This is a genomic window from Zobellella iuensis, assembly GCF_016746085.1.
Classification (GTDB): Bacteria; Pseudomonadota; Gammaproteobacteria; order Enterobacterales; family Aeromonadaceae; genus Oceanimonas; species Oceanimonas iuensis.
This window is the reverse complement of the sequence record NZ_JAERTZ010000012.1, coordinates 1-57,671: the sequence shown is the minus strand read 5'-3', so window position 1 is coordinate 57,671 and position 57,671 is coordinate 1. Positions and strand designations below refer to the sequence as shown.

General features: G+C 56.4%; 49 protein-coding genes (1 of these 49 running past the window's edge). 22 read left to right on the top strand and 27 right to left on the bottom strand.

All coding sequences use genetic code 11. From position 1 onward, the window contains the following. Positions 1 to 397 carry the start of a GMC family oxidoreductase gene (locus JKV55_RS03980; protein ID WP_202082457.1) on the bottom strand. It extends 1,226 nt beyond the left edge of the window, so only the first 397 of its 1,623 coding nucleotides appear in the window; the start codon lies at positions 395 to 397; its stop codon lies off the left edge, out of view. A gap of 341 nt (positions 398 to 738) precedes the next feature. Here JKV55_RS03980 and JKV55_RS03975 point away from each other — a divergent pair, with 341 nt between their 5' ends. The 4 genes from JKV55_RS03975 (at position 739) to JKV55_RS03960 (ending at position 5,092) form a co-directional block, all read left to right on the top strand. Then, positions 739 to 1,752, top strand: coding sequence for a TRAP transporter substrate-binding protein (locus tag JKV55_RS03975; protein WP_202082456.1), 1,014 nt, complete (start codon positions 739 to 741; stop codon positions 1,750 to 1,752). 62 nt (positions 1,753 to 1,814) lie between these two features. Continuing rightward, entirely contained in the window at positions 1,815 to 3,767 is a 1,953-nt protein-coding gene (locus JKV55_RS03970; protein WP_202082455.1) for a TRAP transporter large permease, read from the top strand. Positions 3,768 to 3,820: 53 nt separating this feature from the next. Beyond that, a complete protein-coding gene (locus tag JKV55_RS03965; protein ID WP_202082454.1) occupies positions 3,821 to 4,273 on the top strand; it encodes a GlcG/HbpS family heme-binding protein in 453 nt (150 codons plus the stop codon). Between the two features lie 51 nt (positions 4,274 to 4,324). Then, a complete protein-coding gene (locus JKV55_RS03960) occupies positions 4,325 to 5,092 on the top strand; it encodes an IclR family transcriptional regulator (protein ID WP_202082453.1) in 768 nt (255 codons plus the stop codon). Positions 5,093 to 5,118: 26 nt separating this feature from the next. On the opposite strand, the gene pdxR is transcribed toward JKV55_RS03960, so the two are convergent. Continuing rightward, a complete protein-coding gene (gene pdxR / locus JKV55_RS03955; RefSeq protein WP_202082452.1) occupies positions 5,119 to 6,633 on the bottom strand; it encodes a MocR-like pyridoxine biosynthesis transcription factor PdxR in 1,515 nt (504 codons plus the stop codon). Between the two features lie 578 nt (positions 6,634 to 7,211). Between pdxR and JKV55_RS03950 the strand changes: the two genes are divergently transcribed. After that, positions 7,212 to 8,552 carry a Na+/H+ antiporter family protein gene (locus JKV55_RS03950; RefSeq protein WP_202082451.1) on the top strand — a complete coding sequence of 447 codons (1,341 nt, stop codon included), beginning with the start codon at positions 7,212 to 7,214 and terminating at the stop codon, positions 8,550 to 8,552. Positions 8,553 to 8,573: 21 nt separating this feature from the next. On the opposite strand, the gene JKV55_RS03945 is transcribed toward JKV55_RS03950, so the two are convergent. Then, the gene (locus JKV55_RS03945; protein ID WP_202082450.1) at positions 8,574 to 9,473 is read right to left on the bottom strand and encodes a LysR substrate-binding domain-containing protein; all 900 of its coding nucleotides are present in this window, start codon (positions 9,471 to 9,473) and stop codon (positions 8,574 to 8,576) included. A gap of 92 nt (positions 9,474 to 9,565) precedes the next feature. Between JKV55_RS03945 and JKV55_RS03940 the strand changes: the two genes are divergently transcribed. Further along, positions 9,566 to 10,378, top strand: a complete 813-nt coding sequence (locus tag JKV55_RS03940; protein ID WP_202082449.1) for a phytanoyl-CoA dioxygenase family protein — start codon at positions 9,566 to 9,568, stop codon at positions 10,376 to 10,378. Positions 10,379 to 10,500: 122 nt separating this feature from the next. On the opposite strand, the gene JKV55_RS03935 is transcribed toward JKV55_RS03940, so the two are convergent. The 3 genes from JKV55_RS03935 to JKV55_RS03925 all read right to left on the bottom strand — a co-directional run bounded on the left by JKV55_RS03935 (position 10,501) and on the right by JKV55_RS03925 (position 15,056). Further along, positions 10,501 to 11,412, bottom strand: a complete 912-nt coding sequence (locus tag JKV55_RS03935; RefSeq protein WP_202082448.1) for a LysR substrate-binding domain-containing protein — start codon at positions 11,410 to 11,412, stop codon at positions 10,501 to 10,503. A 64-nt stretch (positions 11,413 to 11,476) separates the two neighbouring features. Beyond that, on the bottom strand, positions 11,477 to 13,486 hold the full coding sequence (locus JKV55_RS03930; RefSeq protein WP_202082447.1) for a CocE/NonD family hydrolase: 2,010 nt from the start codon (positions 13,484 to 13,486) through the stop codon (positions 11,477 to 11,479). Further along, on the bottom strand, positions 13,470 to 15,056 hold the full coding sequence (locus tag JKV55_RS03925; protein ID WP_202082446.1) for a BCCT family transporter: 1,587 nt from the start codon (positions 15,054 to 15,056) through the stop codon (positions 13,470 to 13,472). The genes JKV55_RS03930 and JKV55_RS03925 overlap by 17 nt, the downstream gene beginning before the upstream one ends. A gap of 457 nt (positions 15,057 to 15,513) precedes the next feature. Between JKV55_RS03925 and JKV55_RS19880 the strand changes: the two genes are divergently transcribed. Beyond that, a complete protein-coding gene (locus tag JKV55_RS19880; protein ID WP_237332656.1) occupies positions 15,514 to 15,693 on the top strand; it encodes a hypothetical protein in 180 nt (59 codons plus the stop codon). Here JKV55_RS19880 and JKV55_RS03915 read toward each other — a convergent pair. From JKV55_RS03915 to JKV55_RS03900, 4 genes are all read right to left on the bottom strand, one after another. Beyond that, positions 15,688 to 16,101, bottom strand: a complete 414-nt coding sequence (locus JKV55_RS03915) for a RidA family protein (RefSeq protein ID WP_202082445.1) — start codon at positions 16,099 to 16,101, stop codon at positions 15,688 to 15,690. The genes JKV55_RS19880 and JKV55_RS03915 overlap by 6 nt on opposite strands. Positions 16,102 to 16,196: 95 nt before the next feature. Continuing rightward, on the bottom strand, positions 16,197 to 17,759 hold the full coding sequence (locus tag JKV55_RS03910) for a BCCT family transporter (RefSeq protein WP_237332655.1): 1,563 nt from the start codon (positions 17,757 to 17,759) through the stop codon (positions 16,197 to 16,199). A gap of 47 nt (positions 17,760 to 17,806) precedes the next feature. Next, positions 17,807 to 18,820, bottom strand: a complete 1,014-nt coding sequence (locus JKV55_RS03905) for a dipeptidase (protein ID WP_202082444.1) — start codon at positions 18,818 to 18,820, stop codon at positions 17,807 to 17,809. Between the two features lie 13 nt (positions 18,821 to 18,833). Then, a complete protein-coding gene (locus JKV55_RS03900; RefSeq protein ID WP_202082443.1) occupies positions 18,834 to 20,276 on the bottom strand; it encodes an aldehyde dehydrogenase family protein in 1,443 nt (480 codons plus the stop codon). Between the two features lie 94 nt (positions 20,277 to 20,370). Between JKV55_RS03900 and JKV55_RS03895 the strand changes: the two genes are divergently transcribed. From JKV55_RS03895 to JKV55_RS03880, 4 genes are all read left to right on the top strand, one after another. After that, positions 20,371 to 21,261 carry a LysR family transcriptional regulator gene (locus tag JKV55_RS03895; protein ID WP_202082442.1) on the top strand — a complete coding sequence of 297 codons (891 nt, stop codon included), beginning with the start codon at positions 20,371 to 20,373 and terminating at the stop codon, positions 21,259 to 21,261. Between the two features lie 434 nt (positions 21,262 to 21,695). Continuing rightward, entirely contained in the window at positions 21,696 to 23,435 is a 1,740-nt protein-coding gene (locus JKV55_RS03890; RefSeq protein WP_202082441.1) for a hypothetical protein, read from the top strand. Next, on the top strand, positions 23,416 to 24,162 hold the full coding sequence (locus tag JKV55_RS03885; protein WP_202082440.1) for a DUF3726 domain-containing protein: 747 nt from the start codon (positions 23,416 to 23,418) through the stop codon (positions 24,160 to 24,162). The genes JKV55_RS03890 and JKV55_RS03885 overlap by 20 nt, the downstream gene beginning before the upstream one ends. 497 nt (positions 24,163 to 24,659) lie before the next feature. Then, positions 24,660 to 25,388: a sulfite exporter TauE/SafE family protein gene (locus tag JKV55_RS03880; protein ID WP_202082439.1), complete on the top strand. Its 729-nt coding sequence runs from the start codon at positions 24,660 to 24,662 to the stop codon at positions 25,386 to 25,388. Between the two features lie 392 nt (positions 25,389 to 25,780). Here the strand turns inward: JKV55_RS03880 and JKV55_RS03875 are convergent, their stop codons facing one another. Both JKV55_RS03875 and JKV55_RS03870 read right to left on the bottom strand, forming a co-directional pair. After that, positions 25,781 to 29,200 (bottom strand): DEAD/DEAH box helicase family protein, encoded by a 3,420-nt coding sequence (locus JKV55_RS03875; RefSeq protein WP_202082438.1) that lies wholly within the window; start codon positions 29,198 to 29,200, stop codon positions 25,781 to 25,783. 9 nt (positions 29,201 to 29,209) lie between these two features. Beyond that, positions 29,210 to 32,686: a site-specific DNA-methyltransferase gene (locus tag JKV55_RS03870; protein WP_202082437.1), complete on the bottom strand. Its 3,477-nt coding sequence runs from the start codon at positions 32,684 to 32,686 to the stop codon at positions 29,210 to 29,212. A gap of 150 nt (positions 32,687 to 32,836) precedes the next feature. Between JKV55_RS03870 and JKV55_RS03865 the strand changes: the two genes are divergently transcribed. Further along, complete coding sequence (locus JKV55_RS03865) at positions 32,837 to 33,004, top strand: hypothetical protein (RefSeq protein WP_202082436.1); 168 nt, start codon at positions 32,837 to 32,839, stop codon at positions 33,002 to 33,004. 6 nt (positions 33,005 to 33,010) lie between these two features. Here JKV55_RS03865 and JKV55_RS03860 read toward each other — a convergent pair whose 3' ends face one another. The 15 genes from JKV55_RS03860 to JKV55_RS20205 all read right to left on the bottom strand — a co-directional run bounded on the left by JKV55_RS03860 (position 33,011) and on the right by JKV55_RS20205 (position 47,004). Further along, complete coding sequence (locus JKV55_RS03860) at positions 33,011 to 33,628, bottom strand: Fic/DOC family protein (protein WP_202082435.1); 618 nt, start codon at positions 33,626 to 33,628, stop codon at positions 33,011 to 33,013. A 10-nt stretch (positions 33,629 to 33,638) separates the two neighbouring features. After that, entirely contained in the window at positions 33,639 to 36,521 is a 2,883-nt protein-coding gene (locus JKV55_RS03855; RefSeq protein ID WP_202082434.1) for an SNF2-related protein, read from the bottom strand. A 176-nt stretch (positions 36,522 to 36,697) separates the two neighbouring features. Beyond that, the gene (locus JKV55_RS03850; RefSeq protein ID WP_237332654.1) at positions 36,698 to 37,108 is read right to left on the bottom strand and encodes a Mov34/MPN/PAD-1 family protein; all 411 of its coding nucleotides are present in this window, start codon (positions 37,106 to 37,108) and stop codon (positions 36,698 to 36,700) included. A gap of 53 nt (positions 37,109 to 37,161) precedes the next feature. Further along, on the bottom strand, positions 37,162 to 38,793 hold the full coding sequence (locus tag JKV55_RS03845) for a ThiF family adenylyltransferase (protein WP_202082432.1): 1,632 nt from the start codon (positions 38,791 to 38,793) through the stop codon (positions 37,162 to 37,164). Then, a complete protein-coding gene (locus JKV55_RS03840) occupies positions 38,790 to 39,929 on the bottom strand; it encodes a CBASS cGAMP synthase (RefSeq protein ID WP_202082431.1) in 1,140 nt (379 codons plus the stop codon). Before JKV55_RS03840 ends, JKV55_RS03845 begins: the two co-directional genes overlap by 4 nt. Further along, a complete protein-coding gene (locus tag JKV55_RS03835; RefSeq protein ID WP_202082430.1) occupies positions 39,923 to 40,924 on the bottom strand; it encodes a CBASS cGAMP-activated phospholipase in 1,002 nt (333 codons plus the stop codon). The genes JKV55_RS03840 and JKV55_RS03835 overlap by 7 nt, the downstream gene beginning before the upstream one ends. Positions 40,925 to 40,930: 6 nt before the next feature. Beyond that, on the bottom strand, positions 40,931 to 41,155 hold the full coding sequence (locus tag JKV55_RS03830) for a DUF2188 domain-containing protein (protein WP_202082429.1): 225 nt from the start codon (positions 41,153 to 41,155) through the stop codon (positions 40,931 to 40,933). 437 nt (positions 41,156 to 41,592) lie between these two features. Continuing rightward, positions 41,593 to 42,027 carry a YkvA family protein gene (locus JKV55_RS03825; RefSeq protein WP_202082428.1) on the bottom strand — a complete coding sequence of 145 codons (435 nt, stop codon included), beginning with the start codon at positions 42,025 to 42,027 and terminating at the stop codon, positions 41,593 to 41,595. A 14-nt stretch (positions 42,028 to 42,041) separates the two neighbouring features. Continuing rightward, entirely contained in the window at positions 42,042 to 42,539 is a 498-nt protein-coding gene (radC, locus tag JKV55_RS03820) for a RadC family protein (RefSeq protein ID WP_202082427.1), read from the bottom strand. 204 nt (positions 42,540 to 42,743) lie between these two features. After that, positions 42,744 to 43,640: a recombination directionality factor gene (locus tag JKV55_RS03815; RefSeq protein WP_202082426.1), complete on the bottom strand. Its 897-nt coding sequence runs from the start codon at positions 43,638 to 43,640 to the stop codon at positions 42,744 to 42,746. Further along, complete coding sequence (locus JKV55_RS03810; protein WP_202082425.1) at positions 43,637 to 44,620, bottom strand: YqaJ viral recombinase family nuclease; 984 nt, start codon at positions 44,618 to 44,620, stop codon at positions 43,637 to 43,639. The genes JKV55_RS03815 and JKV55_RS03810 overlap by 4 nt, the downstream gene beginning before the upstream one ends. Before the next feature lie 78 nt (positions 44,621 to 44,698). Then, entirely contained in the window at positions 44,699 to 45,652 is a 954-nt protein-coding gene (locus JKV55_RS03805; RefSeq protein ID WP_202082424.1) for a DUF932 domain-containing protein, read from the bottom strand. Positions 45,653 to 45,727: 75 nt separating this feature from the next. Then, positions 45,728 to 46,057: a hypothetical protein gene (locus JKV55_RS03800; RefSeq protein ID WP_202082423.1), complete on the bottom strand. Its 330-nt coding sequence runs from the start codon at positions 46,055 to 46,057 to the stop codon at positions 45,728 to 45,730. Between the two features lie 94 nt (positions 46,058 to 46,151). Next, complete coding sequence (locus tag JKV55_RS03795; protein ID WP_202082422.1) at positions 46,152 to 46,346, bottom strand: AlpA family transcriptional regulator; 195 nt, start codon at positions 46,344 to 46,346, stop codon at positions 46,152 to 46,154. A gap of 28 nt (positions 46,347 to 46,374) precedes the next feature. Continuing rightward, complete coding sequence (locus JKV55_RS20205; protein ID WP_202082421.1) at positions 46,375 to 47,004, bottom strand: inovirus Gp2 family protein; 630 nt, start codon at positions 47,002 to 47,004, stop codon at positions 46,375 to 46,377. A gap of 386 nt (positions 47,005 to 47,390) precedes the next feature. Here JKV55_RS20205 and JKV55_RS03785 point away from each other — a divergent pair, with 386 nt between their 5' ends. From JKV55_RS03785 to JKV55_RS03740, 10 genes are all read left to right on the top strand, one after another. Beyond that, positions 47,391 to 48,281 (top strand): hypothetical protein, encoded by an 891-nt coding sequence (locus tag JKV55_RS03785; protein ID WP_202082420.1) that lies wholly within the window; start codon positions 47,391 to 47,393, stop codon positions 48,279 to 48,281. Between the two features lie 597 nt (positions 48,282 to 48,878). After that, on the top strand, positions 48,879 to 49,460 hold the full coding sequence (locus tag JKV55_RS03780; protein WP_202082419.1) for an anthranilate synthase component II: 582 nt from the start codon (positions 48,879 to 48,881) through the stop codon (positions 49,458 to 49,460). A 388-nt stretch (positions 49,461 to 49,848) separates the two neighbouring features. Further along, positions 49,849 to 51,063 carry an aspartate aminotransferase family protein gene (locus JKV55_RS03775; protein ID WP_202082418.1) on the top strand — a complete coding sequence of 405 codons (1,215 nt, stop codon included), beginning with the start codon at positions 49,849 to 49,851 and terminating at the stop codon, positions 51,061 to 51,063. Positions 51,064 to 51,142: 79 nt separating this feature from the next. Continuing rightward, positions 51,143 to 52,159, top strand: coding sequence for an arginine N-succinyltransferase (gene astA / locus JKV55_RS03770; RefSeq protein ID WP_202082417.1), 1,017 nt, complete (start codon positions 51,143 to 51,145; stop codon positions 52,157 to 52,159). 4 nt (positions 52,160 to 52,163) lie between these two features. Then, positions 52,164 to 53,633, top strand: a complete 1,470-nt coding sequence (astD, locus tag JKV55_RS03765; RefSeq protein WP_202082416.1) for a succinylglutamate-semialdehyde dehydrogenase — start codon at positions 52,164 to 52,166, stop codon at positions 53,631 to 53,633. A gap of 344 nt (positions 53,634 to 53,977) precedes the next feature. Continuing rightward, on the top strand, positions 53,978 to 54,778 hold the full coding sequence (locus JKV55_RS03760; RefSeq protein WP_202082415.1) for a DUF1338 domain-containing protein: 801 nt from the start codon (positions 53,978 to 53,980) through the stop codon (positions 54,776 to 54,778). Positions 54,779 to 54,954: 176 nt separating this feature from the next. Next, the gene (locus JKV55_RS03755) at positions 54,955 to 55,818 is read left to right on the top strand and encodes an NAD(P)-dependent oxidoreductase (RefSeq protein WP_202082414.1); all 864 of its coding nucleotides are present in this window, start codon (positions 54,955 to 54,957) and stop codon (positions 55,816 to 55,818) included. A 257-nt stretch (positions 55,819 to 56,075) separates the two neighbouring features. Continuing rightward, positions 56,076 to 56,348 (top strand): nucleoid-associated protein HU-alpha, encoded by a 273-nt coding sequence (gene hupA, locus JKV55_RS03750; RefSeq protein ID WP_094040604.1) that lies wholly within the window; start codon positions 56,076 to 56,078, stop codon positions 56,346 to 56,348. Positions 56,349 to 56,456: 108 nt separating this feature from the next. After that, on the top strand, positions 56,457 to 56,885 hold the full coding sequence (locus JKV55_RS03745) for a hypothetical protein (RefSeq protein WP_202082413.1): 429 nt from the start codon (positions 56,457 to 56,459) through the stop codon (positions 56,883 to 56,885). Continuing rightward, positions 56,882 to 57,238, top strand: coding sequence for a sirohydrochlorin chelatase (locus tag JKV55_RS03740; protein WP_202082412.1), 357 nt, complete (start codon positions 56,882 to 56,884; stop codon positions 57,236 to 57,238). The genes JKV55_RS03745 and JKV55_RS03740 overlap by 4 nt, the downstream gene beginning before the upstream one ends. The last annotated feature ends 433 nt before the right edge of the window (positions 57,239 to 57,671 follow it).

Here is a 57,671-nt window from a genome sequence, read left to right as displayed (position 1 = left end):
TTCTGAAGTAGGGCAGAACCTCCTTAAAGCTCCAGCCATCATTACCGAGGGCGGCCCAGTCGTCGTAGTCCTGGTGTTGCCCACGAATATAAAGCAGGCCGTTTAGCGAGCTGGATCCCCCCAGAACTTTGCCCCTTGGCCACTGCAACTGACGGCCGTCGATGCCTTGGTCCGGATCTGTCACATAGCACCAGTCGGTCGCCGGGTTGTGCATTGTCTTGAAGTAGCCGACGGGAACGTGGATCCAGGGATTCCAGTCTTTGCCGCCGGCCTCCAGCAACAACACGCGAATGGCTGGATCTTCGCTGAGCCGGTTGGCCAGCACACAGCCGGCCGAGCCCGCGCCCACCACGATATAGTCAAACTCGCCGAAGACCTGATTCTGATACAGAGACATAGTCACTCCAAAAAAATGATACGTTTTGTATCAAAATAATGAAGTTGGTGTTTTTGGCAAGTTTTTTGTTGGATTTTTGTTATGTTTTTGGCGGGGTTGCAGGGGATTTTTAAGCGTTTCCTCATGGGAAGGAAGTGGAAGGGGCCTGGAAAGGTCAGGGGTTAAGTGTTCAATATTTTGAAAAATAAGATATTTTCATTAAATGATACATTATGTATCGATTTTTATGTCAATTTTATTGACATGTACACTGATCGATTTTTATAGTTTCACTCGTTGGCATTTGGGTAACCATTTTTTAACATCATCATCGACGAAGCAGAGACAGGGAGAGGTTGTGTATGAAGTTCGCATCAGGTGTAGTGTCATTTGCCGTGCTGGCCATACTGAGCAGTGGCCAGGCCGCTGCCGAGTACCAGGGACCCAAGGTTCAGTTCAAGCTGGCTCATCCGGCTCCTCCTGGCAGCCATATCACGGCGGCTTACAAGAAGTTCGCCGACTTAGTGAAGGAGAAATCCGATGGTCGCATTCAGGTAAAATTGTTTCCGGGATCCATTCTGGGCAGCGATCGGGTGATGATCGAAGGGGCCCAGCGCGGTACTCTGGAAGTAGGGGTCAGCTCCACCCCTAACCTGGCCAGCTTCACACCAGTGTTCCAGGTGTTTGATCTGCCTTATATCACTAGTCCCGATAAACAGGAGCAGTTGTACCTAGCTCTCGACAAGGGGCAGCCCCTGCATGTCTTCCTGGAGCAGGCGGCCAACGACATAGGCCTACAGCCCCTGATGTATGCGGAATACGGTTACCGGAATTTCGTGTCCAAGAGCCGCCCGCTAACCGGGCCGGACTCGCTGGCCGGACTCAAGATGCGGACCACAGACTCGCCGGTGGACGTGGCGGTGGCCAAGGCCTTGGGCGCCAACCCCTCACCCATTGCCTGGGGCGAGGTCTATACCGCCCTGCAACAGGGCACCATTGATGCTCAGGGCAATACCTTTGATCTTATGGTGGGGGCCAAGCATCACGAAAACCTGAAATATGCGATCACCTCGGCCCACAACTACGGCATGCAGGTAGCCATGGCCAACAAAAAGTGGTGGGACAGTCTGCCGGACGAGACCAAAGCCATACTGGAAGAAGCTTCTGCTGAGGCACTGGAATACCAGCGCACCGTGGCCTATCCGGCCGATCAGCAAAAGGCACGGGAAAGTATGGTGGCTGCCGGCGTGACCATTCATGAAACCACAGCCGAGGACATGGCCCGTTTTCGGGAGCTAACCCGGCCGGTGTTTGAGGAGTTTGCCGAGCGCCTGCCCGCCGAGCTGGTCAAGCTGGTGCAAGACACCCAGAGTTGAGCCGTTTCTCCCTGACCCGGGATGGCTCCCGGGTCTTTTCCCTCCCGATTCCGGAGTCACCTATGGAAATCCTGAAGCTGGACAGTGCCCTGGAGCACAACAAGCCGCGTCTGCAACTGACTCGGCTGCTTCAAGACCTGGAAAAACCCCTGCTGTTTATCGGTCTGTTGGCGATGATTTTGATCATCAATTACCAGACCTTTTTTCGTTATACTCTCTCGGCCCTCCTTGAGCTGGTGGCGACACCCGGCTTTGCCCAGGCGGTGGAAGGCTGGATAGACCCTGAAGCCCTGCGCCAGGCGCTGCGCAATGCAGCCGGCTGGGGAGTCTGGACCGAGGAGCTGGCACGCTACATCTTTATCTGGATTTCCTACTTGGCCGTGTCGCTGTCTATCCTGACCCGCAGCGGCATAAGGGTGGATGTGCTGCATAATCGGCTGCCGGAGCGGGCCCGGGCACTGGTATGGATCGCCATCGACTGCTGCACCCTGGTGCTGGTGTCGATGTTTGCGGTGATGGGAGCGGATTATGTAAAAATGCAGCTGCTGATGCCCCAGACTACACCGGCGCTGCAGATCGGCTATTACCTGCCTTACCTGATCCTGCCCATTGGCTTTGGCCTGATGGCGTTACGAACCCTGCAGTCCCTGTGGCGCCAGGGACGAACCATGCCCTGGGCCGAGGTGCTGATGGGCATGGTGCTGGCGGCCGTGCTGTTTGTGCCAGTGTTGTTATCGGATGAATGGAGTGCCACCGGCCTGCTGTTTGGCTACTTTGTACTGTTTCTGCTGCTGGGCGTGCCTATCGCCTTTGCCCTCGGCTTGGCCGGCCTGGTCACCGTGCTGGGTGCCGGCACTCTGCCGGTGGATTACCTGGCGCAAATCGCTTTTTCATCCATCGACTCCTTTCCCATTATGGCCATTCCCTTTTTTATCGCCGCCGGTGTTTTTATGGGAGCCGGCGGCCTGTCCCGCCGGTTGCTGGCACTGGGCGACGAGCTGGTGGGAGCCCTGCCCGGGGGCATGGCGCTGGCCAGCATCATGACCTGCATTTTCTTTGCCGCCATCAGTGGTTCGGGCCCGGCCACGGTGGCTGCCATCGGCTCCATTACCATACCGGCCATGGTGGCCCGGGGCTACGACAAGTACTTTGCCGCCACAGTGGTGGCTTGTGCCGGCGCCATTGGGGTGATTATTCCGCCCAGCAACCCCTTTGTGGTGTACGGCGTCTCGGCCCAGGTCTCCATTGGTGAGCTGTTTATCGCTGGTATTGTGCCCGGCCTTATCATGGGCGCGGCATTGATGGTGGTGGTGTATCTGGTCTCGAAGAAAAACGGCTGGTATGGCGAGGTGCGCGAGCGCTCCCTGAAAACCGTGCTGATCGGTACCTGGCAGGCCAAATGGGCGCTGATGGTACCGGTCATCGTCCTTGGCGGTATTTATGGCGGTATCATGACCCCGACCGAGGCGGCGGCGGTGGCGGCTCTTTATGGTCTGCTGGTAGGGCTCTTTATTCACAAGGAGTTGACCCTGGCCAGCCTGTGGAGCTCCAGTCAGGAGGCCGTGGGCATTTCCTCCATCATCATAGTGCTGATGGCCATGGCCACCATTTTCGGCAATATCATGACCATAGAGCAGATCCCCGGGACCATTGCCGATCTGATTCTGTCGATCACCAGCAACAAGTGGGCGATCCTCATCATGATCAACCTCTTTCTGCTGTGGATCGGCATCTTTATGGAGGCACTGGCGGCCATTGTTATTCTGACGCCCATACTGCTGCCGCTGGTGACCGCCGTTGGTGTGCATCCTGTGCACTTTGGGGTGATGATGGTAATGAACCTGGCCATCGGCTTTGTGACCCCTCCGGTGGGTGTAAACCTGTTTGTAGCCAGTGGTATTGCTAAGGTCGGGATTGGTGGACTCGCCCGACGGGTCTGGCCCTATCTGCTGGTGATGATAGCGGTGCTGCTGCTGATCACTTATGTCCCTTCCATTTCCCTGCTGTTGCTATAACCGCTGTTATTCAAGGGGCTCCATAGGGCCCCTTTTGCATTCAAGGAGTCAGCATGATGGATCCGGTATACGAAGCCGCGAGGGTAGGAGGTTGGCTGGCTGGGCAACTTGAGCTCGAGCCCGGCCCGCCTGTGTGCATGGCGGCGGTGGATGACAGCGGCAGCCTGGTTTACCTGTATCGCATGGCTGGCGCCCCGGCCCGGCTGGTGCCTATTGCCATAGCCAAGGCCTACACTGCGGCCCGGATGGAGCAACCGACCCAGGTTTTTCGCCAGCGGCTGGAGCGGGAGCGGCTGACCTTGGCCGACTTTCAGGACGCGGGCTTTACCTCCCTACCGGGAGGCTGGCCGGTACGAGTGGACGGGCAGACGTTGGCCGGGCTGGCGGTCAGCGGCCGGACCTTAGACGAAGATGAACGGATATGCCGGCTCTGGCTCGACAGTTTGTACGAGGCCGCAACTTCCCTGCCTGGGGAATGCCTTGAACCAGGGAGGCAAACGACGTAGCAACCTGATTTCTCTATGATAAGATGCCTGACTATCTACACAGGAGGGCTTATGAGCACATCTGTCAGTGCAACCAACTCTACTCTGCTCCGAGCCTTTGCCTTGATAGAGGAAGTGCTCAAGGAAGACCGTGCCACCACGGCGGCGGAACTGTGTCAGCGCCTGGACGTGCCCAAGCCGACAGTACATCGCATCATCGGCCAACTAGAGCAGGAAGGATTGTTGCAGAAGGAGCCCGATGGACGCCATCTCAGCCCCGGACCCCGGCTGCGCAAGATGGCGCTGGGGGTGCTGTCCCAACGCAGTGTGGGTGCGCCCCGGCGGGCGGTGCTGCAGCAGTTGGCCGATGAGTTGGGAGAAACCTGCAACTTGACCCTGCTCGACGGCCATGAACTGGTCTATTTCGAACGGGTGGAAACCAATTGGCCGGTGCGTATCCAACTGCATCCAGGATCACGTATGCCACTGCACTGTACCGCCAGCGGCAAGCTGTTTCTGGCCATGATGCCGCTGTACCGGCGCAAGGCGTTGTTGTCTGGGCTGGCGCTCACCCCCCATACCCGGCATACCATCACGGACCGGGAGCAGTTGGAACATGAATTGGACAAGATAGCCGAAAACACCCTGAGCACGGACAACGAAGAGTTAATCGAAGGAATGGTGGCGATTGCCGTGCCGGTTTACGACCAGGTCGGGCAGGTACGAGCCACGTTAGCGGTGCATGCACCGACTATTCGCAAGCCGCTATCTAGCCTGCTGGAATGGGCACCTACCCTGCGTCGGGCAGCAGTGCAAATGGAAAAAGTGATTGATTTTTAAGGGATACGTACACGCCGGACAGGGACTCAGTTCCCTGTTTTCTTTCGATCTCCAGCGCGAACTCTGGAACCATGGTTCCGACCTGCGTCCAGCTTCGCCTTCAACTCTCCCAGCAGCCGAATACCCGGCTCGATACGCTCCAGCGGGATGGCCGAGAAACCGAGCTTGAGGGTGTTGGCCGGCAGGCCGTTGCCTATGTGGTAGCTGTCGCCGCTGATGATCAGCAGGTTGTGTTCGGCTGCCAGTCGTTTCAGGGCGGTACCGTCCAGGTTCTCCGGCAGGGTCAGCCAGCAGGAAGAGCCTCCGATGGACGATACCCGGCAATCCGGCAGGTGCTGCTGCAGGGCGTCGGCCAGACAACGTGCGCGTTGCTCAAAAACTTGCGCCAGTTTGCGTACCAAGGCATCGTGGTAGCCTAGGGAAAGGAACAGGGCAACGGCCCGTTGATTGTTGAGCGGCGGATGACGCAGCATCAGCTGACGCAGGTTGCGGGCTTCCTGGATCACTGGTTCCGGCGCTACTAGAAAGCCCATGCGCAGTCCGGGTGCTAGGGTTTTTGACAGGCTGCCCACGTAGAGCACTCTGCCCTTGTTGTCCAGGCTTTTCAGGGCTGGGGTGGGGTGGCTGTCGAAGTTCATCTCCATTTCGTAATCATCTTCAATAAGCAGAAAATCATGCTGCTCGGCCAGCTCAAGCAGTGCCTGGCGTCGTTCCAGTGGCAAGGTCACTGTGGTAGGACACTGATGACTGGGTGTCAGGTAGATGGCATCGCAGCTGGACAAAGTCTCATTGACCACAAGCCCCTGCTCATCCACCGCCAGGCTCTGCACCCGGGCGCCAAAGAGGCGGGCGATATGAGCAGCACTGGGATACCCCGGATCCTCGATGCCGAAACAGGATTGCCCGTCCAGCAGCAGTTGAGCCAGCAGATAGAGTGCCTGTTGGGAGCCGACTGTGATCAATATTTCCTCGGCACTGGCCTGAATGCCCCGGCTGGGCAGGATGCGTTTTTGCAGTTGCTCTATCAGTAGGGGATCGTCGCTGTCGTAGCGATCGGAGCCCCAATCCTTGATCGCCTGCACGCTCACCGCGTCACGCCAACACTTGCGCCAGTGTTGAACGGGAAACAGACTACTGTCGAGCTGGCTGTAGACAAAGGGATAACGATAACGTTGCCAGTCGTGGGATAGGCTGGCATTGGGTTGCTGGCCCGGGCGGAGCTTGAGCCGCCTTTCCCAATGCGGGGCTGGGGGAGTGCTGGGCTCGGAGGTGGGGGAGGCCAGCCGATTGGCCACGAAGTGGGGGTTGACGAAATAACCGCGCCGCTCATGGGAAGTAAGATAGCCGTCGGACACTAGGTCGTCGTATACCAGTACGATGGTGTTGCGGGCTACATTCAGGCTCTTCGCCAGGTGACGGCAGGAAGGCAGGGGCTGATTATGAGGTAGAAAACCGCCCAAGATGGCGCTAACCAGATGCTCCCGCACCTGTTGCTGGAGGGTGGCCGGGGCGTTTCTATCCAAATGAAACAATGCGGACATCCGATATGCTCTCTCTTACTGGTAACGAAAGTCAGGTCGGACTTAAGGTGTACCGACCTGTTACAGCATAGCGAAAAATAAAATAAAATGAGACTTTTTGTTTCATTTTTTTATAGGCGAAGCCAGAAGAGCTGACCCGGATCGCCTGGTGCTGGCACTGACCTTGGGCATCTCGCTGATTGAACTGGCGGTGGCTTAGCTGACCAGACGCTATAGTATCAACCGGGCGCGGGCCTTCCTTGACTCGGGGTACTGATGTGGCTGCTAAGCCAGGGCACCCTGTTCTCCTTCAATTTGTGGGAGCAACACACTCTGTTTGGCAAGACCTTCTTCGCCGGTTGTGGCGTTTTAGCATCAGCTATCTGAGTCCGGTGTTTATCGTGCTGATGTTCCTCAACGCCATTGCGGTCGTAGGCTGAGGAATACACCTCCACTACATAGCCAAAAAGCTATGATGTTCATATACAAACTATATTCATTTTAAATGTTTACGGAGTGTTAATTTCCCCCTGTGGGTAGCGGGTTTAGAGCCGGTGCGCCGCATTAAAAGGACGTAACAACACAGGGGAGAGGAACCTATGAATGCCATTGTTTTGGCTATTTTGGTGATGGTAGGGCTGTGTCTGGCCCGGGTATCGGTGGTGTTTTCACTGGTGGTCGCCGCCCTGGTGGGCGGGCTTTGGGCGGGGATGTCGGTGGAGCAGGTGATCGGCGCCTTCAACGAGGGGCTGGGCGGAGGCGCCACCGTGGCGCTGGCCTACGCCACCCTCGGCGCCTTTGCGGTGGCGCTGTCGCGTACCGGCATTACCGGCCTGGTGGCCGACAAAACGCTGGCCTGGGTCGGGGCCCGCCGTGAGCCGGGCCAACTGGGGGGCATCAAGTGGTTGCTGTTCGGCGCCCTGGTTATCGTGGGCGCCGCTTCCGGCACCGTGGTACCGGTGCATATCGCCTTTATTCCCATACTGGTGCCGCCGCTGCTGGGGTTGATGAGCATGCTGCAACTGGACCGGCGCGCCGTGGCCTGTGTGATCACCTTCAGCATCACCATCATGTACATGACCACCCCCGTCGGGTTTGGGACGATTTTTCTCAACGACATTCTCACCGGCAGCGTCAACCAGGCCGGCAGTGAACTGGGTTTGCAGGTGACTCCTGAGATGGCGCCCAGGGCCATGCTGATCCCGGCACTGGGCATGGTGTTGGGTCTGCTGGTAGCGGTGCTGTTCAGCTACCGCCGGCCGCGGGCATATCGGCATCAGCCGGTGGCGGTCGCAGCCCGGGAAAAGACTGAGCTCCGGCTCTCCAAACGGCAGTTGGCGATGATACTGGTGGCGGTGGTGGGGGCTCTGGTGGTGCAGCTTGCTACCGGCTCCATGGTGCTGGGCGGTCTGCTGGGCTTTGCCCTGTTGTCGATGAACGGCCTGTTCAAATGGAAGGAGCAGGACGATGTCTTCACCCAGGGCATGCGGTTGATGGCGCTGATCGGTTTTATCATGATTGCCGCCTCCGGCTTTGCCGGGGTGATGAAGGCCTCGGGTGCCATACCCGAACTGGTGGCGGGATCGGGGGCGCTGATCGGCAACAGCCCGTCGCTGGCGGCCCTGGTGATGCTGCTGGTGGGGCTGTTCATCACCATGGGGATCGGCTCGTCGTTTTCCACCATTCCCATCATCGCCGCCATCTATGTGCCGCTGGCGTTGAGCTTCGGCTTCTCGCCCCTGGCCACCCTGGCGCTGGTGGGTACGGCGGGCGCCCTCGGCGATGCCGGCTCGCCGGCCTCCGACTCCACCCTGGGGCCCACCGCCGGGCTGAACGCCGACGGCCAGCACGATCATATCCGCGACTCGGTGATCCCCACCTTTATCCACTACAACATTCCGCTGGTGATCTTCGGCTGGGTGGCGTCCCAGGTGCTGTAGCCCCGTTGTCTACCGGCATGGCTAGCCGGCTTGTCCGGCGACCAGGCCGAGGAACAGCCGGGCCGGCACCGACAGCGGAAAGCGGCGGGAGTGGGCCAGCACCACCCGCTGGGGCTGGACCTCGTCGGCGAGCGGCACGCAGGCGAGGGCCGCGCCATCGTAGCTGCGGTCTCCCGCCGGCCGGGTGCAGGACAGCGCCACCCCGTGACCGTGGGCCACCAGGCCCCGTTGCAGTTCGAAGGACGCCGTGGTGTGGACGATGTCGGGCTTGAGTCCCCGGTGCCAGAACAGGGAGAGGAAATACTCCCGGGTGAGCGGTAGATCCTGCAGTATCAGCCGCTCCGCCGCCAGCTCTGTGAGGCTGAGGGAAGGGCTGCCCGCCCTGGGATGGGTGGTGGGCAGCAGGGCATGGGGGAGCAGTTCATCCAGCACCTCGGCGTCTATCTCCTGCGGCAGGCCCAGATCGTAACTCAGGGCCAGTTCGGCCCGGCCCTGCTCCAGCGCCCGGCTCACGCCGGTCAGATCCTCCTCCTGCATCAATACCCGGATCCCGGGGTAGCGGCGCTCGAAGCGGCTCACCAATCGTGGCAGGTAGTAGGGCGCGATATCCCTGAAACAGCTCAGTACCAACTGGCCCTCCACCTCGCTGTCGTCCTGCCGCTGGCGGGCCAGCAGGTTGTGGGACAGGGTGAGGATATGGCGCGCCTCCTTCAGCAGCGCTTCGCCGCCGGGCGTAAGACTGACCCCCTGGCCCCGGTGGCGCTGGAACAGGGGCTGCTCCAGCAGCCCCTCGAGCTGGGTGATGGCGATGGACACTGAAGGCTGGGACACATGCAGCACCTCGGCCGCCTTGCTGACGCTGCCCTGCTGGGCCACCGCGACAAAGTAGCTCAGTTGCCGGAAGGTAAAAGGTATAGCCATTGCTCTATGTATCTCATATGTAAACTGTATTTATAAGCTATGTGATGCCGGTGCTAAAGTCGAGTCGTCGCTAACCACAGGGAGGAATCATCATGGGCCACACAACCACCACGACCTGGCTGACACAGGATCAACGGGACGCCTATGCGCGAGACGGCGCCATCGTCGTCAAGGGGGTGTTCAAGGACTGGATAGAGCCATTACGGACAGGTTTTGAACGGGTGCTGCGCGAGCCTGGCGAGCATGGCCGGGAGAACGTGACCGGCAACGATGGCGGACGTTTTTTCGAGGATTACTGCAACTGGCAGCGGATACCTGAATTCCGGCATTGGATAGAGGCATCCCCCGGAGCGGCGATTGCCGGGGAGGCTACCGGCTCACGGCAAATTCAGGTATTCCATGAGCATATTCTGGTGAAGGAGCCGGGCACCGCCAAGCCCACACCCTGGCACCAGGATTTACCCTACTACTGCGTGGACGGTGACCAGACGGCCAGTTACTGGATACCGCTGGATCCCATTACCCAGGAAAATGCCCTGCGGGTGGTGCTGGGCTCCCACCGCTGGCCCAAGTTGGTGCGACCGAGCAAGTGGTCCACCAATGCGTCCTGGTACCAGGATGACAGCCCTTTTATGGACATGCCGGATATCGACGGCGGGGACTTCGAGATCCTCATTCCCGAGCTGGAGCCGGGCGATGCGCTGTTGTTCAACTTCAAGACGGTGCATGGTGCTCCGGGCAACCAGACATCCAACCGGCGCCGGGCCTTTTCTACCCGCTTTATCGGCGACGATGTGCGCTATGTCGACCGGGGCGGACCCACCTCGCCGCCGTTCGACGGCATCGGCCTGCAAACGGGGGAGCGGATGCGGGAGGACTGGTTCCCGGTGGTGTGGCAGTGCTAAGTCACACCTTATGTTATTACTGACGAGGGCGGCTCCAGGAGCCGCCCTTATTTATTCGCCTTGCATGAAGGTTACACGGCCCTAGTGGTATAGGTGGGGCGGGGGAGATCGGTGTTTTTAGGCTATTGGTTGAACAACCATTTTTTAAACTGGCGGATTGCTTCGGTGGGATGGCGATGACGGGGTTCCATCAAGGAAAGTAACCCTTTGCTGGGCATATATTCGGGCAATGCCTGGATCAGTGACTGTTCTTCCAAGTAGGGGGCAAACAGTTCGGACCAGCCCATTGCCACTCCTTGCCCGGCCAAGGCGGCTTGCATCAGCAATTGGTAGCTGTTGGCCCGTAGTGTGCGTTTGGGGGAAGTGTAAGGGTGCCCTGTCGCTAAAAACCAGTCTTGCCAGGTAAGCCAGTCGTGGTAGAAGTCTTCCACTACCAGCATGACGTGCTGCTGTAGCAGGTTTTCGGGAGAGGTAATTGGCCCTGACTGCAACAAGTAGTTTGGGCTGCATACGCAAATGACCTTTTCCTGGCCAAAAATGGGGGTGCAGTCCACTCCTGGCGGTTCTATTTCACCCGGCACTCGGTAGTAGAGGGCTAGATCGAACTCGCTTAGTTCCAGTCGGCGAGGGTCTTCCATGGTGAGTATACGGATATCCAGCCGGGGGTATCGGGCTTGCAGTGTAGGCAACTTTCGGGTTAGCCACATGGAGGCCACCGTGGGGCTAGAAGCCAGGGTTAGCTGCAGTGCGCCCTGATAGCGGGTCAGTTCAGCGGTACCGTCGGCCAGTTCTCGCAGTAGTCGCTGGATCAGGTGAAAGTAATGCTTGCCCGTTGGAGTGAGCTCCACACCCATGGCGTCCCTGTGAAAAAGAGGGCGCCCCAAGTACTCTTCAAGCCGCTTAATCTGGCGGCTGATGGCGCTTTGCGTCAGGCTAAGCTCGTACGCAGCCTGAGTAAAGCTTTTTCCTCGTGCGGCAGCCTCGAAGGCTTGCAGGCAGTTTAGCGGGGGTAAAGGCCGTATAGGTTCGGTCATGTTACTTCCTTGTATTTGCCCGGAGTATACGGCCTTTGGTCGGTGCTGTTAACGCTAGCAGCGGCTATTGAGCAAGGCGCGGTACTTTTTGTTGCCAGTTTTTCTGATGTTGCTGTTCTCCATTCAACCAGGCGGTTTGCTTGGCATCAAGGTAGAAGTATTGTGCGTCGCAGCTCATGTGCAGTTCGCTTTCCACTTTTACTTCCCAGTTGTTCCGGCCGGCGCAGTAAAACCACTTAATATCAGCCCGGGTAGCGTTGGGATCCCAGGGACGACTACGGTATTCCTCAACGACCTCTTGTTCAACCCGCAGGCCATGATTCAGAAACTGGTGACAACCCAGATCGTCGTGCACCCTTACGCAAATTTCGCCAGTTGCCACGTCCTCGACAATGGTTCGGGATGGACTGGTAGGCCGCAATTGCTCCAGAGCCACGGGCTCGGCGGCTTCCGGTGGCTGGAAGGGGTTGGTGATAGTGTTACCGGCAAAAGTGGGCAGCAGCAACTGCTGGCAACTTGATTCCAGGGTAAAGGTGGTTAGCTTGGGGCTGGTCCATACCAGAGGGAAGGAGGCGGTAGCAATGGAGATGCGCAGCCGGTGTCCGGCGGGCAGACGGTGCCCAATCAAGTTCAGCTCCACTTCAATATCCATGGGCTCTCCGGGCACCGGTGGTTCCAGCGTGGCAGGGCTATTGCGCAGTGCAAGATTGAGTGTGCCATAGCAAATCATGGCTACTTGACCGTTGGGCGCCACGTCATTCAGTCGCACAGTAATCTGACCACAGTTTTGATCAACATGGCCGCGCAGCCGTAGGCGCGGGCGGCCAAGAATGTTGATGGACGTCTGCAGGGGCTCGCTGGTAAAGCACAGGGAGTGAGCGTCGTCTCGGCGCTGATCGGTAGCAAAGTCCGGTCCGTACCAAAAACCGCAATATTCGCCATGATGGGTACCGGTGGTCAACGGTGAACAAACGGAAAGGGCAGATTGCAGGGGTTCTTCTCCTATTTTCAGACCGTTATCGGTAAGGCTAAAGCACTGCTCTGCGATGTACCTGCTGGGCCAGCCTTCGGTTTGTACCCATGCTCCGGGACGTTCCTTGTACATGGGGGCAGGGGGCAGGCTGTCTTGCAGATAGAAGGTACAGACAGGCTCGTCCATGATGCCGGTATCCATTCCTTTCAACCAGTAGTCCCACCAGCGCAGGGCTTCCTGTAAGAATCCAATAGCCGGATCGGGAATGGCAAAATGGGGATATTTGTGTATCCAAGGGCCAATCAGCGCCTTTTTGGGACCGGGCAAGTATTCCATGAAGCGCGGAATGCTGTTGATGTAGGAATCCCCCCAGCCGCTGATACAGTACACGGCCGCTTCTATGTCTTGGTAGTTTTCACATACCGAGCCATGAGCCCAGAACGAATCTCTCAGTGGATGCTCCAACCAGTTGGCTGCCAGTAGTGGCATGTTTTCCAGCCGTTGTTGCCACAGGGGTTGCCAGTTTTCTCCCACCAGACGAGGGTCGGGTGCCGCAGCAGAAAAGTTAAGCATGGTGGCGGCCCAAGCCTGGTTTTCCAGTAACAGGTTGCCGCCCTTATAGTGAATATCGTCGGCGTAACGATCGTCGGTGGAGCAGAGAGTAATGATGGCTTTGAGCGCTTTGGGCTTGCGTGCTGCTACTTGCAGGCTATTGAAGCCACCCCAGGATATGCCCATCATGCCCAGGTTGCCGTTGCACCAGGGCTGTTGGCAAATCCAGTCGATGATCTCCAGGGCATCATCCTGTTCTTGTGGCAGATACTCATCCAGCATCAAGCCATCCGACTCGCCATTGCCACGAATATCAACTCGCACGCAGGCATAGCCATGGCCGGCCAGGTAAGGATGAGTCAGCGCATCGCGCACTGCGGTGCCGTCCAGCTTGCGATAGGGCAGATATTCCAGAATGGCCGGTACCGGAGCATGCTCCGCATCTTCAGGCAGCCAGATTCGGGCGGCCAGTCTAGTGCCATCTGCCAACGGAATCATCAGGTGTTCTATCTCGCGCACGGGATGAGGAAAATTACGCTTGATGTGCATGGGGTTGTTTTCCTTCGCAAGAGGATGAATAAGTTACTGCTTGGGTGGCGGCGGCTGTTGTGAGCAGGGCTGGGTTTTTCAGCCATTTCCATAACGATATGCTGCTGAAAAGAATGATGAACAAGGCTGGTATTCCGCCCAGGTTAGAAAGCATTTTTACGCCGTCCAACCCTACAAACGAGACCATAACCCAAGACACTATACCGATGATGGAGCCCCAAAGTACCTTCATCGACAGGCCGGTGTTGAGGTCACTTTCGGCGGTTAATCCACGCGTACAGAGGCCCCCAATGGCATCGGTGTTGGAGTCGGCTGCGGTTACATACGAGATGTAGGCGATAAACAGCAGTATGGGTGCTATCAATTTGGTGCCCGATAATTGTTCGAACAGATAATAAAGAACATGTTCCACTCCTTGGTTATTGAGCACGTCGTTCAAACCAATGCTCTGGTGCATGTCCATGTAAATCGCGGTGCCTGAGAATATGCAAATCCAGACGATGGCAAATATAGAGGGGTAAACCAGGTTGATGTGGATGAACTCTCGTACTGTGTAGCCTCTGGCTATTTTGCCCAGGAACAGTGCTGTGACCGGCGCCCATGCAAACCAGACAGCCCAGTAGAACACGGTCCACCACTGGGGCCAGGGGTCACCAGCGGCCACGCCGTTAAACAGGCTGCGGCTGAAAAAGGTGTCTAGATACACGCCGATAGATTCGCTACCAAGCGAAATAACAAAGGCTGTTGGCCCCAGCAGAAGCATGGTAATACCCAGAAACAGCAGTAACCAAGCGTTGAGTGCTGATAGACGGGCTATGCCTTTTTTAAGGCCGCTAGCGGCGGAAAGGACAAAGGTGGTGACGATAATGGCGATAACCACCCCCAGGCGAAGCGGGCTGGTTTCTCCCCCCATATACTGGCCTATACCACCGGCTATGGTCAGGGCGCCTGTTCCCAATGACGAAGCCATGCCGGCGACCAGGGCATAGAGGGCTATGGCATCTATCGCTGCCCCGTAACGGCGGCTGTTTGTCGCTCCCAGTATGGGCTCGAGCATGCTACTGATAGAAAAGCGTTTACGCAGGTTGTAAAAGGCCAGCGCGAAGACCAATGAGGGAATGGTGTAAATGGCGTAGGGAGTGAAAGACCAGTGCAGAAACATACTGGCCATGGCGAACTGGGCTGCTTGGGCTGAGCCGGCCTGCAGCTGGGCGCTTTCGGGTGGACCGTAAAGGTGATACAACGGCTCGGCCGTGGTCCAGAATAGTACTCCTACTGCCAGAGTGGTACAGAGGGTAATGGAAAACCAGCGAAGCTTGTTCAGTAATGGTGTCGCAGCTTCTCCACCGATGCGAATTCGGCCTAACGGAGAAAAGTAAACGACAATAGCCAGTATTAGCAGGTAAAGACTACCCAGGTTAAATAACCAAGAAAAGTTGCTCAGGATGATGTCATTTATTTTTCTAGTGGTATCAAGAAAATTTTCTAAGTTCCAATAGCTAGCGAAAAGAGCTGCCATGAGTAGTAAGAATGTGGGCCAGAATACACTGGGGCGGATATTGGTTGGCATAAAATCACTCCATGACGATATAAAAAAGTCCGTGGTTGTTTTTGTGTGTCAGGATAATTAATTCGAGTTGTCCCCCCTGGACCTGATGGTGCGATAAGTTTGTACAGTCTGTATGAATGACTCAATCAATATCTGGGTATGTGGTCATGAACTGTGATCATGAGGCCTATAGATTAGCGTGCTTTCAATGTCATTTCCGTGTGCCACACCGTGTCCGGCCTACTCAAGCCGTTGCACCCTGACAGCTGCTTTACCAGGGGCGTTATGCCCTGGAAACTCGCCGCCGGGTGAAAGAGTAGCTGAAAAAGCTGGGCGGCAGCCGCTTGATTCCGGAAGGGCTCGGCAAGCTTGGCGTGGTGCACCTGGTCACCAAGGGCGATACTGGTGGCCTTGATGGGACGCCCCATGCAGGAGCAAATGGTAGTGCTGGGCGACATGACCCTGGGGGGTAAACCCGGTGGAAGATCTGGCCGGCAGCCTGCAACTGGCAATGGACAGCGGCGGCCGCAAGGTGCTCTTGCCCATGGCCTCCGCCGCCGACATTCCCACCGTGCCGGCCGAGCTGTTCTCGAAATTCCAGATCAGCTTCTACGCCGACCCGGTAGACGCCGTGTTCAAGGCGCTGGGGGTATCATGACGCTGATGATTCCCTCTCTGGTAATGACGCAGCATCGGGATGAGCTGCGTAAGCTACTATTTCGCAGAGCATTTCTTCTCTGGCCAGGCCGGCGACTATCATTGCCGCCCGGTTTGGGTAGGGGGCCTCAAAGTAATCGGCATAGACCTTGTTGAACACGGGCAGCTGGTCGCGAGCGGTGACGTAGATCAGTACCTGGGTCACGTCCGCCATGGTCAGGCCGGCTGCTTCCACCGTGTGTTTGAAGTTTTCCATGGTCTGACGCGCTTGTGCCTCGATGCCTCCCTCGACTACCTTGCCTGTAGCGTCGATAGGAATTTGGGCGGTATAAAACTGGCCGTTGGCCATGATGGCCCATTCCAGTGGTGCCTTAGAGGCGAACAGTTTGGTTTTTACTGCTATTTTCATCGGTGTTCCTCTTAATTGAGCGGATTAAAAAAGAGCGGCAGTTGCCGCTCAAATATGTAGCTCTGGGATGTGGCCTCAGAGCGTGCTATGGCGGCTCAAAGCCCCTGTTTAGCAGCCATCTGTTTGATAATTTTCGGTGCGACCCATAAAGTGGGTAGCAATATCAGTGATACGGGCACGGCGGTAACTACGATGAAGGATTGCAGGGCCGAGATGCCACCGGAACCAATGGATATTAAGATGGCGGCTACTATCCCCATCATCACACCCCAGAATACCCTTACACTTGCATGAGGATGATCAGTGCCGGTCATTACCATGGATACGGCATAGGTCATGGAGTCACCTGTGGTGGCAACAAAGATGGTGGTGAGTACCAAGAACAGCACTGAAATGGTAAAGCCCATCGGCAACTGTTCGGTGATGGCCAGCAGGGCAGCGGGCAGGTTAAATCCAGTGAAGGGACCGGAAATACTGCCGGGATTGGCCAGTTCAAAGGCCAGTCCACTGCCGCCTATGATGGTGAACCAGAAACAGGTAATGATGGGCGCAATGATGGAAATTAGCATGATAATCTGACGCACGGTACGACCACGGGAGATACGAGCCACAAACATCGCCATCAACGGGCCATAGCCTAGGAACCAACCCCAGAAGAATACTGTCCACCAGTCCAGCCAGGCGGGATCGGCACGGAAGGTCGCCATCGGGATGAACTGTTCAAGGTAAGTACCGAAAGCGTGCAGATAAGCATCGATGATAAAGGCGGTCGGACCGAACAGCAGGATGAAAACCATCAGGAAGGCAGCCAACACCACATTGATATTGCTGAGTATCTGGATACCCCGGTTGACACCACTAACCGCAGACAGGGTATAGATGATGATCAGGCCGACCAGTATGGTTACCTGAGTGGTGTAGGTATCGGGAATACCGAACAGCTTTTCCAGCCCAAAGCTGATCTGCAGGCCGAGAAAGCCGATTGGCCCCACGGTACCGGCAACCACTGCCAGCACACAGCTGGAATCGACCAGGGAGCCCAGCCAGCCCTTCATTACCTTGTCGCCGAACACCGGGTAGAGGAGGGTGCGGGGCTTCAGAGGCAGTCCCTTGTCATAGTGCAAATGCATAAACACCACACCAGTCAGGCTGCCGAGGATGGCCCAGGCCAGGAATCCCCAATGCATAAAGCTCTGTGCCAGAGCGTTGAAGGCCATATTGACCTTGTTAGTTTCGCCGGCGTACAGGGGCGGTGAGGAGATGAAGTGAGCCATGGGTTCGGCTGCGGCCCAGAATACGCCACCACCGGCCAGCAGGGTGCACATGATGATCGACATCCACTGAAAGGTAGACTTCTCGGGGACGCTCAAGCCACCCAGTCGCACATTACCGGAGCGACCTATGGCCAGTACCAGACCGATAAAGAAGGTCAGTAACAGTAACACCTGCCAGTAGGCACCGAATACCTTGGTTGACACCGCAAAGGCAGTGTTTACCCAGCCGGAGACCAGCTCTATGTCATACAGTGCCATGACCACGAATAGCAGCAGGACGCCGCCACTGATTAGAAATACCGGTATATCGAGACTGGTCAGCAAGGTCGGTTTGGCGTTGATATCCTTATCCATAACCAGGGTTGCCTCTGTTTCGTTGCTCATGTTCGCCTCCATAATGGAACATCATGTACAGGGGAGCTATCGCTCCCTCAATAATCCTTGACGGCTAGCGGCTTCAAACCTGCGTCAAGCAAGTCAAGCCAGTTCAAGCCCATGATCTTGGCTACGTCTTCGGGGCTGAAGCCTCGGGCCAGCAAGCCCTTGGTCAGGTTCGGGAAGTCGCGGCTGTCGCGGAACCAGGACAGAGGACGGGGCCAGTCGGCGTTGGACTTGGAGCCTTCGCCGTAATCCATGGCTTTCGACCAACGGCCATTACGCATCCATTCAAGCACCGACAGCGGCTGGTTCTGACACAAGTCGGTACCGATCCCCAGTCGCTCCACACCCATCAGATCGGCGGTACGGGCGATCATGTCGCAGTATTCTTCCAGAGTGCAGTCCGAGCCGTTTTTAAGGTGGAAGGGATAGGCGCTGAAGCCCAGCAGACCACCGGATTCGGCCAGTGCCTGCAACACCTTGTCAGACTTGTTGCGCTTGGCGTCGTGAAAGCTCAGTGGATTGGCGTGCGAGATCACGATGGGACGCTCGGAAATCTCGATCGCCTCCAGGGTACTGCGTTCGCCGCTGTGGCTCATGTCCACCACCATGCCGACCCGGTTCATCTCCTTGATCACCTGGCGACCGAAGCGGGTGACGCCGCTGTCGACCGCTTCATAACAACCGCAAGCCAGCAGGCTCTGGTTGTTATAGGTCAATTGCATGATCATCAAATTCAGATCACGCATCACCTCAACCATGCCGATGTCATCTTCGATGGGGGAGCAGTTCTGTGCCCCGAACATGATGCCGACCTTGCCGTCGGTCTTGGCACGGCGGATATCGTCGGCACTGCGTATCGGCGTGATCAGGTCGCCGTGCTGCTCGAACTGGCGGTTCCATTCGGAAATGCGCATCAGGGTTTCACGGATCTGTTCGTGATAGACGATGGTGGCATGCACCATGGTGACCCCGCCTTCGCGCAGCTGTTCAAAGATCTCCCGGTTCCAGTTGGAGTACTGAAGACCGTCGATCACTATCATGTCGTTATGCAGTTCTCTGCTCATTGCCCCGTCCCCGTTATGCGCGGATATAGGTGGTTTTCACAACGGTGTAGAATTCCTTGGCGTAAGTACCCTGTTCGCGAGGGCCAAAGCTGGAATCCTTGCGACCACCGAACGGTACATGGTAATCAGTGCCGGCGGTCGGCAGGTTGACCATTACGCAGCCAGTCTTGGCATTGCGTTTGAAGTCGGTCGCATACTTCAGCGACTCGGTACAGATACCACCGGTCAGACCGAAGTTGGTGTCGTTCAGGGTCGCTAGTGCTTCTGCATAATCCTTGACCTTGATGACACAGGCGATGGGCGCGAAGGCTTCCTCACGGTTGATGGTCATGTCGTTGGAGGTGTTGGTGAATAGCGCTGGCTGCAGGTAGTAGCCTTCGGTCGCTTCGGTAATCACTTCACCGCCGTAGGCCAGTTTGGCGCCTTCGCTCTTGGCCAGTTCCAGATATTTCAGGTTGGACTCCATCTGGCGAGCATCTGCCACGGCACCGATATGCACGCCTTCCTTCAGCGGATGACCGACCACCAGTTTCTTCATGCGTGCGATGACGGCTTCGACAAAACGGTCGTGGATACCCTCGGTGACGATTAGCCGTGAAGACGCGGTACATTTCTGTCCGGTGCCGCCGTAAGCACCGCCAACCGCGCACTCTACTGCGTTATCCAGGTCGGCGTCATCCAGCACCACCAGGGCGTTCTTGCTGCCCATCTCCAGTTGGCACTTGACCAGGTTGACGGCGGTGGCGGCCGCCACCTTACGACCGGTTTCCAGTGAGCCGGTAAAGGTCAGGGCATTGATATCACGGGAATTGATCAACACGTCACCAACTTCGGCACCTGGGCCCATGACCAGGTTGAAGGTACCGGCAGGTAGACCCTGGCGGGAGATGATTTCGGTCAGGGCCCAGGCCGATGCCGGGACCTGGTTGGCCGGTTTCCAGACGATCGCATTACCGAAGGCCAGGGCCGGGGCGATTTTCCAGGCACCGGTCGCGGTCGGGAAGTTCCAGGGAGTAATTATGCCAACCACACCGACCGGTTCACGGCGGGTTTCAATTTCAACGCCGGCGCGTACGGAATCGGCGGTCTCTCCCATCTGACGCAGTACTTCGGCTGCGTAGTAATGGAAGAACTGGCCGGAACGATAGGTTTCGCCCACACCTTCGGCCAGGGTCTTGCCTTCTTCCCGGGCCAGGAGCCGACCCAGTTCGTCCTTGCGGGCGATCAGTTCGTCACCGATGGCCATCAGCACGCTGTAACGCTGTTCCAGGCCGCTTTTGGCCCATTCCTGCTGGCCTTTAACGGCGGCAGCGATGGCCGCCCTGGTCTGGGTGGCGTCGGCCTGAGCGTAGTGACCGATCACATCGCTGAGGTCGGCGGGGCTGACATTGGCAATAGCGCTTGGACCTTCAACCCACTCACCGGCGATATAATTACGAAAAACAGAATCAGACATGATAGACCTCCTTTACCTAATTGGATTCATCATAGGAGTTGTGCTTTAATAAATAAAATTAATTAATGATATCGATTGATAAGGAAGTCTTATCATGTTGCTGGAATTCAAGATCACTCAACTGCGCCATTTTGTCTGGGTCGCCGAGCTAAAAGGCTTCCATCTCGCCGCCGAAAAAGCGCATCGCAGCCAGCCGGCCATTTCACTGTCGATTCGCGATCTTGAAAGCAAGTTGGGCGAGGCACTGTTCGAGAAGCGCAACAGTCGTACTGCCAAAGCCGAGTTGACACCCTTTGGCAAATACTTTTTGCCCAAGGCCAAGGAGCTGATCGCCCATCACGATCTCATTGCGGAAGATATGACGTTGTTGGCCGAGCATAAGACTGGCCACCTGCGGTTGGCGTCCGTGCCCTCAATTGCCAGTCGTTTTCTGCCGGAGTTACTGCTGAACTTTATCGGCAACAGTGAATTACATGTCAGCGTATTTGACGATAACTCCAGTGCCGTACTGAAAATGGTGGAAAACCAGCAGGTTGATTTCGGCATCGCCAGTCTGTTCGATGAGCAGGAACAAAGCGAAAAACACTTTATTCCGGTGTGGGAAGACCATATCGGTGTGGTGTGCCCGCACAATCATCCATTGGCCGTAAAGGAGGCCTTGCATTGGCAGGAATTGCAGCCCTACCGGTTGATCCGCAACGGTACGTCCAGTTTGCTGGAGGACAGCGAGGCCCAGCCCCTGCTGGTGAACTCCCAGTACTACATTTCCAACATGATCTCGCTGATCGCCATGCTGGAAGCCGGCTTTGGCATCACCACCCTGCCCTGGTACGCTTTTCCCGCCGACAATGCCAAGCTGGCGTTTATTCCCCTGCATACGCCGCTGGTGCGCCGGCGTATCGGTATTGTGACCCTCAGCAATAAATCCCTGCCCCCGGCGGCCCAGGCGCTGGTCGATTTCATCCTGGCCAGTCATACCGCCTGAGCTGTTCCCTCAAGGGGCTGCATGTGCAACCATTGGTTAAAATTTACCCACCTCTTGTTCACTAGTAACCCTTTTTGATAGCAAAATTCAGGTGTCCAGCTTGCTATGTCTGCCGCTAAACATCAGTAATAGTACGGTTTTGTCGAGTTTTGATAAGTTATGCTTATCAAGCGATATAGCCTTTTAACTTGTATGGGCTTATTGCTTTGGATAAAGATGGCTGGCATGCGGAGAGAACAGGACAGTGGCTCGAGGAGTGATCCTAGGCTAGCCACAAACGGTTGGTGACGTTGAAAACCGGTTTGCTCACCTGATCAAGACTCTTTGGAAAAATGATCCGGTGCAGCTTCCTCTGGTAGCAGGACTGTTGTTACCAGCTGCTGAGTCCGGCGCATGGGACTGAGGGATATGTAGCCATTACGCGAGGATAGAAGATGATGAGGTTAGCTGCGATTAAAGCCTCTTTGACAGGCAGTAATGCCCTGCCGCTACGACCAGTCGGCCAGGTGATGGATCTAGAGCGGCTGGGAGCTATGCACCAGAGTCGGCTGAGCTTTATGCGTACCCTGGTGCGGCGGATTATGTTGGAGCGCTGGCAGATCGACACCGTCCGCCTTGAGCTGTGTGCCGACGGTTATGGCACAGTGATCTATGAAATTACCGCCCCTCAGGGCCTGTTTAGCTTTGTTATCTTTTCCGATTATCTGAGCTCGGAAGAGCGCAACGACAGGGTTATCGCCAGCAAATGGGATCTGACTATGGCGCTGGTCGAAGGTCGGGTTGATGAGGACTATCTGGAGTTCCTGCGCCAGAATGTCCCCCTGCAGGAAGCGGGCCGGGTGGACTCCCGCGTATTCGTATTGTCCCGCGCCAACCGCAGTGCCCGCAATTTTGATTATGTGGTCGACCAACTGGCCAGGGGCGAGCAGCCGGATGTGGCCAACATCGCCAAGGTCGGCTATCTGTACCGTACCACGGCCGTCTATGGCAGTGGCAAGCTAGGAATGGCCGACTGGGAGAAGGTCAGCACGCGTTATCCTGATTTTTCCCGACCCTTTGCCGCCGAGATGTTTGTCTGTTTCATGTTGAGAAATTTCAGTCTGTTGCAGGTAGAACATATTGCCGCTCATCGAGCTCCCCGGACTTTTGTCCCCATGCAACCTGAAATTAAACGTTACTTTGGCATAGGTAATTCCACTGGGCTGGGGATGGCACCCTATCTCATCAATCACCCCATGCTGATCAATCGGTGGGTGGAAATGCGCGAGCTGGCTCTGGCCTTGGTGCGCACCCTGGGCCATATCGACGGTGAAGTTTTCCAAAAGTTTGACTCCTTGCTCGCTCGTTGCTCACAGCATATGGCCGAAACCGTGACCGAGGATCAGTGGCAGACAACGAATAACTTGCGGGTTATCGACGATTTGTTCGCCCTGCGGCGGCAGGCTGAACAGTCACTGAACAGCTGGAATGAATTGCTGGCCTGGAGTGAACAACATTGTTCGCTGCAAGGACAGGAGTTGCTGGTATCCGTGATACTAGAGCTCTATCCGCAACTGGTAGACGGGTTAGAGGATTACTATTGTGCTGAAGAGTTTCTCGATCTGGACCCGCTTATGCCGCTACAACGACTAAAAGAGGTGATTGAACGTCGCTATGATTGGGCGTTGAAGATTGATTTTAGTGAAGAAGGGGCCCGGGATATTTTTTGGTACCGCTCGGAAGAAAAAATGGAACCACGTTTGGGCCAGTGTGCCCTAGACAGCGGCAAGGATAAACAGATGGCCCTTGGCGTGGGTTATGCAGTGTACAAATGCTATCAGCAGTTATGCCAGTATATCGAAGAGTTTCCGCAACATTCTACGGCCCGTTTTATGGTAGCCCAGCCCAAGCTACGCGGCATAGTGCGCCGCATCCAGAGCATGGATCGTTGTGTGTATGGAGATATACAGGCCAATCTGCTGGCGAAGGATATTCTGCCGATGCATTTACTGCGGGCCAAGCTGTCGTTCTTCGGCGTCAGTAAATTTGACCCCCGCTCCCGGTTGTGGGTGCGCAATACCATGTATCAGGGAGCCCCGTTACTGGAAGATATAGGTAAGATCTATCATGACGACTGGTTTATGCCCCTGGCACCGGTGAATAAGGAGAACACTGATGCAAGTGTCAATGAATGAACTGAAGGCGGCGCTGCGACGCTGCTTTGAGGCGGCCGGCTACTTTGTTGGTAACTATGAAGATGCCGCCAATATGGTGTTATGGCTGGAAAAGCATGGCCTCAACGGGTTGGCAGAACTGGAGCAAGCGCTACCCTATATCAAGTCGGATGCTGACAAGCCGCTGAGCACTGTGGTGTATGAAGACAGTACCTCAGCCATTATTGACAGCAACGGCCGCAGCGCCCTGAACTGCATCGCCGCCTCGGTAGACCTAGCCCATGCCAAGGCATTGGAAAGTGGCATTGCCACCATTACCGTGCACAACTGCCATAACCGTATGTTTGCCCTGAAAGCACTGACCGACTGCGGCCGGCGTGGAATCAGCGTGACCGCCTACTGGCAGAACGGCAGCAGGACGGTAAAAGAATATGCGGCAGCTATCAAGGCGGGTGAGCGTTATCCCAGTTTCAGCGAGGCGGTCACCAGTCTGGTGAACACTGATGAGCCTCAAGTGCTGACCATCGTCTGCAGCTCCCGGGTTGACCTGGCCGGTTCGCTGCAACACTCGAAGGGTAACCGCAATGCCCGCTATATCAGCCCTGAGCAGTTGGCTGAGCATAAGGAATACATCATAGATAACGGCATCGAGATCGACGAGGGACTGTGGGCCGAAATCAACCGCATCGGCGCCGGTATTCTGGTGGAAAACAGTGAACGATCTCGCCAGGGTGCGGGTGGTCAGTAAGAGACATATTAGGGCTGGATAGCGCTGCAAGAAAGTGTTTCTCATTCCTGATGCTACATTGATGAAGTGTTGCATCTATGCTTTCCGCGATATTTTAGGGAGAGACAGTGAAATAGCTGTTCAGAATAGTAGCCCACTATCAGCTGCTACCGAGTGAGGCTAAGCAGATCCTTCGCACCAGGGATAGCGCGGTGGGGATGGGATCACTGCGTGTCTACGCGCGGTGTCCGGTCGATGTATCACTATTAGGAATGGCTATTTAAAGTGCCGGAAACAATTATTATCACCACGACTGTTTTGCTATGAGTAATTTTTTCATAATGGTAGCTTCTGTGCCGGATATTTTTGTTGTGAGGTGATTTCCCTGTTCATGGTGGCTGTTTTTTTTTGAGCTATTGGATAGGTGTTTTTACTCACTTGTTGAGGTTGGGTTGCTATGGGTCATATTTACTCGAATATGATGGGTTGTTGGTCCTTGTTGTTTCCGGTTTTCTTTTATGCTTTATTCCTCAAGTGAAGCTTTGGCGTTATTTATTGTAACCTTTGGCATTCTTCTGCAGGCTTGGGTTGGCATCGGCTTTGGCCTGCTAGTCGCACCTTTATTATATTTGATTGAGCCTTCATATGTTCCTGGCCCTGTGCTGGTGTTGGGCTGGATACTATCGGTAATCATGGTGATGAAACAGCGTCATGGGCTGAATTGGAGAAGGGTATTCCCTGCAATTGTCGCTAGGTTACCTGGCTCATGGTGTGGGGTTTTGCTGTTAGTAAGTATTTCATCCTGTCAGTTGAGTTTTCTGTTCGGTGCTGTATTGCTGGTAGCTACATGGTTGAGCTGGCGAAGTTATACACTAACAATAACCACAAAAAACATGATTGTAGCCGGTTTTTTCTCTGGCCTTATGGGAACCACCACTTCTATTGGTGGTCCTCCCATGGCGTTGTTATATCAGCGCGAAAATCGTTTGGTTGCTCGTAATGAGATTGCTGCTTTCTTTTTGGTCGGGACTCCGTTGTCGATTGCATTGGTTGTATTCAGTCGTGGTTTTGAATTGCTCATGTTTCCGTTTATCATGAAGATGCTGCCTGGTGTTTTGGGTGGGGTGTGGCTTTATTCTAGGCTCGAAATGGTCGCTGGTAATGAAAGTGTTAGAGGAGTTGTTTTGATACTCTCCGCTTTATCAGCGGTCGGAGTGTTATGCCAAGGTATGCTTGGTTTGTTTTAGAGTTAACACTTTTTTCGATTATGAAAAGTCCCATTTATTGCAATGAGTGAACTTTTTGTCAGTTTGACTGAATAAATCCAACTCACCACTCCTTGATATTTATTCTAGCCATGCTCAAGAAAAGCGGAGTTTTTTCCGATTCTCTATTTGCTCACTCACAGAAATCACTCCCGTAGCTTGTGGTTGGTTTTCCGGGAGTAGTCCGATACTCACCGGATATTAGGTCAGAAATAGCTCATTCCTGTGAACAGGATCACCCTCTGACACGGTGGCTAGCTCACCCAGTTATAGTTGTAATGCATGGACTACCAACCGCATACATAATCCAGAGCCCTCATAAACTTGAGGGCTCTTTTTGATTGGCTTGCAAAGGTGAGACTAAATCGCTGTCGTCAGCGGGTGACCTTTTTCACCAGCTCACGGATGGCCTCTACCCCATCCTGCTCAAACAGGATGTGCCAGTCCTTTAGCTGTTGCTCCGTTACCGGTTGGCCCTGGTCATCCCGCCAGTCACCCAGCAGAGTGGCTTTCGGTGTATTGGAGATCAAGAAGGCATCCAGCTGAATGTTGGGGTTGGCGAGCCCGTTTTCTATCTCTTTTATGGTTTGATGGAACCTGACCTTGGGGCTTTGTGGCGTGTGTTGACGCAGCCCTTTGGGGTCGACAAACACCACATGCTGTTTGCCATCTCTAACCAGCCAGAGAATGAAGTCCGGGTAGAAGCCGCCATCCACAAATACCCCCACGGCCCCCTGGCCGGTTTGGTTTCGCAGCAGATACAGCTCGTACCCATTGAACACCTTCTGCTCCCAGGCCGACTGCAGGTCCTTGACGAACTGGGCTTCTCCCTTGTTAAGAGAAACGGGATTAACCTGAAAATCCAGCCCCTGAGTGGCGGCCACCAGGGGCTGATAGAAATGGCGTTCACACCAGAGCAACTCCAGCCCGTCCAGTATCTTGTTCTTCCAGTGGGAGACGTCTCCGCTGAGCAGCTTGTCGCGTATATTCTCCAGCTGCTTGATCAGTGACTCATGACGCAATGAGTCCAGCGTCAGGGTGTAACTGCCATCGGGCGATTTATCGGTAATGCCAAACAGGTATTTGTTGTTTTCGGTAATGGGGCGATATTCCAGCTTGTCGGCTTCCCACTGTTTGCGGCGGTAGCCGTAAAACATTTCGCAGTACTTGCGCAGCAGGGCGATGGCCATTTCGTGCCATAGGTCCAGTTTGCCGAGATCGCCCAGCGCCATCACCGCATCTGGCGCATAGAGTTCATACCAGCCGTGATCGGCCAGCAGGGTTGAAATATGCTGCTGAGTCAGCGTCAGGTTGGACCAGCGGCGATCGCGCTTGAACGTCAGCAGTTCGAAATAGAGTGCTTCGGTATCCATCAACGCCAGGTGCATGGCGGTAAAATGTTGGGTCTTTCGACTCACCTGCCGTTCCCCGGTGTTGTCGGTAGAAAAAGCGGCGACACGGGGATAAAAGTCCAGTTGAACCCGGGGAGGATTACAGAAGTAGTTAAAGGCGCTCTGCTCCCCCAACTTTAAAAACTCGCCGGGTGGCAGCAGTTCCACCTGTTCCGCCAGCTCCAGAAAGGCCGTGCCGGCACCGCCAATGGCCTTGCCGGCCACCGAGGGCTTTATGCGAATAACCGGAAGGTTGTTCGGCAGGTTTGCCATGGGCACCAGCGGCAGTTCATATTCGATCAAGCCGTGGTTGACCGGAATTTCCTCGTCCTCCAGCTCCTTGCGGAACTGGGCGATATAATCGGCCTTGATGCCAAACAGGTTCAGGGTTTCAAGAATGCCAATATGGCGTGGGCGCTCTAGGCCGGCCAGCTTGAGCTCATTCACCAGCTCTGCCGATCGCCTCAGGGTGTCCTGAAAACCCTTGAGGCGAACGCCCCGGCCAAACAGCTGAATAATCTGGGCGCCTTCGTTCTTGCCCACGTTCATCAGCGTCATGTTGGATACCCGCCAACTGCTCCAGCCCTCGGTAAATTTCTTGGAGCCCAACAGCAGGTTGATATTGGAGTTGTCGTTGTTGATGGTGTTGAACAGTGAGCTGCCAAAGCGGGCATCCTGGGTAATGAGCCCGTGTTCTTCGCAAAGCTTGGCCAGCTTGCCGTCGTCGCCGACGTTAATCACCCCGAAAGGGGTGTCGGAGACACCACCGCGCAGGGCGATCTCTCCCGATACGCCATTGATGTTTTCCACATACAGCTGGCCGCCGCTGCAGTGGAATATGCGCTCCATCATATCGTGATAGAGCTTGTCTGCCGGCTGAACCAGCTCCTTGAGGTAGTTGAAACGGCCATCCAGCAGGTTGCGGCCGGACGCGGTTTCCATGCCCTTGTTCAGCAAGTGCGCTATGGCATTGATGGTGGCTTCCCGCTGGCTGAGCACACGCTGAATAAATTGCAGCACCTGTACCATGTCCGAGGCTTCGCCGCTGCTCAGGGTGGCGGTAACCTTGGAGCTGACGAACACCCACAGGGGGCGGGAGAGGTTAAAACGTTTAAACAGCGTAGCCTGGTCATCAAACAGCCTTAACTGCTGGTAGTAGCTGAGCAATGAGGCCACCAGATAGCGGAACTCGTCTTCGCCATCGAGGTTTTTTTCCAGGTTGAGGATCTGCGACTGTTTGCCATAGCCATCGCTGTAGAAATGCCGGTAGGAGTAATCGAACAAAATCGACTTGGTATAGGTCTGGCGCAGGTTTTCGTGCTGGCCGCTCGACTGGGCGAAGGTGGCTGAGTATTCAAACGAAAAGCCATGGGCACACAGCTTCTGGCGATAGTCGTACCAGGTGCCGCCGCCGCTGGCGGTGCCTCTGTGACCTTCGTCCACCAGCAGCAGGTTGTTGCCGCCAAAGCTGTCCACGGCCACGGTTTTGGCTTTTTCGCTGTCGCGCAGCTTGTTGACGTCAATGACCAGCACCGGTTTTTGGGCGTAAAACATATCGCCGGTGGGAGAGAGCGCCCGGCTGCTGAACTCGGCCGCGTCAATGCCGGAAATCTCCAGCTCCTGCAGGTGCTGGCGGGTTAGGCCTTCGTTGGGTGTCAACAGGATAATGTTGTTGATGTCTCTGGCCTTGCCAAAACGCTTCAGGTAATAGCGGAACTGCTGAATATTGGCATGCATCAGCAGGGTTTTGCCCGAACCGGTGGCACTCCAAAAGGCAATGCGGCTCAGTTGTGGCCAGAGATCATCGTCCGGGTTTAGCAGCGCCAGCGGCTTGTGATTGTAGTTTTTTTCGTCCAGCCAGTGTTGGTTCCAGCGCTGAATCTGTGCATTGAGCTCGGTCAGCAGCTTGTCCGGCCGGGTAAAGAAGTAGTCCAGGTAAATTTCGGTGAACAGCAGCGTAAGGTACTGAAAATACTTCCATTCCAGCTCGGTTTCGCCGGCGCTCAGGCGCGCCTGGTTGAGCTTGTCGGTGATCTGCTTGATATGGCGATCATAGTCCAGCAGCTGCTCTTCGGTCAGCTTGATGCGGTTGGTGTCTATCTGCCCTGGGCCATTGTCGTAGTTATCGATAATGGCCTCGATGATGCGGTGTACCCCTTCGCTGTTGCGGCCGGTGACATCTCCCATCAGCTGAAAGCGATCCCGAAAGGCCTCCAGGGTAGCGGCTTCCCGCTGGCCGGTTTTGTCGACCGGGTAACGGCCGGATACGGCGTCGAACCCGAACAGCGAGAACAGCCACTGGTTCAGCACCAGGTGATGACGAAACTCCAGGCTCTGCTTCTGGCTTTTTTTACCGCGCACACCGCCGGTGGCGCGGCTGGTTTTTTGTGGTTCCGTTGCCATGCTGCCTCCTTAAAGCCCGTTGCCGTCGGTGTTGGCAAACATCAGCCGGTGAAAGGCTTCTTCAATCATCTGCACCCGGGCGTCGGTCATGGGTTCGCCACGGCGATTTTTGGGAATGGCGATATTGTGGTCGCCGTTTACATAGAGAATATCAACCGGGTCGTCCTGGCTGGCGGTGAGGCGAATATTCAGTTTTTCCAACAGCACGGCGTCGAGCACGGCGTTGTCTTTGAGCAGGCCCTTGTCCTGTTGCGCCAGCACCGAGGGCAGGTTGCGCCATACCACCAGCACCTTCTGGCCGGCGCGGTTAACGCCATATACGGTGCGGAACCACCACAGGCGGCTGCGCCGGTTTTCGTCCAGGGTGTTCAGCTCGGCATTGCCGATGTGCTTTACCCTGGCCTGCCAGCGGCCCAGCTCGGCCTGGGCGATTTGGGCGTCAAACCAGACCGGAGCGGCAATGTGCTCCACGGTCAGGCCCAGCAGGTAGTTGAAGGTTTCCAGCAGGTCTACCTTTATCGCACGGGTTTCATCGCCGCCGGCGGAGCGCACATTAAGCTGGTAGGCGGTGGGATCGGCAAACAGTTTGGTGTTGAGCAGGGAAGCGGAGCCCCGAGTTTCCACCTCCAGCAGGTAGTTCATCACATAGCTCTGGCGGGCGGCATTGAACTCGTCGTTATCGAACGCATCCAGCAGCGATTGCTGGCCCTTGCTGCGCTGCAGGCTCAGGTTGCCGAGGGCGTCTTCATAGCTTTCCAGACGAATATATTTGAAGCAGTGGGACACGCCATTGAAGCCGCCATCTTCGTTTGCCACGGGAGCACCGGCTTTCCAGTTATCGGCATAGACCACTTTCTGAATACGGGGCTTAAGCACGGTGTCGAAATAATCGCCCATTTCCACCAACAGATATTTACGCTCGCCATTATCCTCTCGGTTCAGGTTAATCACAGCATGGCCGGTGGTGCCGGAGCCAGCGAAGTAATCTAGAACGAGAGATTCTTTATTTGATAGGTAACGAATGAACCTTGCTACATCCCTAAAGTTCTTTGGATTGTCAAAGACTCTTGCTCCCCATAAAGCATCGAACTCTTGGGCTGATGTTTGAGCGTAACTATAATGAACAGATGGCATGACTTGACCATCGCCGTCAAAGAGATAGCTTATAATACTTGGAACCTTGTTGTGGTCAGTGCCAAATGAAATTTTTCCATTTTCATACTCCTCCCAAAACCTTTCTACAGTTGGATAACGCCAACCTGAATTAGGAACTTTACAAGGTAAACCTGTGCTTGGATGAAGAACTTCATAGCGAGGGCCACCACCACCTGGCCAGTTTATATTCCCATCATCTCTATATGGACCTTTTTGGTTCACCTTGTTGTAACGTTTAAGTTTATACTTTGGATCTGATTTTGGTATGTTATCAAACCATGCCATCCATTCTTTTTTGATGGATTCAAAATCATCCTTATGTTTTTTTTCTGCCCTTTCAATTACTTTTATAGCTTCATCTATCCCATCTTTTGGCTCGCGAAATATAACTCCATTCTGCTTCATGCTCTCTAGGTTTTTAGCGTAAACAAGAGCGTATTCATGGCCAATCGAGAAAAATTTAGCATCGTTTTTTCGATTCTTGTCCCATATCGTTTTAGCTACTTCACTAAAAGAAGAGTTAGTTTCTAGAAGCTTCGATATGTTGCTAACTTCATCGTCATCAATGTTTATGACCATGCAGCAATTTTCAGATGGAAATTGTTCAGAAAGCTCAATTCTATCTGTGATCATAGACATCCAACTGGATGATTGGTATCTATCTTTGTACGGAAAACCATCATCTCCAGTGTTATACGGCGGATCAATATAGATACACTTTACCTGCTCGCGGTAGCGTTCCTGCAGCAGGTTCAGGGCCTGAAAGTTTTCGGAGTGTACCAGCAGGCCGTCGCATTGCTGATCCAGGTCGTCCATGGTGGCCAGCAGTTCTGCCTTGAACGCCTCGCCAAAGTGGCGAGTGTCCAGCATCAGATAGCGATATTTGGCCTGCGCCAGCAGTCCGGCCGGGCCATGTTGCTCCAGATCCTTTTTCAGTCGTGCCCGATCCAGCCCATAGAGCGTGTTCCAATCCGCTTGCTGGGCGGGGCTGTCAAATACCTGGGCCAGCAGGGTGTCGTGGCCGGTCAGCCGGTCGAGGGTGAGGCAATACTGGGTGTCGGTGATAAACTTCTTTTTCAGCCACAGCTTTTTCTGAAAATTCTCCAGCTGAGCCAGAAAGGCGATGATGTTCTCGCCCAGTTTGCGGATCACCTCCACCTTGCTCAGCAGCGGCGCCAGCCGGGCTGGGTTGTGCTTGAGGGCGGCCAGGTCGTCCCAGTTGAGCAATTCGTTTTTGATGTAAAAGTCCAGCTCCCGGATAAGAAAGCCGCCCAGATCCTTGTGAATAAAGTAATCGAAGCTGTTTTTCTTGGTGTAGTTGTTGAGCTGACCCTGCAGCCGGCTGTAGTCGGCGGGCTCGCCATTGGCCTTGATGTAGAGCCGGGCCAGTTGCTTGCGCCACTGCTCGGGCAGCTGGCTGTCGTTACTTAGCAGCCAGTTCACGGCGCTTGCCACCAGCACACCCTGCACCGGCGGTTTCTTCTTGGCGGCGGCAGTGGCCTTGCGCAGCTCGGCCTGAATGGCGCTGTTGGTGTGCCAGTCATCCTGAGTGGCGGCGCGGAACACAAAGCGCAGTTGCAGCTCGTCAAACACCTGGCCCCGTTCGTCGGGCTCGCCCTGTATCAGCTCAAAAGGCCGCTCTGCATCCAGCACAAAGACCCGCTTGCTGGTGTCATTTTCCTTGTTGTTGTTCTGGGCGCCGGCTTCGGCGTCCACCAGTTTAAAATGCACCCGCATGGGGTCGGGCTCGGCGCTACTGGGATGTGGGTTCAGGCGAAAGCTGTAGTCACGCAGGGTTTCGCTGCTTTTAACGTAGTACTGATCCTTGTTGGCCCAGTGCAGTACCACCTCTTCCCCCTGGTAGGGGATGGCGTAGGTGCCGTTTTTGTAGACACGGCGGGAGATAAAATCGCCCTCGTCGTAGTAGCGGCCAAAAAAGGTGACCAGGGCATCGTAGACTTCGCCTTCTTCCCGGGCCAGATCGAAGCCGTCACTGAGCTGGGCTTTCAGCTGTTTTACCTTGGGCAGGGTGTCGGGATCCACTTCCAGCGCCTGAGCCCCCTGAATGGTTTTTTCCAGCTCCTTTTGCAGCTCGGCCTTGTCACTGCTGGCGAAGTTGGCAAAAGCCTCACGGGTGAGGCGGGGCAAGTCCTGCTCGATAAAGCGGTTAATGTCGTCTTTGCGGGCGTGCATGATGCGATACAGGCCAAAGTCCAGCTCGGGCTGATTGAGCTGGAACATCTCGCGCAGCAGGTCGGCAAACTTTTCCCGGCGCTGGTTAGCTTTTTGCACCTGGGTCTGGTTGGAGCTGAGGGGCTGTTGGTCGGTCATGCGTTATCCCTGGGTATTATTAAAATTGTGCTTATTCTGCGGGATACGGCGGACCAAAACCAGACGAAGAGGGGACAATCGCGGACAACTGCTGAAGATTCTGCCGCCTTTGTTATAATGTGAGCACTACTCAGGAGCAGGAGAGCCGCCATGATACGCCGAAGCAAAAGCGCCGCACGCAACCAACTCAGTCCGGAACGGATCCGTCGCTCCGTGGCCAGCTCCAGCGCCATTGAAACCGGTGAGCCCACCGCCGCCATCGAGGCCCGGCTGAAGTCCGGCAAGCGCCGTTTTCCGCAACTGACCCTGGCCGACTGAGCTGACTTAATTCTGCTGTTGTGCCAGCACGTCTCTTACCAACCGCTCCACGTGCTGGCAGTCTCCTCCTACCCCGGCCTGAATGGCCTTGAAGTAAAAGTCCTTGTGTTCTTCCCACAGCTGATAGTCCAGCGGCTGAAAGCCGGCCTGCAGGGCCATAACGTCGAGCAGCAACCGGGAAATACGGCCGTTTCCCTCCCGAAACGGGTGGATCAGAATGAACTCCACATGGCTCTGGGCCAGGTAACGGATCACGGTGTCTTCCGGTTGGGTGTTCAGCCCGGCAAGTTGTGACAGATAGTCTCGCTCAAAGGCAGAGACCAGGCGGGGAAGCTGATCGGCCGCGGCAAAATGAAAGTCGCCCTTGCTCATGTTGACGGTGCGCAGCCGGCCCGCCCAGTGGTACAGGTTGCCCAGCCACTGGTGATGCCAGTGCTGAATATCGGCAAAGGTCAGGTTGTCCCAGAGGTGTGGCAATACCTGCTGGTACAGGGCATCCAGCAGTTCGGTTTCCGCGTCCTCGATATCCTGCCAACGGGTCAGCGCAAGACGATTGCGTAGCACGCCGGATTCGCCCCCCGGTTGATATTCGGCTTCGTTTCCTATTGCATCGTACCGACTCATTGGGGCTCCTTCAGACCAGGCGCCAACGCAAGGTGAACAATCTCTGGGTGCTGCTTTTTTGGTGCATTTGTTGTTCCAGGGCATCGATATGGGCATCACGACGGGCTTCGATGGCGTCTTCCACATTGAAGATTTCCTGGCGTTGCTGGCGCTGCTTGCGTTCCAGCCGCTTGATGGCTTCTTGCGCCTCTTTTTGCTCTTCTATGGTATTCGCCTGTCGTGAGAGTTTTTTGGCCTGCTGTAGCTCCACCCGGGTATCTTCCAGCTGCTTTTGGGCCGAGCGCATCTGATCTTCCGCCCAGGCTTCCAGCTTGTCGCGCTCGCGCTTGAAGTACTCGTTGTTTTCATCCAGCAGCTTGCTGAGCTTGGCGTCCAACTGGCGCTTGGCATTTTGCTCCAATGAGTCTGGTGGCATCGCTTCGGCAAGGGGCAGGGGCCTGGCGTTAAGCAGGAACAGGTCGGCGCATTGCTCTGCATCCAGCATGTGGCCCTGGTCGGTAAAGGCGGTAAAGACCAGGTGCTCTTCGTTTTGAAAGCTGGACAGCTGCAGCTGATTAAGCTCCAGCCAGCCGGCCTGGCCGTGCAGTGTTTCGAGGGAGGACAGTTTCTTACTGAAGTCCGACAGGTGGAACTCAACCATGGCCGGCGCCGTGTCCAGGCGCCGGCCTGTATCCAGTACCCATTCACCCAGTGGGTGACCCAGGCGATATTTGTGAGCCTGTTCCATGGGCGCCAGTTGCTTGTTCTTGCTGACCAGCTGATAGAGGCCAACAGGCACAGACAGGCCGGCGGGTGGTTGTTCCAGTTGGAAGCTGAGGCTGGCCGGGGTAAAGGATGCACAAGGAGCCAGTACATGCTGGCTAAGGTTCCAGAACATGCGGCTCATTTGATCCAGCTGTTGCTGTGCTTCTTCATGTGTCAGCTTGAGCTTGTCGTGGATGTTGGCGTCAAAATGCTGGAACAGCTTTTCGCGGGTTTCATCCATGCGCCGGGCAATGTCTTCTTCCAGCTCTTTTTGTAGTTGATCAAAGGCGGCCTGGATCTCGGCCGGTTCACGGCATTCGTTGTAAATGGCGACAATGCGCTTTTCAATGTCTAGGCCGGACTCAATGCTGCCCAGTACATCATCGGAGGCGCCAAAGAGACCATCAAACAGCTGAAACTTATGGCTTAGCAGCTCCAGCACCCGTTTGTCCGCTTCATTTCTTTGGTTGAGGAAGTTGATCACCACGACATCGTGCTTTTGCCCATAACGATGACAACGGCCTATGCGTTGCTCTATACGCTGGGGGTTCCAGGGCAGGTCGTAGTTGATAACCAGGCTGCAAAACTGCAGGTTGACGCCTTCTGCCGCCGCCTCGGTGGCAATCAAAATTTCGGCATCGGAACGGAAGTGGTCAATGAGGGCGGTTCTCACATCCACGGCCCGGCTGCCGGTGACCCGATCAGTTCCCTGGTGCTGTTCCAACCAGTGTTGATAGATGGTATTGGTGCCGGGGGCGTTGTTGCTGCCGCTGAACAGGGCCACTTTGCCGGCATAGCCATGACGTTCCAGGTGGCTGGCCAGATATTCTTGGGTGCGGCAAGACTCGGTGAAAATCACCGCTTTGCGTCCGGCACCACGCATGGCCATTTTTTCAAGGCCTTGTTCCAGCGCTATAAGCAATGAGCTGGATTTGGCGTCCTCATGGATGCGGCCGGCCAGCTCCCGGTATTGCTCCAGCTCGGCGATTTCACCGCGCAGCTTGTCCGGGTCCAGGGTGATGGTGGGGACGGTATTGTCGTAGTCGGTAAACTCTTCGGCTGCTTCCAGCAACTCGTCGTCGAAATCGTCATCCAACAGATCCTCAGGCCAGCTGTCATCACGCAAGGCGGTGAGGCTGTCCTGCGCCTCGAGCTTTTTCAGGCGTTTTAACAGGCTGTCCAGAGTCTTGCGCACTGCAGCAGTGGATGAGGCCAGCAGCTTTCTCACCACCAGGGTGACGAGGTGGCGCTGCTGTAGGGGAACACCATAGGTGTCTGGGCGCTGCAGGTAGGCAGATACCAGATAGTACAGTCGAATCTCGTCTTCCGAGGGCTCAAACTCGTAGGTATAGGCCTTGCGCTCGGTGTAGGGCACATATTCCAGCACCTGCTTGCGTAAGGTACGGTGCACAAACTCCCCCAGTCGTGATTTGAGCCCGATCAGGTCACTGTCGCTGCGCATGTATTGCTGGCGAAAGCTGGCTTTGTCGCCAAACAGGTTCTCGTCGATGATGGTCGACAGGCCGAACAGTTCCAGCAGGGAGTTTTGCAGTGGGGTTGCCGTTAACAGCAGCTTCTTGCAACCGGCAAAAGTTTCGCGGATACAATTGCCGATGATGTTACTGTCCTGATGCGCATTTCTCAGTTTATGGGCTTCATCGATAACCACCAGGTCCCAGGGAATTTGGCGCAATTGCTGCTCCATCCGCTTGGCAAACTGGAAGGAAAAAATCGAGATTACCGGGTGGCTGAAGGGATCTGGAATCCCTTGGTTGCGTAGTGTTTTCCAGGTTTTGTTATCCAGCACCTGTGTGGGCAGATGGAATTTTTCTGCCAGCTCGTTGGACCATTGTTTACGCAGGGCGGCAGGACAGATAACGACAATATGGCGTTTGCGCTCTGCCCAGAGCTGGGCCATCACCAGAGACGCCTCAATGGTCTTGCCCAAACCGACTTCATCCGCCAGTACCACGCCCTTCACCAGCGGGTTTTGCAATGCGAATAGCGCCGCATCAATCTGGTGCGGATTGAGGTCGACCGAGGCATCGAACAGGGAGTTGCCCAGGCGGCCGACATCGCCGCCCCGCCGCTGGCGGGTAAGCTCAAATGCAAAGTACTTAGCGTGATAGTCGGTGATGGACGATGTCATGACGATTCCCTGTGTTCAGAGCAGTAACCTTCATTCTGTCCCAGGTGGATACTAAGCGCAAAGATATCCCCGGTTGTGGATGTTTACCGCTTAAGACCTGCCGGCGCCGATTCTACTTTTGTTGGTTAAACAGGCAGCAATATGGCGCATTAAGTGCCGGCTGCTGAAGCTGGCTTTTATTCCACTGGGGTCAGCACTAAACCGTGTCCCGAATTTGGCACTAATTCGACATAAAGGGATTTTCGTCCGACGATGACAGCAAGCGTTGGCCGCTTATCCCGACGTTTAGTTGATAAGCGCTTCCATTCCGTTCTATCGAGCCCAGAAGGATGAGGATGGTCTTCGGGATGGGTATGCCATTCGCCCAGGTAGCGGACGGTACCTTGACTCGTCGTCCACCGAGACTGAGCGATCGCTTCGTGGCCAAACGGCATCCGTTCAAACAGGTAGCGGAATCTTTTGTCCCATGCTGTGGGGACCGTTGCTTGTTCAATGAGCATGTGGGTTCCATGAACCGAGCCGAGCAGAAGCCCACCAGCTTCGCAGTCGACATCACGGATCTGAATGTGCTGACAGAATGTCTCCATCGATGAGTCCGAAAAATGTAGCAGTGTCCTCCTATCGTCGGTAGCCCAGGAACTCATGAACTGCATAGGGGGCACTCCCGATCCTGAAGTGGATCGCAATCGGGGGTGGCAAGCTGCTGGGTGCGGTCGAGCAGTCTGGTACGCAACGCAGGGGAATAGATGCCGTTGACCCAATCAAGAGCCATCTCAGCACCAAGACTGGCAGCGTGCACCGACACCGAAGCGGGAAACGGTACGTACAAGCCTTCACATCCATGCCCGGCTAAGATGGCAGGAAGAGGAGCAACAATGGAACGGAGTTCGCCTCTTCTATTGCTATGCCAAAGACATCGGTAGCATGCACCAGATGTGTTCATTCTCAGGAGTGTGCGGACAGCCGTTCCTGGCCCCTCGATCCAGATCGAAAGCATGGGCGTCGGAGGTGTATAGTGGCCGCACAGCCAATGCCCGAGGGCTTCCTCCCCGGTGGCATCTATGAGCAGATCCAGCTCTCCCAATTGAGCTTGCCTGACATCCACGGGCAGCGCACGAATCTCGGCACCTGGCGCCAAGCGCTTGAGTTCCTTCGCCATGGCCTCGGCTTTGTTCGACAGCAAGTCCGGAAATCCCAGACGATGACGCCCGATGTTTTGCGGAAGCAGAATGTCGAGATCCACTAACGTGAGTTTGCCGCCGCAGGTCCCCGCCCCGGCCTTGACCAGCATATCCGATAGATATCCGCCGATAGTGCCGCATCCCACAATGGCTAGGTTTTTACCGGCAAGTGTCGTTGACTTGGGCATGTTCCGCTGGGCAAGATACCTATCATCAATTCTGACTACTGAGATGGGCATCACCTTCAATCCATAGCTCGAATCCCTGCGATCCGTGAGCTTGCTTTTTTGGACCGGATGTTGGCGGTCATAGAGAACCGCAAACCCATACGTCATCAAAGGAGATTCGATGACGATCAAAACTCCGTTGGCCTTTTTCTTTTCCCCTTCCTTGATGCGCTTGTGAATCTTGCGCCGGCACCGGGGATCAAGGGTGCTTTGCCACGCCAAGATATCCCCAACTGTTTCAGGAGGCCAATGGTTGGTCAGAGGGCGAGGTTGAGCACCAGTCTTGACCCGGTAAGTTAGCACCGTTCTATCGGTGACTTGGTAGCCGAGCGACTTCAGCTTCTCAGTTGTTCGATCTTCGTTGTCGGTGATGAACCACAAAGGACTCCCATTGGCCTGTGCGACGATGCAGCTCTGCCGCCCCAAGTCATTGCCTTGGATATCCACGAAGCAAAGCCAACCATGCCAATAGGAGAAGAACTCTTCCGCTAGATCTTCGATCATCTCCCCCTTCACGATATGCCCGAACACGACAGTGGCGCGTTGTAGGCACGCCAGCGACTGCCCGACAGGATCGTATATATCTAGAACGATCGTGCCTTTGGCGAGGTAGCAAAGTCCGCCGTCTGCGCCAAGATGAGGAACTGCTGCGGGCAACTCCGAGGGGATTTCCAACAGCCGGATACGAGGCAAGTCGAAGAACTTGGGGTCGAGTTGAACCTCACACGGACAGCCCTTGTCCGCTTGGGGTGGGATCAAATGCCCATGCAGCTTGAGCCAGCCGTCATCTGTCTTACCAACAAACTTGAAGCCGCGCTGCTTGAAGGCTTCGATCACGTCTGCGACCGCTGAGGCTATGCTCATCCAGCCTTCGTTCTCCCGACAAGTTCACTCGGGCCGGCGGTGGCGGGAGCCGCGGCAATGGTGGCGGCAACGGACACCGCTTTGACCCGATCTGGCTCGTTCGGAAAGCGCGAGCCGAATTCGCCTTGCATCCAGATGCAGGCCTGTGAAGGACTGCCGGTGCCGGTGGCTCCGCGAAGCACCTTCTCGAATTCTTCGAATGCCTTGGCCGCATCTTCGACACCCGCTTGGCCAAGTCGCTCCGTGAGCGATTCAGACTCTTCCACGGGGTTGTTCACTCCCTCACGCAACCGGGCTGGCAGTGCCGCGACGACATCCAGCAGAGCGAGATCGTCGCGCCTATCGCGTTTCTCAAAGAGTGGGGCCGCGGCTGCCATCAGCAGGATCGAGGAAGGTCCTCCGCTGGACCACCTCCAATCGCGGAAGGCTTTCAGGTAGCGAACCACACGCCGGAACTGCTCCCCCTTGGCAGCCACTTCTGCCAAGAACCACTCCTTCACGGGCCTAGGATCGGAGAGCATCCAGTCGCATTCACGATGAGCAAGCAGCACCTTGTCAGCGGGGAGCGCAGTCCAGGTATCCTGCTCCGCCATGTTTACAGCTTCCAATAACGAATCGTAGCCACGCCGTTCCATAGACGCCTTTAGAACCGCAAACTCTTCGTCTGGGATGGCATACAGAGGAATATCAATATGGGCATACGCGGCAATGACGATGCGGATGCACGTCGGCTTATCGGTGACAAGCGTCCACCGCTTTTCCTTGACCAACGGCTTTAATGCTTCTTCCGCCGCAGTAAAGAATACCGTCGCCGCAGTGCTGGGACGCTTCGTCTGAGAGACGAAACTCATTGGCAGATAGCAGCCATCATCGACATCGGCTTGCTGAGGGGGTTGTGCCGGGGAGTTCAGCGTTTTGTATGCCCACGACCCTTGCGTGAAGAAGCGGGGCTGGGGGACACCCTCCGTATATCCATTTTCCCTTAATACGCGTGGAATACCTGTGCGCAGGCAGTCTCTGACATCTGTGCGTGCGCTGGCGATCAAGGCGCGCTGCTCAGGAGTCAGCTCCAGATCGTCGTGCAAGCAGGATTCGTCATCAAGGGTGGTGAAGAAAAGTGGGCTCAAGTTCAGCATGCGTCCTCCGAAACATTTTTGTTGGGACCGTGATAGAAGATGGGGGTGCCAGCCTGGTGATCTCGAAATGGTTTGAAAAGTGGGTTGCCGAGCGCACGCTGAGCCGCGTGGCTTCCACGAGCCTTGAGTGTATTAGTGGCGCCAATAGAAACCCGATCCAGCGCCTTCACGTCCTTGCTTTGATCCGGTGTCGCCTTGTCGTCGATTTGAAAGTAGTTATCGCCTAACGCTTGCCGCAGCATGTAGTCCACCGATGATTCCTGTGCGGAGATCACTAGGTCAAAAAGTCCTCCGCGCCACTTCCCAAACCCACGGTCGAGACTGGCGCCGCCGCGAACGGTCGCACCGATGGTCATTGTGCCAATGGAAAGGACCCGTACCAGCACATCCTGCTTTGGTGCCAGGAATGTCTTGACTTCGTGAAATCCGAACAAGCCGGGGGCGTTGCCTACCAGCCCCCCATCTGCAAAGACTCCACGGTCATTGCGCGCCAGAGGAAAATAAACCGGCGCGGCGGCAGTTGCCAACGCCACATCAACGACCTTCATACGGTGATCCAGCTCGAAGGATGGATGGTGCGGTGTCTTGAAGAACTGCCCGAGACCAGTTGAGTAGTTGACTGCCGGCACAAGAACACGATGCTTCAGATCGCCTATAGTGGTCTCTTGGAAGCGTTCAGTCAGCACTTCTCGCAAGCCCGCCGAGTCATGCTTTGCGGTCAACCAGAACCCCAGAAGTCTCCGTGAAAGGCTGCGGGAACCAAAGATGCGTCTGCCCTGTTCTTCAAACAGTGCCTTGAGTTCGTAGGCCGGAATTTCCGCAGCCAGCCCCAAAGCCAGCATCCCTCCTGCCGATGTGCCGCAAATCAGATCAAAGTGCGAAGCTATAGGACGGCCCAGCACGGTTTCGAGCTCGGCGAGAACCGTGGCGGTGTACAGGCCGCGATAGCCTCCACCCGACAGGGCGAGCACATGATAGGTAGGAATGTCAGCCATGGCTCCTTAGCCTCTCGGGGGAAAGGGGTCGTTGCCATGGCTATCCTTGTCACGGATACGGCCATCCGGGCGATGGATGATGAGCTCGGACTTCTGGTTACGTGCAATATCCCGCGCAGCATCTATTGCTTGTTGCTGCGTGTCATGCACAGAGGTTGCTCTCTGATTGCCGGCTCCTTTGACGGCCCAACCGTCTTGGTGAGGAACAACATGCTGATTTTTGCCTGCCATAGTGGATCTCCTAGAGTTGAATCATCGGAACTTCGGCCAGCCGGCCGTGTTGTCATCGGATGGCCCGCTGTAGCAAGATTTTTGCTCATTCAAATAGTAGGAAGGTTAAGATAGTTAACCTAGAACATGCATAAACCTACATCTGTTCTCTGTCTGGTCAAAAATGTATCAGAGTCAGTGCATTGCGGCAAATACTGAGCGGGTGTCATTGAATGCAACTGACGTTATGTGGAACCGAGTAGCAGTTTTTCCTACAGAACGGATATTGCAAACAAGACCGTCACTGAGTGCGAGCAGGAAATCTTCCAAGTACCGAATCAAGCCTGCTCCAGGTCGAACTTCGAATACTCATCCTTGATGTCCAGGAATTCCGGCATATACGGGGTGCGGATAGAGTCGTCGGGTGTAACGGCAGAAATTGGTGCTGTAACACCCGACTATTTTACGTCCAGCACTTCCGGCCCATGAGTCTTTGTTTCAAGAGACAAAAAAAAAAGCGACTCACCGTCGCTTTTTTTTTGTTTTTCAGTCGCCAAACCACTCCCGCAGCTGCGGTCGGCTTGCCGCTCCACCTCGGCATCCACGTACAGCGAGATGGTGACCAGGGCGGCGCTCAGCACCGCCAGATCGTCGCTGTAGCCGATAACGAAGATGGCGTCAGGGATGGCATCCAGCGGAATGATGAAGTAGGCCAAGGCACCGTACACCACGGTCTTGGCCCACAGCGGGGTTTCCGGCTTTTGGGCCGCGTAGTACAGGCACAGGCAGTGACGGATCACATCTTTGCCTGCCCGGCGCAGGTTGGCCCTGAGCTTGCGCCAGAACCGTTGCTCGTTGAACTGGGGCTCCAGCTCGTTCGGATTAAACGCCATGGGGGCTCCTTGGGTTAAATCTGGCCGCGCTCGGCCAATGACACACAACCTTCCAGGCCTACAACCACGTGATCCAGGGTGCGGATGTCCACCAGGCTGAGGGCGTCCCGCAGGCGCTGGGTGATGGCCACGTCCGCCCGGCTGGGTTCGGGATCGCCAGAGGGGTGGTTGTGCACAAAGATGGCGGCGGCCGCGTTGCAGGCCAGGGCCAGCTTGACCACCTCCCGGGGATAGACGCTGGCGGCGTCGATGGTGCCGCGAAACAGCTGTTCGAAGCGCAGGATGCGGTGCTGGTTGTCGAGCAGCACCACCGCGAAGATTTCGTGCTCGCATTCCTGCAGCAGGGTTTGCAGTGCCTCGAAGGTTTTGCTCGGGGCGTCGAGCACCCGGCCCTTGGCCAGCCGCCGGCGGGCCAGTTTGTGGGCCATGTGCAGAATATCGGCCTCGGTCACCGGACCGGGGGCCAGGTAGGTGCCGGCCTGCTCGCCGGCGATAAAGGTGTTATTGCTCATGGGAAACTCCAGGCATAAAAAAGCGCCGCTCAAGGGCGGCGCGTAAAAGGGATATGTGTAAGCAGGGCATGAGGACTAGAAGTGTCTCACTTCCAGATAAACTGAAACGCCAGCAATGACGATTAACAGCCCCCAGGCAAGCCATTCGATCCAGCTGTTGTTCATTGTGAGTCTCGTTTTTGCTGCATTGATGGAATATAGCAGTTACCCGACGGTACCCAGTTTGTTGGTCAGGCGGGTGGCCTTGACCAGGTTGGTGGGCTTACTTTCTGGTTCGGGCTCGGGCTGGCCGTCCTGCTCCGGGTAGAACTCATCCAGCAACAGCGGGACTTCATCTTCACCGTCCTCGAACTGGCCGTTGTGCAGCAGCTGTTTGGCGGTTTGTTCCAGGCTGGCCATGTTCACCCCGGCCTGCCGGTAGTGCTCCGCCTCCTGTAGCGCGGTGCGCACCGCGTCCGCCAGGTTGTCCTCGTCGCGCAGGGTCAAGTCCACGTAGTACACCGGGGTGCGGTAGGACTGGGTGGTGCTCTTGGCCCTGAGCTTGAGTTGCAGCGCCAGATGGCGGGTATGGCCACCGGTGACCGCCTCGAAGTACTGCAGCCGGGCCGCCAGGGTGCGCACCGAGTTGTAGCCGGTGGTACGAAAGATAAAGCTGCCCAGCTCGTCGTTCTGCCCCTCCACCTGCAGGTTCAGCCGGCCATAGAGCTTGCAGCCCTGCTCATGGGCAAAGCGGCAATGCTCCGGCCCGGGACAACACACCTCTTCTATTCCTCCTTCATTGACGCGTTTGGCGGTTTCGCCATTGCCCACGCACAGCGGCCGGCCGGTACTGCGGTCGAAGGCGCTGTATTCGGCGCGCAGGTTCAACTCACTGTCGTTGAACAGCACCCGCACCGGGATCGTCCGGATCTTGCCGTTGGCCGCGCCCTCCGCGTAGCGCTGGTGCAGCGGATGCAGCATCCAGCCGTTGCGGTTCTGGACCTGAGTGGTGAGGGTGAAGCTGTCGTCCTTTTCCGGCAGCCACTTGTCGTTCTTGTTGACCAGCTTGCCAATGCTGATCCGCCCGATGATGGGCGGGGTGATGGCCAGTCCCTTGATCATGACTTGCTCCTTTGCAGTTGCACGGTAAAGCGGCGCGAGCCGGGTACGGTCTTACTGCACTGCTGCAGCCATTCCGGGTGGTTGTTGCTGAGCTTTTCCATATCGGGCACCACCCGGTCGCGACTGCGCTTCCAGCTGATTTGCCCCTCCTGGAACACGGCGCCGCCGGCCTCGCCCAAGGCGGCCTGCAGTTGCTGCTTGAGTCGGGCTTCCCGGGCCTCGGCTTCCTCCTTCTTCTCCTTGGCGGTCAGAAAGTGAAAGAACAGGTTGTTCATCTCCGGTGACTCGGTCAGATCCAGCACCGGCGCCTTGTCTTCGGGATAGAGCGCCTGCAGCGCCTGGCCGGCGTCCTCCGAGCCGTCCGGCTCCGGTTGGGTGTCGTTGACCACGTGCTGCCAGAACACGGTCTCCCGTTGGATCAGATCGGCAATCTTGTCGTCGTCCCGATTGACCCGGTAGATACGAAAATCCCGCCCGGCGATCAGCACCGCCACATCAGCCCAGGCATGGCCGGTGACGGCCAGCTGATGCAGCACCTGGCACTGGTAGGCGAGGGGAATGCCCTGCTCCCACTGGGGGGCGGAGTGATAACCGGCGGTCTTGATCTCCAGGGTGCCGACGCCATCCGGGTGGCCCAGCACCTCCCGGTCCAGGTTGGCGAGCATGAAGGGGTGTTCCGGGTGCTGCAGCACCGCATTGACCCGACGTACCTTGAGCTTAGTGCGCTGGGCGTAGACATAAGCCACCACCGGCTCCAGGGTGGTGCCCCAGAACACTGCCTCGTTGTTGGTCAGGTCGGGTGCCGGGCGGCGGCCGGTTTTCTCCAGCCACAGTGACAACGGGCTCTTGTAGGGGGACAGGCCAATGGCCACCGCCGCATCGGACGAGCCGATACCGGACTGGCGCACCTGCAGCCATTGTTCACGGGTGAGCGCCTTGGTGTCGGCCAGGCGCAGGGCGTTGGAATAACGTGCTTTCATGATGAGTCTCCTAAACGCATAAAAGCCCCGCTGGCGAGAGCCAGCGGGGCTTATGGGGCAATGAATCGAATAACGGGATTAGTGAAGTAAGGCCATGGCCTGGCTGTAGGCCTTGTGCTTGAGCTGGGCTCCGTGACCGAACCAGGCGGAATCGAGCCGGTAATCCTGGTTGCGGGCGCGACGGTGGTGGTCGACAAACTCGGTCATGGCGTTGACCAGGCCCCAGGCGGTGTTCTTGCTGGACGCCAGTTCGGCACCCATGCCGGCGCCGTCGTACAGGCTGAGCAACTGCTGCATCGGCTTGGCGGGCGGCAGGTCGGCTTGGGTGGCACAAGGGTCGTCCAGCACCTCGGCAAAGAAGCGATGGGCTTCCTCCGGCGAAACCGGGCGTTGACTCATGGCCTTCAAGTCGCGCATGAAGGTATCCCAGCTCGACAGGCCGAGCCCCAGGGCCTCTTTTACCTGCTTGGGGTCGAACACGGTGGAGTGGGGCACCTTGACCGCGCCGGCCTTCTGGCCAACGGCCACCTGCAGGGTGTTGTTGCACACCACCCGCACCGAGGTGAACTGGGCGGTGGTACAGAGGGTGCCATCGCAACTGGTGGCGAGCAACAGATAGGCCTTGAGCTGGTCATTGCCCTTGAGCTTGGCGGCCTGACCGGTTTTGGCCAGGGCCCACAGCTTGCGGCCGCCCTTGAGTACCCCGGCGGTTTCCAGCTCGAAGCCACCGGCCTGCACCAGGTCCTTGTAGAAGTGCAGCACCTCCTCGGGCTGCACCACCTTGTAGCGATTGGACACCACCGACAGGGGCGCCAGGGTATCGGAGCGATACAGCACCTGAGCACTGTCGTGGCTGCGTAGGAACAGGCCCTCCTCGGCGGCGTTGAACATGACGTCGCTTTGCTTGATGGACCAGTCCATGCCGGCTTCCTTGAGCCAGACCGACAGCGGCTGCTGACGGGATAGTTGATTGCCCAAGCCATGCCAGGGCACCTGGCCCACGTAGGCCATGGATTCGACGAGATGAGACATAACCGTTTCCTGAAAATGAAGGAGTGGATGAAGTGACGTCGAGCGCTAATCACTGAACGGGCTGAGCAGAAAGGGTCACTCTTGGGGACGGAAGCAATGACCGCAGTCGGTGCATTGGAAGTTATCGAGCACTTTGGCGTCGATTTCCTCTCCCAGTTTTGCTCCTGCCATCCCTCCGGCGGCACTGCCCACCAAACCGCCAATAATGGCACCGGCAAGGCCGCCCAGGGTCATTCCCAAAGGACCACCAATGGTTCCGACGATGGCACCCACCCTGGCGCCACCGGCTGCGCCAGCCATGCCTGAAGCGCCTCCGGCAATAGCGCCTGTGGTGCCGCCAATCTTTCTGGCGATGTCACGGGTAATAACACGTTGGGAATGGCAGGAAGGGCATTGAATAGACATAAGTATACTCCTTGACGTTGTTTTAACTCAGGGGTGAGTTAGCTCAAGGAGATGAGATATATCTGAAGTTTCTTTGATTGCTGGCTGGTGTCGATTAGTGGGGTTTCTCGTTATCTCGCTGAGCAACTTTTTCCAGTATCCACTCCTGAATTTCACTTTCAACCCAGGCGACGGCTCTCTCGCCCAGTGGCACGGGTTTGGGGAATGCCTGCTCTGATATGTACTTATAGATAGTAGAGCGAGCCAGGCCGGTGCAGTCCATGACTTCTTTAAGTTTGATGAGTCTCATAATGTTACCCTTTTTGATGCTGTAAGAGTTAGTTCTGGCTTGTTCCGAATGAACGGCCGCCATCTGCTGTGTACTTGCTGAATGCTTTTGCAAGGTAGAGGGCTCGATTTACTAGCGAGTTATAGTCCTCTTCAAATAGATGTCGGTCGGCATTTTTATTTATGGTGTAGTTAGAGTTCTCGGGGAAGTGAACAAGCCTGAAAGCATCTTCAATGCACAATTCTATTGCGCTGGCCCATGCGGAATAAACCATTCCACTTAACCCACTATCGATTAATCGATAGTTGCCTGGTGATTGAAAGGTATCTTTGTTGAGCAGTATGAGAACGTGATAGTGACAATGGACTGAGTCATTTATCTCTCGACACCAAATGTATCTAACGTTTGTTGGGTGAACTCGCTTACCCTCTCGTTTTCTTCTTGATAGTGAATGGCTGATTTTTGACTTTAGAGACTTGAAGAATCTGGTGATGACTTCTCGGTCTGCTCTGAAGTGTTGAGACGGAGAGTCTGAGTAGAGTGAGTCGAGTAGATCCCAGGGAAACCTAAGGTCAAATCTTATCGCAATGGTTCTGGGGTGATCTGCCAATGCACGATCAATAACAGCGACTACCTTGTCGGCTTGTCTGTGGTTTGTTTCAGTCTTGTTTGTTCTCATGGTTTGTCTCCTGTGTATCTTCCACAGGAATGACTGCTCTGGTTATTAAATATGACTGAGTTCCCTTTAGATAAGGCCTACTGAGATACGCATATTAAACATACCGACATGTATCTAGGGCCGTGAGGGCGGTTGCGCTATGGGTTAGGGAGAGGCAGTGCGGGAGAGATGTGCTCGCAAGTTATGTTCGCTTTAAGTCATGCGATGGTCTAGTGGTTGGATTAGGTATGGAAGTCTACAACAAGAGGAAAAAACCGAGTTAAAAGCAACTCTGAAGTGCTATTTGTTGCTTATAATCACATGAAAATAAGTTGATTTTGATATGATTTTAATGTGATTATACCATGTTAATATCTTGATTTTATTACTGCGTAATTGAGGGGTTTATGGGCGAAAATATTGAAGAGGTTAAATGTGATGTAATTCAAAGATTTAAGGGTATTGCTGATGAAGATGAGTTTAAGTTGAGGTACATGATTGGGAATTATGAACGTATTGAGGGTTTGAGGCATAACTTCTCGTATGATGTTGACGGTCTGTGTTCATACTTTGCTGGCGAATTTCTAAAGTGGATTGGAAAACCCATCTCAAAAAGGCATGGTAATTCATTAGATAGGTTTGAAAAGGTTTTTAGTCATGGTTTTGAAGAAGTGAGAGTTAATGTTGGTGATGTATCGTGGCTTGAAAGTAGGGAAGACGAATGTTTTGTTGCCTGGGTTGCCTGTAGGAAGTATCGAGGAGGGAAAAGATATAATGATTTTGGGCTCCCCTTGAGGCCCGCAGTGCATAAGGAAATTTATACTGCAGTAAAAGAGTTTTTAGTTTTTCTTGATATAACATCTAGGGGTAAGGAAGAGTTTGTTGATAACATTCGTGATGTTCTGTCAAGGTTGGATGAATCTAGCAAGATGTTTTCGTGGGTTAAAGATAATGATGATGATTTTATTTCTTGGCTTGTTGAATATTTGGATGGGAAAGACTTGATGGAAGGCTTATCTTCTTTGCCTGTTTCATGTGATAGGGTGAAGGTCTTTAAAACTGCTTTTTTTCTTTGGGAGGCACATCCTGATACGAAAACGATTTTTTTGAGAAGTGCGAGAGCAGCCTGGTCACAGAGAAAGTTTAGAGAGAGTAATAGGGATAATGGACGTTTGAATACTTATATAGGGAAGAAGGCTAAGCAAGCTCTCGTTAATCTAGCTGATGATGACGGGGTTAAAATAAAGGATGTACTGAATAAGCTGATTATGAATGAGTATGATAGACGTAAAAAGTAATGATGTTGGATGTTTTTCTTTGTGCTTTTTGAAAGTTGGCTACTACTGTTCTTGATGGAAGTTTACTTCTTGCTTGTTTTTGATGAGGCATTTATGGATTTACTCAAGGGAGTGTTGTAGTGTTTTTTATGGTTAGGCCCTTAGGCGTTAAAGTGTTCATAGATGTGACATAACCTTTCATGCTGTCTGAGTGTGCATCTGCTGTGGTGTCTGAGAGTTTTATTGTAAATACTGGCAGGTACAGTCGATGTGATGTGTTATTTTCGTCAATACTCGTTGGCTTATTGTTTTCACGGCGGGGCAAAACCATGTATCTGTATTCGTGGCAGCCTTGAACTGCGATAACTCGTAGCCGCCGAGATTACGATGAGCCGCTTCAGGATCAGCAGGCTGGTCATCAAGAGGATGATGTGAATCTCTTCTTGTCAGAAGGTCGTGAAGTTTGACGCCAACGAGATAGATGCGAAAATACCGTTTCCTCATGTGTGCTGTTGAGGTCTCGGTTCTGGGTATCAAATGAAATTGCGGGTATCAGAGCGGGTATCAAAGCAGTGTATGGCTTTGTTGTATCAATAGAATCAAAGAGATAAGTGCAATATGCTGTTGATGATCGACAATTACGACTCCTTTACCTACAACCTGGTGCAGTACTTCGGTGAGCTGGGGCAGGAGGTGGTGGTGCGCCGCAACGACGAGATTGCCCTGGACGAGATCGCCGCGCTGGCGCCGCGGGGGCTGGTGATTTCACCCGGGCCCTGTACGCCGAACGAGGCGGGGGTGTCGCTGGCGGCCATCACCCGTTTTGCCGGCGTCATCCCCATCCTCGGCGTCTGCCTGGGGCACCAGGCCATCGCCCAGGCCTTCGGTGGGCGGGTGGTGCGCGCCCGCCAGGTGATGCACGGCAAAACCTCCCCCATCCGCCACACCGGCCGGGGTCTGTTCAAGGGGCTGCCGGATCCGCTCACCGTCACCCGTTACCACTCCCTGGTGGTGGAGCCTGAGAGCCTGCCCGATGGCTTCGAACTCACCGCCTGGACCGAAACCGGCGAGGGGCGGGTGGACGAGATCATGGCCATGCAGCACCGCCGCCTGCCGCTTTACAGCGTGCAGTTCCACCCCGAGAGCATCCTCACCCAGGGCGGCCACCGCCTGCTGCAGAACTTCCTCGAACTTATCTGAGCCCTTCCCTGGCGCCGTTTGCGGCCCATTAGAAATCCTGTTGCCGGCCCCGACTATTAGTTTTACTTATCGGGGCTATCAGTGTTTTTCGTTCGTCAGCGGCCCTTATCCCGGGAATAATGCGGTTTCCGCCTGTCGGGCCGATCGTGTCAAAAATTTTTTCGGTTGCCCTTTTATGCAGCCCGGCCGCTGGCCGGGGCCCGGACCGGCGGTTTTGATGCGAGCTTATGCAATATAAATGACTATATTTTTTCTTTTATCCGAATAAATGACTAATATTTTCGGTTGTTGTAGAGACAAGTAACCATTGTTTTGCAATAATGCTCGCGTGTTTACATGGATTTAACTTTTATCGCAGAGCAAGCTGCGGTATCCGGAGGAGATAAGCATGTCTGATATGGCAGTCACCCGCGAAATGTTCGACCAGGTCATGGTCCCCAACTACGCCCCCGCCCAGGTGATCCCGGTGCGCGGCCAGGGTGCCCGGCTGTGGGACCAGCAGGGTCGGGAATATATCGACTTCGCCGGCGGTATTGCGGTCAACTGTCTCGGCCACTGCCACCCGGCGCTGGTGTCCGCGCTCAAGGAGCAGGGCGAAAAGCTCTGGCACCTGAGCAACGTGTTGACCAATGAGCCGGCGCTGCGCCTGGCCAAGAAAATGGTGGACGCCACCTTCGCCGAGAAGGTGTACTTCTGCAACTCCGGCGCCGAGGCCAACGAGGCGGCCCTTAAGCTGGCCCGCCGTTACGCCATCGACAACTTCGGCCCGGAAAAGACCCAGATCATCGCCTTTACCCAGGGTTTCCACGGCCGCACCTTCTTCACCGTGTCGGTGGGTGGCCAGGCCGTCTATTCCGACGGTTTCGGTCCCAAGCCGGCCGACATCGACCACGTGCCCTACAACGATCTGGCCGCGCTCAAGGCGCTGATCTCCGATCGCACCTGTGCCGTGGTGATGGAGCCGCTGCAGGGCGAGGGCGGCATCATCAGCCCCGAGCCGGCCTTCGTGCAGGCGGTGCGCGAGCTGTGCGACCAGCACAACGCCCTGCTGGTGTTCGATGAGGTACAAACCGGCGTGGGCCGCACCGGCGCCCTTTATGCCTATATGGATCTGGGCGTGACCCCCGATATCCTCACCAGCGCCAAGGCCCTGGGCGGCGGTTTCCCCATCGGCGCCATGCTCACCACCAGCAAAATCGCCGCGGCCTTCAAGGTCGGCACCCACGGCTCCACCTACGGCGGCAACCCCCTGGCCTGTGCGGTGGCCGAGGCGGCCTTCGACACAGTCAACACCGAATCGGTGCTGAACGGCGTGAAGGAGCGCGAGGCCTGGTACCGGGAAGGGCTGGACGCCATCAACGCCAAGTACGGCTGCTTCGAGCAGATCCGCGGCAAGGGCCTGCTGCTCGGCTGCGTGGTGAACGAGCGGTATCAGGGCCGGGCCCGTGACTTCCTGCAGGCGGCGATGGAAGAACAGCTGATGGTGCTGATCGCCGGTGCCAACGTGGTTCGCTTCGCCCCTTCCCTGGTGATCACCAAGGAAGAAGTGGCCGAAGGCCTGGCCCGCTTCGAGCGTGCCGTGGCCAAGGTTGTGAACGGCTAAATACATTCCGGCGACAGGTATTAAGAGCGGGGCAGGGTTGCCTCGCTCTGGTCGCCAATAGCGTAATAAGGAGTTCTGCATGTTGGTGATTCGCCCCATCGAGCAGAGAGATTTTCCCACCCTCAAGCAGATCGCCATCGAGTCCGGCCATGGGTTTACCTCGCTGCCGGTCAATGACGAGTTGTTGCAAAACAAGATCGATCACTCCATCTCTTCGTTTTCCTGCCGGCCGGCGGGCAAGGGCGAGTGCCTCTATTTCTTTGTGGCGGAAGACAGCGACACCGGCGAGGTGCTGGGCACCACCGCCCTGGATGCGGCCGTGGGCCTGTCTTCCCCCTTCTATACCTATCTGCTGGGCAAGCAGGTACACAGCTCGCGCAAGCTGGGCATCTACAACGTGGTGGAAACCCTGACCCTGACCAACGACTACACCGGGGTCAGCGAGTTGTGCACCCTGTTCCTGCGCGAGCAGGCGCGGGAAGGGATGAACAGCCGGCTGCTGTCCAAGTGCCGTTTCCTGTTTCTGGCCGAGTTTTCCGAACTGTTCGACCATCGCATCCTGGCCGAAATGCGCGGTGTCTCCGACGACGGCGGTAACAGCCCGTTCTGGAGCTGGCTGCAGGAGCACTTTTTCTCCATGGACTTCCCCACGGTGGATTACCTCACCGGCATCGGTCAGAAAGGCTTTATCGCCGATCTGATGCCCAAGTATCCGATCTACGTCAACCTGCTGTCGAAAGAGGCGCGGGCCGTGATCGGCAAGACCCACGACAAAACCCGGCCGGCCCTGCGCCTGCTGGAGGAAGAAGGCTTTGCCTGGCGCGGCTATGTCGACATTTTCGACGCCGGCCCCAGCGTGGAGTGCGATCTCAAGCAGATCCGCACCGTGCGCAACAGCCGCCGGTTAACGGTGCAGGTTGGCCATCCGGTGGATGCCGGCAAGCATCTGATCAGCAACACCCGCTTCGATGGTTTCCGGGCCCTGATCGGTGATTTGGCGGTCAATGAAGAAAAAGCCCAGGCGGTGATGACCCCAGAGGTTGCCCGCCTGCTCAAGGTGGAAGACGGCGACAGCGTCCGGGTTGTGGAGATGTAAGGCAATGACTGAAGCAGTGCAATATATCAATGGTCAATGGCTGGCGGGCGAGGGCGAGCCGTTCGTCTCCCTGGATCCGGCCAAAAATGAAGTGATCTGGCGCGGCGCGGCCGCCGCTCCCGAGCAGGTGGCCGCGGCCATCGCCGCCGCCCGCGAGGCGTCCCTGGCCTGGGCCGAACGCCCGGTCGAGGAGCGGCTGGCCATCGCCAAGCGCTACGCCGAGCTGCTCAACGAGCACAAGGACGAGCTGGCCCTGGTGATCGCCCGGGAAACCGGCAAGCCCCGGTGGGAAACCCTCACCGAGGTGGCGGCCATGGTCGGCAAGGTCGGCATCTCCGAAAAGGCCTATTTCGAGCGCACCGGCACGGTGGAAAACCCCATGCCCGGCGCCCGCGCCTTCGTGCGCCACAAGCCCCACGGGGTGGTGGCGGTGTTCGGCCCCTACAACTTCCCCGGCCACCTGCCCAACGGCCACATAGTGCCGGCGCTGATCGCCGGCAATACCGTGGTGTTCAAGCCGTCCGAGCTGACCCCCATGGTGGCCGAGGAGATGGTCAAGCTGTGGGCGCAGGCCGGCCTGCCCGCCGGGGTGCTCAACCTGGTGCAGGGCGAGGTGGCCACCGGCAAGGCGCTGGCGGCCCATCCAGGGTTAGATGGCCTGTTTTTCACCGGCTCGTCCCGCACCGGCAACCTGCTGCACAGCCAGTTCTCCGGCCAGCCGGGCAAGATCCTGGCCCTGGAGATGGGCGGCAACAACCCGCTGGTGGTGACCCGGGTGGAAGACGTGGACGCCGCCGTGCACACCATCATCCAGTCCGCCTTTATTACCTCCGGCCAGCGCTGCACCTGCTCGCGCCGCCTGCTGCTGCCGAAAGGCGAGGCCGGTGACCGCATCCTGGCGCGGCTGATTGAAGTGACCAGGGCTATCCGGGTCGGCCAGTACGACGCGGATCCCCAGCCCTTTATGGGCTCGATGATCTCCGAGAAGGCGGCCAAGTCCATGGTGGCGGCCCAGGCCCATTTGCTGGCCCTGGGTGGCGAGTCGCTGCTGATGCTCAAGCACCTGCAGGCCGGCACCGGCCTGGTGTCGCCGGGCATTATCGACGTCAGCGCCATCGGTGAGCTGCCGGACGAGGAATACTTCGGTCCGCTGCTGCAGGTGATCCGCTACGGCGAGTTGCCCGAGGCGCTGGCCATCGCCAACCACACCCGCTACGGGCTCTCGGCCGGGCTGCTGTCGGACCAGCAGGAAGACTGGGACTACTTCTACCGCCGCATCCGCGCCGGCATCGTCAACTGGAACAAGCCGATCACCGGCGCCTCCAGCGCCGCCCCCTTCGGCGGCATCGGCGAGAGCGGCAACCACAGGGCCAGCGCCTACTATGCGGCGGACTACTGCGCCTACCCGGTGGCCTCGGTGGAAGACGACAGGGTGACCATGCCGGCCAGCCTGTCGCCCGGGCTGCAGTTTTAACTGTCCGGTTGCTATCGTCGTCATGCCCGCGCAGGCGGGCATCCAGGACCATAGGTGCCGATCTGACAGGCTTTGCCTCAACACCATGGACCCCCGCCTTCGCGGGGGCGACGACAAGATAGCGGGGGCGACGACAAGAAAATACGGGTTGCGGGCCGATAGCGGACGAGCCACCAGCGCTGTTCGCTGTCGGTACTCGGGCCCCGGCATCGCCGGGGTGGGGGAGGAGACAAGGCCGGCCGGCGTTTTGCCGGCCGGCGACAAGGTACTGAACGGTCGGGCGAGATGCCCGGCCGGCCAGATTGCGTGAAATAGGGATGACCCCACTATAAGGAAAAAAGAGCATGCACACTTCGGTGAATGAACTGTTCAACGCCCTGTGGCAGGACTATCTGAAGATGACCCCCAGCGCCCTGGAGATCCATCAGCTGCTGGGCGGCGGCAAGGCCATCATCAACGATCATGTGGCGTTCCGCACCTTCCGCCATCCCAAGCTGGGGCTGGAGAAGCTGGCCGCCCACTTCCTGGCGCTGGGCTACGAGCAGAAGGGCGAGTACCACTTCGAGGCCAAGAAGCTCTACGCTCGCCACTACGAGCACCCCCTCGATGCCACCGCGCCCAAGGTGTTTATCAGCGAACTGCTGCTGGAGCAGTGCTCCCCCGGGCTGCAGCGCATCGTCGCCGGCCTGATCGAGCAGGTGGACGAGCAGCTGCCCGGACAGACCCACTTCCTCTATTCCGGCGCGCCCTGGACGCTTTCCCATGAAGACTACCAGGCCCTGCTGGCGGAGAGCGAATACGCGGCCTGGCTGGCGGCCTACGGCTTCCGCGCCAACCACTTCACCGTTAGCGTCAACGAGCTGGACGGCTTCGACAGCCTGGAGGCGGTGAACAGCGCGCTCAAGAATGCGGGCTTCCGGCTCAATGCCGCGGGCGGCGAGATCAAGGGTTCGCCCGAGGTGCTGCTGGAGCAGTCCTCCACCATGGCCGACACCGCCATCGTCGAATTCAGCGACGGCAAGGCCGAGCTGCCGAGCTGTTTCTACGAGTTCGCCCTGCGCTATGCCCAGGCCGACGGCAAGCTCTATACCGGCTTCGTCGCCGCCTCGGCGGACAAGATTTTCGAAAGTACCAACGTCAATTGATAACCAGCGGGGACACCCCGCCGCTTGCCCATAACAAGAAGTGCCCTTTCGGCAAGGCCCGCGCAAGCGGACCTTGCTTTTTTATGGCGCCGGCAAGGCTTGTCCCCATTCTCTCGGCGTGTGATGATTTCTCTCCGATTCAATTTGTTATCTCTACCAGAGCAGGGGAACAGAAGATGAAACTGGCATTTATCGGACTGGGGGTCATGGGTTTTCCCATGGCCGGGCACCTGAGCAAGACGGGGCACGAGATCTGCGTTTACAACCGTAACCCGCAGAAAGCGGCCGACTGGGTGGCGCGCCATGGCGGCACCCACGCGGCCACGCCCGCCGAGGCGGCCCAGGGCGCCGACATGGTGATGGTCTGCGTGGGCAACGACGACGACGTGCGCGCCGTGGTCTATGGCGACGAAGGCGTGCTGGCCGGCATTAAGCCGGGCGCCTTGCTGGTCGATCACACCACCACCTCGGCCGGGCTGGCGGAAGAGCTGGCCCGCAAGGCTGCCGAAACCGGCGCGCGCTTTATCGATGCGCCCGTGTCCGGCGGCCAACTGGGGGCGGAAAACGGCACCCTGACGGTGATGATAGGCGGCGACGAGGCGGACGTGGCCGAAGCGGCGCCGGTGCTGGCCGCCTACGGCAAGAAGGTGACCCGGCTGGGCCCGGTGGGGTCGGGCCAGCGCTGCAAGATGGTCAACCAGATCTGCGTGATCGGCGCCGTGCAGGGCATCGCCGAGGGGCTGATGATCGCCAAGAAGGCCGGGCTCGACATCCCCACCCTGATCGAGGTGCTGGCCGGCGGCGCGGCCCAGAGCTGGCAGTTGCAGAACCGGGCCCAGACCATGGCCGAGGGCAAGTTCGACTTCGGCTTCGCCGCCCAGTGGATGCACAAGGATCTGGGCATCTGCCTGGAAGAAGCCGAACGGCTGGGGCTGACACTGCCGCTGACCGAGCATGTGCATCAGGTGTATGAACAGCTGCTGGCCGAAGGCTATGGCCGCTGTGATTCCACCGTGGTGATCAAAAGCCTGGAGTCCTGACATGGGCCCCCTGCTGCTACGGCAAGTTTTGCCCTTGGGGCCTGCCAGATGCTTGGCAGCAGGGGTTTCGGTCGGCTATGCTGATGTCGTCCGTGGCCGCTCGCCGCGGGCTTTCCCTTGCGGTTATGTGATGTTTTCCGCAGTTTCCGAACAAAACAACGGCACTTGATATTTGCCTTAAAGACAAAGGCTTTGCTTGAGCCCGAAATTTGAATAGAGTGGGCAACCGCTTAATGCCAAGTGAGAAAGGATACCCTATGAACAAGACTCAGCTTGTCGATGCAATCGCCGCCAAAGCAGATTTGAGCAAGGCTCAGGCCAAGGCAGCCCTGGAAGAAGTACTCAACGGTATCACTCAAAGCCTGAAGGAAGGTGATCCGGTACAGCTGGTCGGCTTCGGTACTTTCAAGGTAAACCATCGCGCCGCCCGTACCGGCCGCAACCCTCAAACCGGCAAGGAAATCGAGATTGCAGCGGCCAATGTGCCCAGCTTCGTTGCCGGCAAGGCGTTGAAAGACGCGGTCAAGTAACTGCTCCCAAACCCGGCTTCGCCGGGTTTTTTTTCACCTTCGCTTGCTCCTTTGATTGTCCGGTTGTTATAACTGAACCAGGTCTGTTCCCGTTTCAGGGAGGCTGTTATGGAAGTGAACGCGATTCGACAGGTGGCAACACCATGGGCCGGTGCCCGTGGCCTGACCACAGGGCTGATGCTGACCGAGCTGCATCAGGATGTTTGGAATGGCAGTCTGATACTGTCGATGGGCATGCCCACCGACATCGATACGCCACCCAGGGTGATTTACCGGCTGGTATTTGAACACCTGTTCGGCTACCGGGTGCTGGAAGGGAGCGATGTGATGGATTTTATGGACGACGATGAAAGAGACATCGACAGCCAGATCCAGCTGATTACCCCGTCCCGTTTCCTGACCTGGTTTCATCAGCAGACTCAGGGTACTCACCTGGAGGAAGACATTCAGCACTACCGTATTTCCAGCTGGGATTTTTGTGTTGATGTGCTGGCCGCCCAGGCGCCCCTGGTACAGCGTAAAGCAGGAGTGATATGAAGGGTTTTATCCTGGTCGCCCACGGCAGCCGGCGGGCGGCCGCCAATGAAGAAATCGCCGCCTTTGCCGGCGAGCTGGCCGCGGGCATGGGCGACAAATTTGCTGTTATTGGCCATGCTTTCTGGGAACTGGCCGAACCCAGCCTGGAGCAGGCCATCGATGCCCAGGTGGCGGACGGCGCCACCGACATCCGGCTGTTTCCCTATTTCCTGGCCCAGGGCAAGCATGTGGTGAAGGACTTGCCCTCGGTGCTGGAGCAGAAGCGGGAGCAGTATCCGCAACTGAGCATCACCCTGCTGCCCCACCTGGGCGCCCTGCCCGGTTTCGCCGACTGGCTGGGGCGGCAGCTGTAAAAAAGAGCCCGCAGGGGTAATGCCGTTCACCTAAGGTGAGCGGCATTTTTCTTTCTGACTGCTGACAAAGCTTTGTAGTTCTCTGTGGCCATTCCAGTATTACTCTGTGGTCACTCCCGTATTGCTCTGTGGTCACTCCCGTATTTCTCTGTGGTCACTCCCGCGAAGGCGGGAGCCCAGTGCAAACTGTCATGGATCTCCGCCTGCGGAGATGACGATGATGTAAAAGCCGTGGTAAAGAGAAATATCTGGCGAAAAAGCAGAGGGGCCTATCCGGCCCCTCGGTATTATCCTTCCAGCTTCCAGCTTCCAGCTTCCAGCTTCCAGCTTCCAGCTTCCAGCCTGGCTTTTAGTCACAAGTTTTTGTTGACATTTTTCATATTTTTACACGGGCTTGGTGCACCATACTCATGGCCGCCAAGCTCTTTTCTTA

Excerpts from the sequence above, each read along its gene's own strand:
- JKV55_RS03825 (WP_202082428.1), bottom strand. The coding sequence starts at position 42,027 with ATGGCGTTTAATCCGAACGAGCTGGAGCCCCAGTTCAACGAGCAACGG.
- JKV55_RS03875 (WP_202082438.1), bottom strand. The coding sequence starts at position 29,200 with ATGGCAACGGAACCACAAAAAACCAGCCGCGCCACCGGCGGTGTGCGC.
- JKV55_RS03745 (WP_202082413.1), top strand. The coding sequence starts at position 56,457 with ATGGAAGTGAACGCGATTCGACAGGTGGCAACACCATGGGCCGGTGCC.
- radC (WP_202082427.1), bottom strand. The coding sequence starts at position 42,539 with ATGAGCAATAACACCTTTATCGCCGGCGAGCAGGCCGGCACCTACCTG.
- JKV55_RS03880 (WP_202082439.1), top strand. The coding sequence starts at position 24,660 with ATGCTTTATTCCTCAAGTGAAGCTTTGGCGTTATTTATTGTAACCTTT.
- JKV55_RS03855 (WP_202082434.1), bottom strand. The coding sequence starts at position 36,521 with ATGACATCGTCCATCACCGACTATCACGCTAAGTACTTTGCATTTGAG.
- JKV55_RS03845 (WP_202082432.1), bottom strand. The coding sequence starts at position 38,793 with ATGAGCATAGCCTCAGCGGTCGCAGACGTGATCGAAGCCTTCAAGCAG.
- JKV55_RS03755 (WP_202082414.1), top strand. The coding sequence starts at position 54,955 with ATGAAACTGGCATTTATCGGACTGGGGGTCATGGGTTTTCCCATGGCC.
- JKV55_RS03740 (WP_202082412.1), top strand. The coding sequence starts at position 56,882 with ATGAAGGGTTTTATCCTGGTCGCCCACGGCAGCCGGCGGGCGGCCGCC.
- hupA (WP_094040604.1), top strand. The coding sequence starts at position 56,076 with ATGAACAAGACTCAGCTTGTCGATGCAATCGCCGCCAAAGCAGATTTG.
- JKV55_RS03930 (WP_202082447.1), bottom strand. The coding sequence starts at position 13,486 with ATGCACATCAAGCGTAATTTTCCTCATCCCGTGCGCGAGATAGAACAC.
- JKV55_RS03795 (WP_202082422.1), bottom strand. The coding sequence starts at position 46,346 with ATGAGACTCATCAAACTTAAAGAAGTCATGGACTGCACCGGCCTGGCT.
- JKV55_RS03960 (WP_202082453.1), top strand. The coding sequence starts at position 4,325 with ATGAGCACATCTGTCAGTGCAACCAACTCTACTCTGCTCCGAGCCTTT.
- JKV55_RS03850 (WP_237332654.1), bottom strand. The coding sequence starts at position 37,108 with ATGGAGACATTCTGTCAGCACATTCAGATCCGTGATGTCGACTGCGAA.
- JKV55_RS03815 (WP_202082426.1), bottom strand. The coding sequence starts at position 43,640 with ATGATCAAGGGACTGGCCATCACCCCGCCCATCATCGGGCGGATCAGC.
- JKV55_RS03925 (WP_202082446.1), bottom strand. The coding sequence starts at position 15,056 with ATGCCAACCAATATCCGCCCCAGTGTATTCTGGCCCACATTCTTACTA.
- JKV55_RS03970 (WP_202082455.1), top strand. The coding sequence starts at position 1,815 with ATGGAAATCCTGAAGCTGGACAGTGCCCTGGAGCACAACAAGCCGCGT.
- JKV55_RS03805 (WP_202082424.1), bottom strand. The coding sequence starts at position 45,652 with ATGTCTCATCTCGTCGAATCCATGGCCTACGTGGGCCAGGTGCCCTGG.
- JKV55_RS03945 (WP_202082450.1), bottom strand. The coding sequence starts at position 9,473 with ATGGCTATACCTTTTACCTTCCGGCAACTGAGCTACTTTGTCGCGGTG.
- JKV55_RS03810 (WP_202082425.1), bottom strand. The coding sequence starts at position 44,620 with ATGAAAGCACGTTATTCCAACGCCCTGCGCCTGGCCGACACCAAGGCG.
- JKV55_RS03870 (WP_202082437.1), bottom strand. The coding sequence starts at position 32,686 with ATGACCGACCAACAGCCCCTCAGCTCCAACCAGACCCAGGTGCAAAAA.
- JKV55_RS03895 (WP_202082442.1), top strand. The coding sequence starts at position 20,371 with ATGTTGCTGGAATTCAAGATCACTCAACTGCGCCATTTTGTCTGGGTC.
- JKV55_RS03950 (WP_202082451.1), top strand. The coding sequence starts at position 7,212 with ATGAATGCCATTGTTTTGGCTATTTTGGTGATGGTAGGGCTGTGTCTG.
- JKV55_RS03900 (WP_202082443.1), bottom strand. The coding sequence starts at position 20,276 with ATGTCTGATTCTGTTTTTCGTAATTATATCGCCGGTGAGTGGGTTGAA.
- astA (WP_202082417.1), top strand. The coding sequence starts at position 51,143 with ATGTTGGTGATTCGCCCCATCGAGCAGAGAGATTTTCCCACCCTCAAG.
- JKV55_RS03775 (WP_202082418.1), top strand. The coding sequence starts at position 49,849 with ATGTCTGATATGGCAGTCACCCGCGAAATGTTCGACCAGGTCATGGTC.
- JKV55_RS03915 (WP_202082445.1), bottom strand. The coding sequence starts at position 16,101 with ATGAAAATAGCAGTAAAAACCAAACTGTTCGCCTCTAAGGCACCACTG.
- JKV55_RS03760 (WP_202082415.1), top strand. The coding sequence starts at position 53,978 with ATGCACACTTCGGTGAATGAACTGTTCAACGCCCTGTGGCAGGACTAT.
- astD (WP_202082416.1), top strand. The coding sequence starts at position 52,164 with ATGACTGAAGCAGTGCAATATATCAATGGTCAATGGCTGGCGGGCGAG.
- JKV55_RS03800 (WP_202082423.1), bottom strand. The coding sequence starts at position 46,057 with ATGTCTATTCAATGCCCTTCCTGCCATTCCCAACGTGTTATTACCCGT.
- JKV55_RS03905 (WP_202082444.1), bottom strand. The coding sequence starts at position 18,820 with ATGAGCAGAGAACTGCATAACGACATGATAGTGATCGACGGTCTTCAG.
- JKV55_RS03780 (WP_202082419.1), top strand. The coding sequence starts at position 48,879 with ATGCTGTTGATGATCGACAATTACGACTCCTTTACCTACAACCTGGTG.
- JKV55_RS03965 (WP_202082454.1), top strand. The coding sequence starts at position 3,821 with ATGATGGATCCGGTATACGAAGCCGCGAGGGTAGGAGGTTGGCTGGCT.
- JKV55_RS03940 (WP_202082449.1), top strand. The coding sequence starts at position 9,566 with ATGGGCCACACAACCACCACGACCTGGCTGACACAGGATCAACGGGAC.
- JKV55_RS20205 (WP_202082421.1), bottom strand. The coding sequence starts at position 47,004 with ATGAGAACAAACAAGACTGAAACAAACCACAGACAAGCCGACAAGGTA.
- JKV55_RS03835 (WP_202082430.1), bottom strand. The coding sequence starts at position 40,924 with ATGGCTGACATTCCTACCTATCATGTGCTCGCCCTGTCGGGTGGAGGC.
- JKV55_RS03910 (WP_237332655.1), bottom strand. The coding sequence starts at position 17,759 with ATGAGCAACGAAACAGAGGCAACCCTGGTTATGGATAAGGATATCAAC.
- JKV55_RS03890 (WP_202082441.1), top strand. The coding sequence starts at position 21,696 with ATGATGAGGTTAGCTGCGATTAAAGCCTCTTTGACAGGCAGTAATGCC.
- JKV55_RS03975 (WP_202082456.1), top strand. The coding sequence starts at position 739 with ATGAAGTTCGCATCAGGTGTAGTGTCATTTGCCGTGCTGGCCATACTG.
- JKV55_RS03865 (WP_202082436.1), top strand. The coding sequence starts at position 32,837 with ATGATACGCCGAAGCAAAAGCGCCGCACGCAACCAACTCAGTCCGGAA.
- JKV55_RS03840 (WP_202082431.1), bottom strand. The coding sequence starts at position 39,929 with ATGCTGAACTTGAGCCCACTTTTCTTCACCACCCTTGATGACGAATCC.
- JKV55_RS03885 (WP_202082440.1), top strand. The coding sequence starts at position 23,416 with ATGCAAGTGTCAATGAATGAACTGAAGGCGGCGCTGCGACGCTGCTTT.
- JKV55_RS03785 (WP_202082420.1), top strand. The coding sequence starts at position 47,391 with ATGGGCGAAAATATTGAAGAGGTTAAATGTGATGTAATTCAAAGATTT.
- JKV55_RS03830 (WP_202082429.1), bottom strand. The coding sequence starts at position 41,155 with ATGGCAGGCAAAAATCAGCATGTTGTTCCTCACCAAGACGGTTGGGCC.
- JKV55_RS03860 (WP_202082435.1), bottom strand. The coding sequence starts at position 33,628 with ATGAGTCGGTACGATGCAATAGGAAACGAAGCCGAATATCAACCGGGG.
- pdxR (WP_202082452.1), bottom strand. The coding sequence starts at position 6,633 with ATGTCCGCATTGTTTCATTTGGATAGAAACGCCCCGGCCACCCTCCAG.
- JKV55_RS03935 (WP_202082448.1), bottom strand. The coding sequence starts at position 11,412 with ATGACCGAACCTATACGGCCTTTACCCCCGCTAAACTGCCTGCAAGCC.